The sequence below is a fragment of the Streptomyces sp. CB02009 genome, assembly GCF_001905825.1.
Classification (GTDB): domain Bacteria; phylum Actinomycetota; class Actinomycetes; order Streptomycetales; family Streptomycetaceae; genus Streptomyces.
The window spans coordinates 495,687-552,799 of record NZ_LIVV01000004.1; the positions used below are offsets into that span (position 1 = coordinate 495,687).

The window sequence follows — 57,113 nt, forward strand, 5'->3', positions numbered from 1 at the left end:
AACATCGCCATGGGCGTCGTCACCGGCATCGTGCAGGAGTTCCAGTTCGGCATGAACTGGTCCGACTACTCGCGCTTCGTCGGCGACATCTTCGGTGCGCCGCTCGCGTTCGAGGCGCTCATCGCCTTCTTCTTCGAGTCGACCTTCATCGGTCTGTGGATCTTCGGCTGGGACAAGCTCCCCAAGCGGATCCACCTCGCCTGCATCTGGATGGTGTCGATCGGCACGATCCTCTCCGCGTACTTCATCCTCGCGGCCAACTCCTGGATGCAGCACCCGGTGGGCTACCGGATCAACGAGGAGCGGGGCCGGGCCGAGCTCACCGACTTCTGGCAGGTGCTCACCCAGAACACCGCGCTCACCCAGTTCTTCCACACCATGACGGCGGCCTTCCTGGTCGGCGGCGCGTTCATGGTCGGCATCGCCGCCTTCCACCTGGCGCGCAAGAAGCACATCCCGGTGATGCGGACCTCGCTGCGGCTCGGCCTGATCACCCTGATCATCGCCGGCCTGGGCACCGCCATCAGCGGTGACCTGCTCGGCAAGGTCATGTTCAAGCAGCAGCCGATGAAGATGGCCGCCGCCGAGGCGCTCTGGGACGGCGAAGCGCCCGCGCCGTTCTCGATCTTCGCGTACGGCGATGTCGACAAGGGCCACAACAAGGTGGCCATAGAGATCCCGGGCCTGCTGTCGTTCCTGGCGAACGACGACTTCAGCTCGTACGTCCCGGGCATCAACGACATCAACAAGGCCGAGCAGGAGAAGTTCGGCCCCGGCGACTACCGGCCCAACATCCCCGTCGCCTACTGGGGCTTCCGCTGGATGATCGGCTTCGGCATGGCCTCGCTGACCATCGGGATGATCGGCCTCTGGCTGACCCGCAAGAAGTTCATGCTGGCTCCGGGGCTGCGGACCGGTGAGGACGAAGTGCCGAACCTGGTCCTGTTCAAGCGGAAGGCGCTCAGCCCCCGCCTGGGCAAGTGGTACTGGATCGTCGCCCTCTGGACCATGGCGTTCCCGCTGATCGCCAACTCCTGGGGCTGGATCTTCACCGAGATGGGCCGTCAGCCCTGGGTCGTCTACGGAGTGCTGCGCACCCGGGACGCGGTCTCCCCCGGGACCACCACGGCCGAGGTCCTCACCTCGATGATCGTCTTCACCGCGCTCTACGCCGTGCTCGCCGTGATCGAGGTCAAGCTCCTCGTGAAGTACATCAAGGCCGGCCCTCCGGAGCTCACCGAGGACGACCTCAACCCGCCCACCAAGATCGGCGGGGACTCTCGTGACCCCGACCGCCCCATGGCCTTCTCGTACTGAGGCTCAGGAGATCGAGGCATGGAACTCCACGACGTCTGGTTCGTACTCATCGCCGTCCTCTGGATCGGCTACTTCTTCCTGGAGGGCTTCGACTTCGGGGTCGGGATCCTCACCAAACTGCTCGCCCGCGACCGGCCCGAGAAGCGGGTCCTCATCAACACCATCGGACCCGTCTGGGACGGCAACGAGGTGTGGCTGCTCACGGCCGGCGGTGCGACCTTCGCCGCGTTTCCCGAGTGGTACGCGACGCTGTTCTCCGGCTTCTACCTGCCCCTGCTGATCATCCTGGTCTGCCTGATCATCCGCGGGGTCGCGTTCGAGTACCGGGCGAAGCGGCCCGAGGAGGACTGGCAGCGCAACTGGGAGCAGGCCATCTTCTGGACCTCGCTGATCCCCGCGTTCCTCTGGGGTGTGGCCTTCGCCAACATCGTCCGGGGCGTGAAGATCGACGCGGACATGGAGTTCGTCGGGAGCTTCTGGGAGCTGCTCAACCCGTACGCGCTCCTCGGCGGCCTGGTCACCCTGACGCTCTTCACCTTCCACGGCGCGGTCTTCGTCTCGCTCAAGACGGTCGGCGACATCCGGGTCCGGGCGCGGGCGCTCGCGCTCAAGCTGGGCCTGGTCACGGCGGTGGCCGCGCTCGTCTTCCTGATCTGGACCCAGCTCGACACCGGGGACAGCTGGAGCCTCGCGGCGATGCTGATCGCCGTGGTGTCCCTGGTCGGAGCGATCCTCGCGATCAAGGTGGGCCGCGAGGGCTGGTCGTTCGCGCTCTCGGGCGTCACCATCACCGCGGCCGTGGCGATGCTGTTCCTCGCGCTCTTCCCGGACGTCATGCCGTCTTCGCTCAACCCCGAGTGGAGCCTTACCGTGACGAACGCGTCGTCGAGCCCCTACACGCTCAAGATCATGACGTGGTGCGCGGCGATCGCGACCCCGCTGGTGCTGCTCTACCAGAGCTGGACCTACTGGGTGTTCCGCAAGCGGATCGGTACGCAGCACATCGCCGGGACCCACTAGCCGGCCCTCTCCAGGGAGCATGTTTCACGTGAAACCGATCGATCCGCGCCTCCTCCGGTACGCCAGGGCCACCCGCGTCTTCCTGATCGCGGTGGTCGCGCTCGGCCTCGTCGGGGCGGCGCTGGTCATCGCCCAGGCGATGCTCATCGCCGAGATCGTGGTGGGGTCCTTCCGGAAGGGCCAGTCGGTTTCCGCCCTGACCACGCCCCTGCTGCTGCTCGCGGGCATCGCGGCGGCACGGGGGCTGGTCTCCTGGCTGACCGAGCTCGCCGCGCACCGGGCGAGCGCGGCGGTCAAGTCCGAACTGCGCGGCCGGCTCCTCGACCGTGCGGCCGCGCTCGGTCCGGGCTGGCTCAGCGGCCAGAAGGCAGGCTCGCTGATCGCCCTCGCCACCCGCGGTGTGGACGCCCTGGACGACTACTTCGCCCGCTATCTGCCGCAGCTCGGGCTCGCGGTCGTCGTGCCCGTGGCGGTGCTGGCCCGGATCGTCACCGAGGACTGGGTCTCGGCGGCGATCATCGTCGTCACCCTGCCGCTCATCCCGGTCTTCATGATCCTCATCGGCTGGTACACCCAGGCCCGGATGGACCGGCAGTGGAAGCTGCTCTCCCGGCTCTCCGGACACTTCCTGGACGTGGTGGCCGGGCTTCCCACCCTCAAGATCTTCGGCCGGGCGAAGGCCCAGGCCGAGTCGATCCGCGCGATCACCTCGGAGTACCGCCGGGCGACCATGCGCACGCTGCGGATCGCCTTCCTCTCCTCCTTCGCCCTGGAACTCCTGGCGACCCTCTCGGTCGCGCTCGTCGCCGTGACCATCGGCATGCGCCTCGTCCACGGCGAGCTCGATCTGTACACCGGGCTCGTCATCCTGATCCTGGCGCCCGAGGCCTATCTGCCGCTGCGGCAGGTCGGCGCGCAGTTCCACGCGGCGGCGGAGGGGCTCGCGGCGGCGGAGGAGATCTTCGACGTCCTGGAGGAGCCGGTACGGGACGGCGCCGGCAGCGAGGTCCCGGAGTCCGTACGCCTGGAGCTGGAGGGCGTGACGGTACGTCACGCCGGGCGCGCCGAGCCCTCGCTGGACGCGATGTCCCTGACGGTCGAGCCCGGGGAGACGGTGGCCCTGGTCGGGCCGAGCGGGGCCGGGAAGTCGACGCTGCTCGATGTCGTCCTCGGGTTCGCCGCGCCGCAGGAGAGCGGTTCCGTACGGGTCGGGGGCCGGCCGTTCGCCGCGCTGGACCTGGAGGCCTGGCGGTCGCGGATCGCCTGGGTGCCGCAGCGGCCGTACCTCTTCGCGGGGACGATCGCCGAGAACGTACGGCTCGCCCGCCCGGACGCCTCGGACGAGGCCGTGCGGGAGGCGCTGCGGGACGCCGGGGCGGACGGGTTCGTCTCGGGGCTGCCGCAGGGGCTCGACACCCCGCTCGGTGAGGACGGGGCCGGACTCTCCGCGGGCCAGCGGCAGCGGCTCGCGCTGGCCCGGGGCTTCCTCGCCGACCGGCCGGTGCTGCTGCTCGACGAGCCGACGGCCGCGCTGGACGGCGAGACGGAGGCGGGGGTCGTCGACGCGGTGCGGCGGCTGGCGGCGGGACGGACGGTGCTGCTGGTGGCACACCGGCCGGCGCTGCTCGCGGTCGCGGACCGGGTGGTGCAGGTCGGCACGGCCCCGTCGGGCGAGGGTGCCGGTGGTGGCCCCGGTGCCGGTGGCGCGGCTGTGGAGGGCTCGGACCCTGGTCGTACGGATGCGGGGGCGGGCGCGGAGCCCGAGAGCGGCGCCGCTGCGGGGTCGTGCCCGCCGGATCCGACCGAGGCGGAGCCCCTGCCCACCACGCGTCCGGCAGCCGTTCTCGCACGGGTGCGGGACATGGCCGGAGAGCTCAAGGGGCGGATGGGGCTCGCCCTGCTGCTCGGGAGCCTGGCGCTCGGGTCCGCCGTGGGGCTCATGGCCGTCTCCGGATGGCTCATCTCCCGTGCCTCCGAACAGCCCCCCGTGCTCTATCTGATGACGGCCGTCACCGCCACGCGCGCGTTCGGCATCGGGCGGGCCGTCTTCCGGTACGCCGAGCGGCTCGTCTCGCACGACGCCGTCCTCCGGATGCTCGCCGAGCTCCGGGTCTCCGTCTACCGGCGCCTGGAGCGGATCGCCCCCGCCGGTCTGCGCCGCACCCGCCGTGGGGACCTGCTCTCCCGGCTCGTCCAGGACGTCGACGCGCTCCAGGACTACTGGCTCCGCTGGCTGCTCCCGGCGGGCGCCGCGCTCGTCGTGGGCGTCGCCTCCGCCGGGTTCACCGCCTGGCTGCTGCCCGAGGCAGGTGCCGTCCTCGCCGTGGGCCTGCTCGTCGCGGGGGTCCTCGTGCCGGCGGTCAGCGGGGCGCTCGCCCGCCGCGCCGAACGGCGGCTCGCCCCCGCGCGCGGCGCGCTGGCGACCGCCGTGGCCGATCTGCTGCGCGGCTGCGCCGAACTGACCGTCGCCGGCGCCCTGCGCGACCGGATCGAACGGACGCGGGCCGCCGACCGCACGCTCACCGGCATCGCCTCCCGGCAGGCCGCCGCCGCCGCGCTCGGCGCCGGACTCTCCGCCCTGGTCTGCGGCCTGACGGTCGCGGCCGCCGCGGTCGTCGGCGTCCGGGCCGTGGCGGACGGACGGCTCGACGGCGTGGCCCTCGCCGTGGTCGTCCTCACGCCGCTCGCCGCCTTCGAGGCCGTCACCGGGCTGCCGCTCGCCGTCCAGTACCGGCAGCGCGTCAAGCACAGCGCCGAGCGGGTCTTCGAGGTGCTCGACGCCCCCGTCCCCGTACACGAGCCGGCCCGGCCCGAGACTCCCCCGGCGAGCCCGTTCCCGCTGGAACTGTCCGGGCTCGCCGCCCGGCACGCCGGGCAGGACCGGGAGGCGCTGGCCGGCTTCCGGCTCACCCTGGAGGCCGGACGCCGGGTCGCCGTCGTCGGCGCCTCGGGCTCCGGCAAGACCACGCTCGCCCAGGTGCTGCTGCGCTTCCTGGACGTGGAGGCCGGCATGTACCGGCTGGGCGGGGTGCCCGCCTGGGAGCTCGACGGCGACGCCGTACGGCGGCTCGTCGGCCTCTGCGCCCAGGACGCCCACCTCTTCGACAGCTCCGTCCGCGAGAACCTGCGGCTCGCCCGGACCGGGGCGAGCGACGAGGAGCTGCGCGAGGCGCTGCGCCGGGCCCGGCTGCTCGACTGGGTCGACGGACTCCCGGAAGGACTCGACACCCTCGTGGGCGAGCACGGCTCCCGGCTGTCCGGCGGCCAGCGGCAGCGCCTGGCGCTCGCCCGCGCACTCCTCGCCGACTTCCCCGTCCTCGTCCTCGACGAGCCGGCCGAGCACCTGGACCTGGCCACCGCCGACGCCCTCACCGACGATCTGCTCCGCGCCACCGAAGGCCGGACGACCGTCCTCATCACCCACCGGCTGCACGGACTCGACGCGGTCGACGAGGTACTCGTCCTGGACGAGGGCCGGACCGTGCAGCGCGGCCCGTACGCGGAGCTCGCAGAGGCGGACGGACCGCTGCGCCGGATGCTGGAACACGAGCGGGAGACCGACCTGCTGGCCGTCGGCGCGGGTGTCGGCGCGGCCTCCGGGAGCGACCGGGGGCCGCTCGGGCCACGACCGTAGGCACCGGCTGACTTTTCTCGCCAAATAGGACTTACTAGGCTCAAGCCCATGACCGCCGCAGCGTCCGACGCCTCGGACCCCCTGGAAGCCGCCACCCAGGCCACCCGCAGCCTCCAGGGGCTGTCCACGGAGCTCACCGCCCGCGTGCCGCAGCTCCTGGAAGCCATGCGCTCGGTGGGCACCGGGCTCGAACTCCACTCCACCCTCGACCGCATCTGCGAGACCGCCGCCGAACTCGCCGACGCCCGCTACGCCGCCATCGGCGTCGTCGACGAGGAGGGCAAGGGCCTGTCGGACTTCGTCACCTTCGGCGTCGACGAGGAGGTGGCCCGCCGCATCGGACACCGCCCCGACGGCCACGCGGGGCTGCTCGGCGCGCTCATCCGAGACCCCCGGACGATCCGCCTCGCCGACCTCTCCGCCGATCCGCGCTCCGCGGGCTTCCCTCCCGGACACCCGCCGATGCGGACCTTCCTCGGTGTCCCCATCCGGGTGCAGGGCGAGATCTTCGGCAACCTGTACCTCGCGGAGAAGAACGGCGGCGGCGAGTTCAACGACGACGACGTCCACATGGTCCGGGTGCTCGCCACCGAGGCGGGCATCGCCATCGGCAACGCCCGCCTGTACGAGGCAGCCCGCCAGCGCGAACGGTGGATCGACGGTTCCGTGGCCGTCACCACCGCGCTGCTCTCCGGCGGGGACGCGGACGACGCCCTCACGGTCGTCGCCGAGCAGGCCCGCCGTCTCGCCGACGCCGACGCAGGGATCGTGATGCTGCCGTCCGAGGACGGCGGCCTGGAGATCGTCGCCGTCTCCTCGCCCCGGCCCACGAAGTCGCTGGGCGTGGTGATCCCGCCCGAGAGCGCCGTGGTGCGGCGGCTCCTGGACGGCGAGGCGGTCTTCGTGTCGGACGCCTCGACCGACCCGCGCATGATCAGCCGGCTGACCTCCGCGTACGGCCCCAGCATGATGCTGCCGCTGCAGAGCGGCGGGCGGGTGCTCGGCGCGCTCGCCACCCCCCGGGTGCGGGGCGGGCGCCAGTTCACCGAGACGGAGCGGACGCTCGCCACCCAGTTCGCCTCGCAGGCGGCGCTGGCCCTGATGATGGCCGACGCGCAGCGGGACCGGGAGCGCCTCGCCGTGTACGAGGACCGCGACCGGATCGCCCGCGACCTGCACGACCTCGTCATCCAGCGGCTCTTCGCCACCGGCATGATGCTGGAGAGCGCCCAGCGGCGGTCGGTCGTGCCGGCCGTTCAAGAGGGCGTGGGCAAGGCCGTCGACGAACTGGACGTGACGATCCAGGAGATCCGTACGGCGATCTTCGCGCTCCAGCAGGGTCCCGCGGAGGCTCCGTCGGGGCTGCGCACCCGGGTCCTGCGGGAGATCAACATGGCGGCCGTGCCGCTGGGCTTCAAGCCCGCGCACCGCTTCCTCGGCGCGATCGACGCGACGGTCGGCGAGCTCACCGGCAAGAACCTGATCGCCGCCCTGCGCGAGGCGCTGTCCAACGCCTTCCGGCACGCGGAGGCGAGCCGGATCGAGGTGGTCGTCGACGCCGGCGTCACCCTGCCGGACGGCTCCGCCGGGGTACGGCTTGAGGTCGCCGACGACGGCATCGGCATCCCGCAGGGCGGGCGGCGCAGCGGTCTGCGCAACCTGGCGCGCCGGGCCGAGTCGCTGGGCGGCGCGAGCTGGTGCGGGCCGGGCATCGGGGAGGGCGGCGGGGGGACGACGGTGGTGTGGGAGGCGCCGCTGTAGGGGGTGCGGCCCCCCGGCGCGGCTCAGCCCTGCGGTGTCGTGGTCCCGGCCGCCCGCACCGCTTCGGCCACGAGCTGTTCGACGACCACGGCCACCCCGTCCTCGTTGTTGCCGACCGTTCGGCCGGAGGCGGCGGCGATCACGTCGGGGTGCGCCTCGCCCATCGCGTACGAACGGCCCGCCCAGCTCAGCATCTCGATGTCGTTGGGCATGTCGCCGAAGGCCGCGACCTCGTCGGCGGTGATCCCGCGCTCGGCGCAGCACCGGGCCAGGGTGGACGCCTTGGAGACGCCGAGGCCGCTGATCTCGATGAGCGCGGAGGGTCCCGAGCGGGTGAACGACGCCCGGTCTCCGGCGGCCTCCCTGGCCACCGCGAGGAAGACGTCGGGGTCGAGGTCCGGGTGCTTGGCGAGCAGCTTCAGGACCGGGGCCGCGGCGCCGGGCGCCTCCTCGAAGAGGAGCTTCTCCGCGGTGGCGACGGTCGCGCCGGGGTCGAGGTGGAACGGCGGGTAGTGCGGCTCGTAGTGGATGCCGGTGGTGAGCTCGACCGCGAAGGAGGTCCCGGGCGCGGCGGCGCGCAGGGCCACGACGACGTCCATGGCGGCCTGCCGCTCCAGCGGGCGCACCTCGACGAAGGTGCCTCCGGCGTGGAGGTCGACGACGGCGGCGCCGTTGGCGCAGATCGCGAGGCCGTGGCCGTGGACGTGGTCGCTGACGACGTCCATCCAGCGGGCCGGGCGGCCGGTGACGAAGAAGACCTCGATCCCGGCCCGCTCGGCGGCGGCGAGGGCGGCGACCGTGCGCTCGGACAGGGACTTGTCGTCGCGCAGGAGCGTGCCGTCGAGATCGGTGGCGATCAGTCGGACCGTCGGGGCGGGGGTGCGCGGGGAACGGGGAGTGGTCACCGCACCATTCTTCCGCACGAAACGCACGGGCGTGCGGGGAGCCGCACATATGAGTGGCCGGTTTTCGAGTGGGCGGTACCCCGGCGGCCGGGTGCTTACGCCCCGACGTGGCCGTAAACGTCCGTTCGTTTTCGGGCTGACGGGGAAAATCCCTGAGAGCTGATGACGTCTCAAGGGGGGCGGGGCATGGGCTCGGGCCGGAGAAACGACGAGTGCGACTCCTGCGGTGCGCCGTACGGGACGTGGGTCCCGAGTCTCGGCATGGTCCTCTGCACGCCGTGCGAGGGAGCGGGTGCGGCGCACCCCGCCCGGGACCCGGTGCTGGTGGGGGATGTCCTGGCGGGTCTGGTCGACGCCGCGTCGTTCGCGGCGCGCGGCGGCGTCGTGCGGGACCTCCGCCTCGGGGAGGCGATACGGGACGTGCGGCGTGCGGCCGTCGGCGTACCGGAGCCCCGTTCCGGGGGAACGGCACCCGCGGTACCGAGGGCGACGGGGCCGGCCGCCTCCGCCTGCCGGCGGTGCGGGGCCCAGGCCGCCTGGCACCGGACGGTGCGGGGCCGCTGGATCATGATCGAGCCCGGGGAGCTGGCCACGTCCGCCGTCCCGGCGGGCAGCCGGTGGCGGATCGCGGGGGACGGAACCGCGGTCAACCTGGGTTCCGCCGTGCCGTCCGACACCTGCCGGGTCAGCCACTTCGATGTCTGCGCGGCCGGTCCGGAACCGGTCGGCTCCCTCGTCCTGCTGGCCCTGTGGAGGGGCCACGCCCGGCGGATCGCCTGATCCACCGGGCGAACGGCCCTCTCGGCGAGCGCGGGCCGGCGTCGGTTGCCCGAAAACCGCCGACGCCGGCACCCGGGCAGCGGCGTCAGCCGCCCGAGCGCCGGGCCCGGCCGCCCGGGTGCGGGGGCGGTTGCCCCAGCACCGACGTCGGCCGTCGCCGAGCGCCGACGTCAGCCGTCCCAGCGCCGGCGTCAGCCGCCCGAGCGTCGCCGGCGCCGTCCCGTCAGTCCAGCTGGGTGAGCGCCTCCGTGGCGATCGACTCGAAGACCTGCTGGTCGGCGGCGAAGTCCGAGTCCGGGATCGGCCAGTGGATCACGATCTCGGTGAAGCCCAGTTCGCGGTGGCGCCCCGCGAAGTCGACGAAGGCGTCCACGGACTCCAGCGGCCGGCCGCGGTCCGGCGTGAAGCCCGTCAGCAGGATCTTGTCGAGCTCGGCCACCTCGCGGCCGGTGTCGGCGCACGCCTTGCCGAGCTTCTCGATCTGGCCGCGCAGCGCCGCCACCGACTGCTCAGGGGTGCCGTCCTCGAAGATCTTCGGGTCGCCCGTGGTCACCCATGCCTGCCCGTACCGGGCCGCCAGCTTCAGTCCGCGCGGACCGGTCGCCGCGACCGCGAACGGCAGGCGGGGGCGCTGGACGCAGCCGGGGATGTTCCGGGCCTCGTCCGCCGAGTAGAAGGTTCCCCGCTGTGTCACCGCGTCCTCGGTGAGGAGCCGGTCGAGCAGCGGCACGAACTCGGCGAAGCGGTCGGCGCGCTCCTTCGGCGTCCACGGCTCCTGCCCCAGCGCGGTGGCGTCGAAGCCGTTGCCGCCCGCGCCGATGCCGAGCGTGATCCGTCCGCCGGAGATGTCGTCGAGCGCCATCAGCTCCTTGGCGAGCGTCACCGGGTGGCGGAAGTTCGGCGAGGTCACGAGCGTGCCGAGGCGGATCCGCTCGGTTGCCGTGGCCGCCGCCGTGAGGGTGGGCAGGGCGCCGAACCACGGGCCGTCCCGGAAGGTCCGCCAGGACAGGTGGTCGTAGGTGTAAGCGGCGTGGAAGCCGAGTTCTTCGGCCCGCTGCCAGGTCTTCTGCCCCTCGCTCCATCGGTGGATGGGGAGGATCACCGTACTCAAGCGCATGACTGCCACGATACGCGCGGCGGCTTCAGCGGACGTTGCGGTTCATCCAGGGGGTGAGCGAGGCGCCGACGACGAGTTCCTTGTACGTCTCGTCGCCGGGCAGCGGCACGACCAGCCACCAGCCGGGCGGGAAGAAGCGTCCCTTCATGTGGGCGGTGCCGCCGTGGACCGCGCGGACGAAGGCGGGGACGGAGTCGCGGGGGACGTCCGCGAACTCGATCCCGTCGACGGTGATCCGGGCGTCGTCCTCGGGGAAGATCTGGACGGTGAGGGAGGGCGAGCCGCCCAGTTCGACGTAGGCCTCGTGCGGCAGCGATCCGTCGTCGTCGAGGACGGCGAACGCGTCGGCGGACGTGCGCCGGGAGGTGCGGTCCGCGCCGATGTCGTCGGTCACCGTCATCTCCAGGTGGAACTCCCGGGCGAGCTCGCGGATCGCGACGACGGCTGCTTCGGTGCTGGGCAGGTGCGGGTGAGCCATGGAAACGATCATGCCTCAACGGGTCCGCGGCCCGTTCTCAGCCGGGGAGGCGCAGGAACTCCGGCGGGACGGTGTCCGCGAGCCAGACCCCGTTGGCGCTGACGCGGAAGACGTGTCCGGCCCGGTGCATGGCTCCGGCGTCGACGGCGATCACGATGGGCCGGCCGCGACGTGCGCCGACCCGGGTCGCGGTCTCCCGGTCGGGGGAGAGGTGGACGTGGTGGCGGGCCATGGGGCGCAGCCCCTCCGCCCGGATCGCGGGAAGCACCGCGGCGACCGTACCGTGGTAGAGGTACGCGGGCGGCTCCGCGGGCGGCAGGTCGAGGTCCACCTCGACGGTGTGGCCCTGGCTGGCGCGGATGCGGGTGCCCTCGACGGCGAAGCGCTTCTTGTCGTTGGACGCGACGACGTGGTCGAGTTCCGCGCGGGTGACCGGGAAGTCGTTCCGGGCGAGCGCCGCGAGCAGCGCGTCGATCTCCGTCCAGCCCTGGGCGTCGAGCACGAGCCCGATGCGCTCGGGCTGGTGGCGCAGATGCTTGGAGAGGTACTTCGAGATGCGTACCGTACGGCGTTCGTCCGGTGGCTGCGGTGGGGGTTGTCGTCGGGTCATTCCGTCAGGATGGCGGAGCCCGGATCGTCGGGCCATTGATTTTGGTACACAGGTTTGATCCACAGCCAAAGTGAGTTATCCACAGGCCAGTTGATGATTCTGTGGACAACGCACCTTGATTTTCAGGTGGATTGGGTAAATTTACCCTCTATAGGGCGAGTTGAGGCAAGGGTATCCAATGTTCGCTTGTGCACCTCTCGTTCGGCCGCGGCCGCGATGAAGTCCGCGATCCCCTCCGGCCCCACCAGACTCTGAACGGCCCGCACCGTTCCGGCCGGTAGCGCCACCGGTCGCGGCTCGTCGTCCTTCACCGGAGGCGCGTGCGGCGAGAGATGGAGCTGCAGGTGCCGGGTGGCCAACAGCTTCATCGCCCGCGCCAGTTCGGCGTCCACCGTCTGCTGGGCCAGCGGCCGGAGGCGCCGGACCATCGTCGCCGCCTCGCTCGCGTCCGCGTCCGTCGGCGGCCGGTGCTCCAGATAGCGTGCGAAGACGTACTCGGTCGTGAACTCCAGGAAACGGGACGCTATGTGCTCCACCTGGTCCCGAAGTTCCCTCAGGTGTCCGGTGATTGCCACGAGCGGCACCCCCGCCGCGTACAACTCGGCCGCGACCGCGAGCTCCTGGGGGCTGGGTACGAGGTACTCCTCCGTCTCGCGGTCCGGAAGCGGCTCCAGTACGCCGAGCTCGACGGCCTCCAGAATGGCCGCCTCGTCCGGCGTGCCGCCGAAGCGGGCGTCGAGCTCCGCGCGGGAGATCCGGTCCGCCTCCTCGTCCGTCCACGGTCCGTGCACCTCGGCGACCAGGCCGAGCACGCCGCCGAGTCCCCGCCCGGTGTCCCAGGCCTCCAGGAGCTCCTTGATCGAGGCCAGGGTGTAGCCCCGGTCGAGGAGGTCGGCGATCTGCCGGAGCCGCGCGAGGTGCGCGTCCCCGTACACGTTCGACCTGCCCCGCCGCTCCGGGCGGGGCAGCAGTCCGCGGTCCTGGTAGGCGCGGATCGTCCGGACCGTGGCCCCGCTGTGATGGGCGAGGTCCTCGATCCGGTACTCCGGCTGTGCTGACTGCTCGGACAAACCCGCTCCCACCGACCGCTCGCTCCGCCCCGTCGCCGCGAGGCCCTCCTGCGGGGGGCCGATCGGCCCTCCCGCAGGGGACCGATCGTACGACCGCCGCTCCGGCCCGACCTAGACGCGTCCTCGTCGACCAGACCGGGCTCGCGGGCCTGCTCGACAAGACGCCCCGAGGCCGGACACTCCCTAGGCCGGACACCCTCCCCAGGCCGGACACCCCCCAGGCCGGACGCCCCCTAGGCCGGCGGCTGCCAGCGCGCGAAGGCCCGCAGCGTCCCCGGGCTGAGCCGGGACAGGAAGTGCGCCCCCCGCGCCTCGGGGGTCACCGGGACGACCGCGCGGTTGTGCAGGACCGCCCCCAGGATCGCGTCCGCGACCTTCTCCGGCGGGAAGTTCCGCAGGCCGTACAGGCGCGACGCCTTCCGCTGGCGCCGCTTCTCCTCCGCCTCGTCGGTGACCCCCGCGAACCGCGCCGTCGCCGTGATGTTGGTGTTGACGATGCCGGGGCATATCGCGGACACCCCGATGCCCTGGTCGGCCAGTTCGGCCCGCAGGCACTCGCTGAGCATCAGTACCGCCGCCTTCGACGTGCTGTAGGCGGGCAGGGCGCGGGAGGGCTGGAACGCCGCGGCGGACGCGGTGTTGACGATGTGACCGCCCTGGCCGCGCGCCGTCATCTGGGCGCCGAAGACCCGGGAGCCGTGGATCACGCCCCACAGGTTGACGTCGAGGACCCGCTTCCACTCCTCGCCGGTCGTGTCGAAGAAGGAGCCGGTGAGCCCGATGCCCGCGTTGTTGACGAGGACGTCGACGATTCCGTACTCGCTCGCCACCTTGGCGGCGAGCTTCTCCATCGCCTGCTCGTCGGCGACGTCGACGGTCTCGCCCCAGGCCTCCGTGGCGCCGATCAGCCGGGCCATCTCGGCCGTGCGGACCGCGCCCTCGGCGTCCCGGTCGACGGCGACGACCCGGGCGCCGGCCTCCGCGAACGCGAAGGCGGTGGCCCGTCCGATGCCGCTGGCCGCCCCGGTCACCAGGACCAGCTGGCCGCCGAACCGCTCCGCGTAGGCGGGCCTGACCCCGCTCCTCGCCACCGTCGCCGCGACCGGCGCCGGCGCCCTGGTCGCCGGTTCCTCGTGGGTCCGGACGAACTCGCGGATCCAGGCGGAGAGCTGGTCGGGCCGGGTGCGCGGCACCCAGTGCTTGGCCGGCAGCGTGCGCCGGGTGAGCTCCGGCACCCAGTCGCCCAGGTCGTCGTAGAGCCGCTCGGAGAGGAAGGCGTCCCCGGTCGGCGTGATCAGCTGCACGGGCGCGTGCGCGTACGCGTCGGGGCGCGGCCTGCCGAGGCGGGCCCGGACGTTGTCCCGGTAGAGCCAGGCGCCGTGCGCCGCGTCGCTCGGCAGCGAGGGCGTCGGGTAGTCGCCGGCGGGGACCTTCTCGACGCGCTCCAGTATCTTCGGCCACCGCCTGCCGAGGGGCCCGCGCCAGGCGAGCTCCGGCAGCACGGGCGTGTGCAGCATGTACACGTACCAGGACTTGGCGCCCTGGCCGAGGAGTTGGCCGACCCGGCGCGGGGTGGGCCGGCTCATCCGCCGCTTGATCCAGTGCCCGAAGTGGTCGAGGGAGGGCCCCGACATGGAGGTGAAGGAGGCGATCCGGCCCTCGGTGCGGGGGACGGTCACGAACTCCCAGGACTGCACCGAGCCCCAGTCGTGGCCGACGAGGTGCACCGGCCGGTCGGGGCTGACGGCGTCGGCGACCGCGAGGAAGTCGTCCGTCAGCTTCTCCAGGGTGAAGCCGCCGCGCAGCGGTGCCGGCGCGGTCGAGCGGCCGTGGCCGCGGATGTCGTAGAGGACGACGTGGAAGTCCTCGGCGAGCCGGGCGGCGACCTCCGTCCACACCTCCTTGGAGTCCGGGTACCCGTGCACGAGCAGCACGGTGGGCCGGCCCTCCTCGCCGAGCTCGGCGACGCACAACTCGATCCCGCCCGTACGGACCCAGCGCTCCCGCGCTCCGTTGAGCCCCGTCATCAGACCGCCCCCTCGTTCCAGCGCCGCACGTGCGGCAGATCGTCGTCCAGCCAGAACGCGCTCTGCTCGGGGTCCCGGGAGTCGGTGACGACCAGGATCTCCTCGAACTTCGCGCCCGTCCCCCGGAATCCGAGGTGCGGCTCGACCGCCCACAGGCCGGGCTGCGGCGGGTGGTCGGAGAACGTGTACGGCGACCAGAGCGGCGACCAGCCGTCCCGGTGCCCGTGCAGGGCGTCGCTCGCGAGGCCCTTGAGCGCCTGGGTGCCGAAGCCGAAGACGGTCGGCGACCAGCGGCGCTGCTTCACCCGGTCGATCTTGTGGGCGATGACGCCGAAGGGGTAGGCCCGGTGCCGGTTCGCGTACCCCTGGCGGACCATGAGCCGGTCGACGTCCTGGTAGATCTCGCGGAGCGTGCGGCGCTCGCGCACCTCGCGCAGGATCAGCTCGCGGTGGTCCTGGAGATCGGCGAGCAGCTTGTCGTGCAGGGGGTCGAGCCCCAGGCAGCCGCTGTAGCCGATGTCGGCCGTGTACCCCTTGAACACCGGGGCCATGTCGAGGATGAACGGCATCCCCGCCTCGAGGCGCCGGTTGGTCGGGAAGAACTGCAGCGGGATCTTGAAGTCGACGAAGGCGGTGCGGTCCCCGAACCAGGCGAACGGACGGTGGAACCAGTCCCTCACCCCCCGCTCGTACAGCCACTCGCGCTGCATCCGCGCGGCCTCGCGCTCGGTCACTCCCGGCTTGAGCTGAGCCGCGACGGCCTCCGCGCACGCGTAGGAGAGCCGCTGTACTTCCCTGAACCCCCGCAGCTCCGCGGAGAGTTCGCCTGTCATCGCTGAGGCCATGCCACCCGCCGTCCCGTGTGAGCGCCCGACTGCGCTACGCGTCCGTAACTTGACACCGATGAATGTGACAATGCTCGGCGGCTGCGTCAAGGGGTCGGACGACGCCCTGTGGAAAAGCGGCCGTCCCGTCCTGCCGCGGGCGGTCGCCGGCCTGTGGAGAAAGACTTTCGTCGCGAGCTCCCCTACTGGCTTGTACTCCTCTGGTCGGACACGGATCGAGCCGTTGGGCTGACGACCGCTGTGGCGCAGGCCACTACCGTCGAAGGCGTGACTGTGATCGCGACCGAAAGCCTCAGCAAGCGGTTCCCCCGGGTGACCGCTCTTGACCGGCTCTCCCTGGACATCGGACCCGGTGTGACCGGACTCGTGGGTGCCAACGGAGCCGGCAAGTCCACCATGATCAAAATCCTGCTCGGGCTCGCCCCCGCCACGGAGGGCACCGCCCAGGTCCTCGGCCTTGACGTGCGGACGCACGGCGCCGAGATCCGTGAGCGCGTGGGCTACATGCCCGAGCACGACTGCCTCCCGCCCGACGTCTCGGCCACCGAGTTCGTCGTCCACATGGCGCGGATGTCCGGGCTGCCCCCGACCGCCGCCCGCGAGCGGACCGCGGACACCCTGCGGCACGTCGGCCTGTACGAGGAGCGGTACCGCCCGATGGGCGGCTACTCGACCGGCATGAAGCAGCGCGTGAAGCTCGCCCAGGCCCTGGTCCACGACCCGAAGCTGGTCCTCCTGGACGAGCCGACGAACGGCCTGGACCCGGTCGGCCGGGACGAGATGCTGGGACTGATCCGCCGGGTCTGGACCGACTTCGGCATCTCGGTCCTCGTCACCTCGCACCTCCTCGGCGAGCTGGAGCGCACCTGCGACCACGTCGTCGTCATCGACGGCGGCCGGCTGCTGCGCTCCAGCTCCACCAGCGACTTCACCCGGACGACGACGACGCTCGCCGTCGAGGTCACCGACTCCGACACGCACACGGACGGGACGGCAGCCCTCCGCGCCGCCCTCACCGCCGCGGGCGTCACGCTCCACGCGGGCGTGGAGGAGGGCCTGCCCGGCGCCGGCCACATCCTCCTGCTGGAGGCCGCGGGCGAGGAGACGTACGACCTGGTGCGGGACACCGTCGCCGACCTCGGCCTCGGTCTCGTCCGCATGGAGCAGCGCCGCCACCACATCGCCGAGGTCTTCCGCCCCGAGGCGTCCCAGCACGAGGAGGTGCCGGCCCGATGAGCACCCAGATCCCGCAGCCCTCCCAGGCCGCTCCCGACACGACCCGCATCCACAACATCGGCTACCGCTCCTACGACGGCCCGCGTCTCGGCCGGGCGTACGCGCGCAGGTCGCTGTTCTCGCAGTCCCTGCGCGGCGCGTACGGCCTGGGCCGCAGCGCCAAGTCCAAGGTGCTGCCGATGCTGCTCTTCGGCGTGATGTGCGTACCCGCGCTGATCATCGTCGCGGTCGCGGTCGTCACCAAGCAGTCCAAGTTGTCGATCGAGTACACGCAGTACGCGATCTTCCTGCAGGTCGTCATCGGCATCTACGTCGCCTCCCAGGCGCCGCAGTCGGTCTCCCGCGACCTCCGGTTCCGGACCGTCCCGCTGTACTTCTCCCGCCCGATCGAGCGCGCGGACTACGTGCTCGCCAAGTTCGGCGCGATGGCCTCGGCGCTCTTCCTGCTCACCGCGGTCCCCCTCGTGATCCTCTGGATCGGCTCGCTGCTCGCCAAGATGGACTTCGGCACGCAGACGCAGATGTTCGGCCAGGGACTGGTCTCCGTGGCCCTGCTCTCGCTGCTGTTCGGCGGCGTCGGGCTGGTCATGGCGGCGCTCACCCCGCGCCGCGGCTTCGGCGTCGCCGCCGTGATCGGGCTGCTCACGATCTCGTACGGAGCGGTCTCCACGCTCCAGGGCATCGCGTACGGCACGGACAACCTCGGCGCCATCTCCTGGCTCGGCCTGTTCTCGCCGATCACGCTGATCGACGGTGTGCAGACCGCCTTCCTCGGCGCGCCCTCCTCCTTCCCCGGAGGCGAGGGACCGGGCGCCGGTGCCGGCGCGGTCTATCTGCTGGTCGTCCTCGCGCTCGTCGCCGGCTCGTACGGCATCCTGATGCGCCGCTACCGAAAGGTCGGGCTGTGAGCGTCCTCCCGTCGCCCGCCACCACCCCTCTAAGGAATGGGCCGCGCCCATGAGCATCCTCTCGATCGACCACGTCTCCCGCTGGTTCGGAAACGTCGTGGCCGTGAACGACGTCACGATGACGGTGGGACCGGGTGTCACCGGCCTCCTCGGGCCGAACGGCGCGGGCAAGTCCACCCTGATCAACATGATGGGCGGCTTCCTCGACCCCTCCACCGGAAGCGTCACCCTCGACGGGCAGACGATCTGGGGGAACGAGTCGGTCTACCGCGAGATCGGCGTCGTGCCCGAGCGGGAGGCGATGTACGACTTCCTCACCGGCCGCGAGTTCGTCGTGGCGAACGCGGAACTCCAGGGCCTCGGCGCCGAGGAGGCCCAGCGGGCCCTGGCCACGGTCGAGATGGAGTACGCGCAGGACCGCAAGATCTCCACGTACAGCAAGGGCATGCGGCAGCGGGTGAAGATGGCCTCGGCCCTCGTGCACGACCCGTCGGTGCTGCTGCTCGACGAGCCGTTCAACGGCATGGACCCGCGCCAGCGCATGCAGCTGATGGACCTGCTGCGGCAGATGGGCGCGGACGGCCGCACGGTGCTGTTCTCCTCGCACATCCTGGAGGAGGTCGAGCAGCTCGCCTCCCACATCGAGGTGATCGTGGCCGGACGCCACGCGGCCTCGGGCGACTTCCGCAAGATCCGCCGGCTGATGACGGACCGGCCGCACCGCTACCTGGTCCGCTCCAGCGACGACCGGGCACTCGCCGCGGCGCTGATCGCCGACCCGTCCACGGCCGGCATCGAGGTCGACCACGTGGAGGGCGGACTGCGCATCCAGGCGGTGGACTTCGGGCGGTTCACCGAACTGCTGCCGAAGGTCGCGCGCGAGCGGGGAGTCCGTCTGCTGACGGTCTCGCCCTCGGACGAGTCCCTCGAATCGGTCTTCTCGTACCTCGTCGCGGCCTGAAAGGAGCCTGACCGATGTACAACCCCACAGTCGCCCGGCTCACCTACCGGGCCCTCCTCGGCCGCCGCAGGGCCCTGATCCTGTTCCTGCTGCCCGCCATGCTGCTGCTGATCTCGGCGGCGGTGCGCGCCTTCAACGGTGCGGACGACCAGGTCGCGGCCGATGTCCTGGGCGGCTTCGCGCTGGCCACGATGGTCCCGCTGATCGGCGTGATCGCCGGTACGGGCGCGATCGGTCCGGAGATCGACGACGGCTCGATCGTCTACCTGCTGTCGAAGCCGGTGAAGCGGCCGTCGATCATCTTCACGAAGCTGATCGTCGCGATCGCGGTGACGATGGTCTTCTCCGCGGTACCGACGTTCCTCGCCGGCTTCATCCTCAACGGCAACGGCCAGCAGGTGGCCGTGGCGTACACGGTGGCGGCGCTGGTGGCGTCCATCGCGTACAGCGCGCTGTTCCTGCTGCTCGGCACGATCAGCCGCCACGCGGTGGTCATCGGCCTGGTCTACGCCCTGGTGTGGGAGGCCCTGTTCGGCTCCCTGATCGAGGGGGCGCGCACCCTGAGCGTCCAGCAGTGGGCGCTCGCCCTGGCCGAGAAGGTCACCGGCGACGGCCTGGTCACCTCGGAGGTGAGCCTCACCACGGCGGTGGTGCTCCTCTCCGCGGTCACGATCGTGGCGACCTGGTTCGCCGGATTCAAGCTCCGCACGCTGAAGCTGGCGGGCGAGGAGTAGCAGCGGACACACAAGCGGTACGGCTCCGAGGCCGGACGCCCCACCCCGGGAGCCCCACCCCGGAGCCGCCCCGCAACCCCCCTCCCCTCCCCGGGTCCGCTCACCCGGTCCGGCTCACACCGTCCGGTCCCGGGCGGCGAAGAGCCCCACGGTGAGGGCCGCCGCGCAGACACCGAGGACGACGCAGATCGGCAGCGTCCAGGAGCCGGTGGCCTGGTGCAGGGCACCGGCCGCGAGCGGGCCCGCGGCGGCGAGCAGATAGCCGACCGTCTGGGCCATCCCGGACAGCCGGGCCGCGGTCACCGCGTCCCCGGAGCGCAGCACGATCAGGGTCAGGGCGAGACCGACCGCGCCGCCCTGGCCGACCCCGAGCACCGCCGACCAGAGCCAGGCACCCTCCACCGGCGCCACCATCAGACCGGCGTAGCCGGCCGCGACCAGCGTGGTGACCAGCACGATCAGCGGACGCTGGCTCCGCATCCGGCCGGCGAGCAGCGGCACCACGAAGGCGCCCGCGACCTGGATCAGGTTGTTGAAGGCGAAGACGACACCGGCCGTGGAGCGGCTCATCCCGTGGTCGGTGAAGATCGTCGGCATCCAGGCGATCAGGACGTACGACCACAGCGACTGCAGGCCCATGAAGAGTGTGACCTGCCAGGCGAGCGCCGAGCGCCAGACGCTCACCGGGCGGGCGCCGGCGGCCGGGACGGCCCGTACCTCGTGGCCCGTCCGGCCCCGGGCGATCAGCACCTGGGGCAGCCAGGCGACCGCGGCGACCACGGCGAGCAGGGACCAGAAGCCGAGCGAGCCCTCCCAGCCGCCGCCGAGCGCCTTCTCCAGCGGCACCGCGGCAGCCGCCGCGACCGTCGCGCCGGCGATCATCGCACCCGTGTAGACCGAGGTCATCGCCGCGGCCCGGTCCGGGAAGTCCCGCTTGATCAGGCCCGGCATCAGCACGTTGAGCAGGGCGATCGCGGTGCCGACGAGGATGCCGCCGCCGTACAGCGCGTACACGGAGGGCAGCACGCGCGCGAGGATGCCGACGGCGAGCAGCAGCAGGGCCGCGAGCAGCACGCGTTCGGCGCCGAAGCGGCGCCCCAGCCAGGGCGCGACCAGCGCGCCCACGCCGAGGAACAGCACCGGCACCGAGGTCACCAGCGAACTCGCCGTCGAGGAGAGCCCGAAGGCCCCGGATATCTCGCCGACCAGCGGCGCCACGCTCGCGAGCGCGGCCCGCATGTTGAGCGAGGCCAGCACGATCCCGGTGAGGAGCAGCGCCGGACGCGCGAGCAGCGCCCGGCGGGCCGCCGCCCCGGCGGCCGACGCCGTGACCCCGGCCTCGGCGTCGACGAGCACGGGCGGGACGGACGAAGGCGAGGGCGCGGGCGGCGTCACGGTCGGCGGCACGGGCGGCGGCACGGGCGAGGGCGTGGCGGATCCCTGCGTACGGGTCTCCGCGCTCATCGGGCGTCCGCCGTGAGTGCCGCGACGGTCTCCATCGGGACCCGCAGGAGCTCGCGCGCCTGGCGTTCCGCCGCCTCCGGGTCGCCCGCCTCGATCGCCGTGACCAGGGCCTCGTGGGCGTCGATGTCGACCGGCGGCATCTCCCGGTCGCCGAGGGCCTCCACGAGCACCTCGTGCACCTGGGCGGAGAAGAAGCGGTACACCTCGACGAAGGCCGCGTTGTGGGTGGCGCCGACGACCGCGAGGTGGAAGGCGAGGTCGGCGTCCGCGTTCCGGTCGCCCTCCTCGCGCAGGGTGGTGAGGGCGGCCCGGAGCCGCAGCAGGTCGTGGGTGTCCCGCCGGGCCGCCGCGAGCCGTGCCGCCTCGGCCTCCAGCGCGACCCGGAGTTCGAGGACGTCGGCCGCGCCCGCGTGCCGTACTCCGCGCAGCACGGCCGCCGGATCGGCGGTCGACCTGACGAAGGTGCCGTTGCCCTGACGGGATTCGAGCAGGCCCGCGTGGACCAGGACCCTGACCGCCTCGCGGACGGTGTTGCGGCCCACACCGAGCTGCTGGGCGAGCTCGTGCTCGGTCGGGATGCGGTCGCCGACCGCCCACTCGCCGTCCGCGAGCTGCGTCCGCAGCTGGTCCACCACGGAGTCCACCAGCGAGGTCCGTCCCGTCGCCCTGAGTGCCATGCCGTTCCGACCTCTCTATTTGCCCGGTTGCCCGGTCATCCTACAACTGACTGCGGGCGGGACACCGGACTACTGTGGGCCCGTACGCGGACCGAACACCCTCACCACCCTCGGGAGTCAGTCATGTCAGACCGCTTCGACGTCGTCGTACTCGGAGCTGGCCCCGGCGGCTACGTCGCCGCCATCCGCGCCGCCCAGCTGGGCAAGCGGGTCGCGGTCGTCGAGGAGAAGTACTGGGGCGGTGTCTGCCTGAACGTCGGCTGCATCCCCACCAAGGCGCTGCTGCGCAACGCGGAACTGGCCCACATCTTCAACCACGAGGCCAAGACCTTCGGCATCAAGGTGGACGGCACCGTCTCCTTCGACTACACCGAGGCGTTCCGCCGCAGCCGCTCGGTCGCGGACGGCCGCGTCAAGGGCGTCCACTTCCTCATGAAGAAGAACAAGATCACCGAGTTCGACGGCCGGGGCACCTTCCTCGACGCGAACACCCTCCAGGTCGCCAAGTCCGACGGCACCTCGGAGACGATCCAGTTCGACAACTGCATCATCGCCACCGGCGCCACCCCGCGCCTGCTCCCGGGCACCGCCCGCACCGACCGCGTCGTGTCGTACGAGGAGCAGATCCTCGCCGAGGACGCCCCGCAGTCGATCATCATCGCCGGCGCCGGCGCGATCGGCATCGAGTTCGCGTACGTCCTCAACAACTACGGCACCAAGGTCACGATCGTCGAGTTCCTCGACCGGATCGCGCCGCTGGAGGACGAAGAGGTCTCCAAGGAGCTGGCGAAGCAGTACCGCAAGCTCGGCATCGACGTCCTGACCTCGACCCGCGTCGAGGCCATCGACGAGTCCGGCCCGCAGGTCCGCGTCACCGTCACCGGCAAGGACGGCGCCCAGAAGGTCCTGGAGGCCGACAAGGTCCTGCAGGCCATCGGCTTCGCCCCGAACGTCACCGGCTACGGCCTGGAGGCCACCGGCGTCGCCCTCACCGAGCGCGGTGCGATCGACGTCGACGGCCGCTGCCGCACCTCCGTGCCGCACATCTACGCCATCGGCGACGTCACCGCGAAGCTGATGCTCGCGCACACCGCCGAGGCCATGGGCGTCATCGCCGCCGAGACCATCGGCGACGCGGAGACCATGGAGCTCGACTACCCGATGATCCCGCGCGCGACCTACTGCCAGCCGCAGATCGCCAGCTTCGGCTGGACCGAGGCGCAGGCCCGCGAGAAGGGCTACGACGTCAAGGTCGCCAAGTTCCCCTTCGTGGCGAACGGCAAGGCGCACGGTCTCGGCGACGCCACCGGCTTCGTCAAGATCATCGCGGACGGGACGCACGGCGAGATCATCGGCGCCCACCTGATCGGCCCCGACGTCACCGAGCTGCTCCCCGAGCTGACCCTGGCGCAGCAGTGGGACCTCACCGTCCACGAGGTCGCGCGGAACGTCCACGCGCACCCGACGCTGGGCGAGGCCGTGAAGGAAGCGATCCACGGCATTGCCGGACACATGATCAATTTCTGAGGTAGCCGCCGGTTCGGGGTGATAGGCACGGACATGTGCCTCCCGAGACCCTCCCGGGTGGCGAACCGTCCCGACCGATCAGGTCGTGGGTGCGTTCGTCACCCGGTACGCACCTCTGGCTCGCGGTCATCGCGATCACCAGCCTCGTCATCGCGCTGTCCCCCCAGGGCCTCGACAGCTATCTGCTGCACCGCAACAGCAGCAACCTCCACCAGCTGTCCCACCATCCGCTGCGAGCCCTGCTCGGCAGCGCGTTCTGGATCGAGAACCCGGCCGACCTGCTCCTCTACGCGGCGCTCTTCGAGCTGATCCACGCACCCGTGGAGCGATGGCTCGGCACGGCGAAATGGCTCTTCGTCGTCGCCACGGCCCATGTCGCGGCCACCCTGATCAGCCAGCAGGTCGTCCTCGTGGCCATCCGCCTCCACGACGTGCCGCGCAGCATGGCCCATGTCGTCGACATCGGGGTCAGCTACGGTCTCGCCGCCTCGGCGGGCATCCTCACGTACCGGCTCGCCCGGCCCTGGCGCTGGCTCTACCTCGCGGGAGTGGTGGCCTTCTTCGTCCTACCGCTGCTCGCCGACCGCACGTACACCGACCTCGGGCACGCGATCTCCCTGGCCATCGGCCTCGCCTGCTACCCGCTCACCCGCGGAAAACCAGTCGCCCCCGAACGGGAGCCCGGCGCACACTAGTTGTACGGGGGACACGGGGGATCCCCCGAAAAGAGGGGGCGGCCGCTTCGAGCGCGTGGACCAGGTCCACGCGGGCCGCCCCTTCTCTTTTCCCCGCGGGCGTCACTCTTCCCGCAGGCTTCAGCTCTTCCCGCGGGCTTCCGTTCCTCCCGCGGGCTCCAGCTCCTCCTGCGGGCTTCCGTTCCTCCCGCGGGCTCCAGCTCTTCCCGCGGCCGGTCAGACCGACAGCAGACGCTCCAGGACGACGGCGATACCGTCCTCCTCGTTCGAGGCCGTGACCTCGTCCGCCACCGCCCGCAGCTCGTCGTGCGCGTTGCCCATGGCCACGCCGTGGGCCGCCCAGCCGAACATCGGGATGTCGTTGGGCATGTCGCCGAAGGCGATCGTCTCCGCCGCCTTCACCCCCAGCCGGCGCGCCGCCAGCGAGAGACCGGTGGCCTTGCTCAGGCCGAGCGGCAGGATCTCCACCACACCGGGACCCGCCATGACGACGTCCACGAGACTGCCGACCGTCGCACGCGCTGCGTGGGTCAGTTCGTCGTCCGACAGCGTCGGGTGCTGCAGGTAGAGCTTGGTCAGCGGCGCCGCCCACAGCTCCGCCGGGTCCTCGTACGGCACGTACGGCAGCGGCCCCGGGTGCGCCCGGTAGCCGGGGCCCATCAGGACCTCGCCCTCCAGGCCGTCGCGGCTCGCGGCCAGCGCCAGCGGGCCGACCTCCGCCTCGATCTTCGAGAGGGCGAGCCCCGCGAGCTGCCGGTCCAGGGTCAGCGAGGTGAGCAGCCGGTGCTCACCCGCGTGGTAGACCTGCGCGCCCTGCCCGCACACCGCGATCCCCTCGTAGCCGAGGTCGTCCAGGATGTGCCGGGTCCAGGGCACCGCCCGGCCGGTGACGACGATGTGCGCGGCGCCCGCCTCCGTGGCGGCGGCGAGCGCGTCCCGCGTACGGGCGGAGACGGACTCGTCGGCGCGCAGCAGCGTGCCGTCGAGATCCGTCGCGACCAGGCGGTAGGGGAAGGGGCTCACTTGGCGATCGGCTCCAGGACCTCACGGCCGCCGAGGTAGGGCCGCAGCATCTCCGGGACGCGCACGGAACCGTCGGGCAGCTGGTGGTTCTCCAGGATCGCCACGATCGTGCGCGGTACGGCGCACAGCGTGCCGTTCAGGGTGGCCAGCGGCTGCACGGTCTTCTTGCCGCCCTGCTCCTCGCGCATGCGGACGGAGAGGCGACGGGCCTGGAAGCTGTCGCAGTTCGAGGCCGAGGTCAGCTCGCGGTACTTGCCCTGGGTCGGGATCCACGCCTCGCAGTCGAACTTGCGGGAGGCGGAGGCACCGAGGTCACCGGTGGCGACGTCGATGACCTGGAACGGCAGCTCCAGACCGGTCAGCCACTGCTTCTCCCACTCCAGGAGCCGCTTGTGCTCGGCCTCGGCGTCCTCCGGCGCGACGTACGAGAACATCTCGACCTTGTCGAACTGGTGGACGCGGAAGATGCCGCGGGTGTCCTTGCCGTACGTGCCGGCCTCGCGGCGGAAGCAGGGCGAGAAGCCGGCGTACCGCAGGGGCAGCTTGTCCGCGTCGATGATCTCGTCCATGTGGTACGCCGCGAGGGGCACCTCGGACGTGCCGACGAGGTAGTAGTCGTCCTTCTCCAGGTGGTACACGTTCTCCGCGGCCTGGCCGAGGAAGCCGGTGCCCTCCATGGCGCGCGGACGGACGAGCGCCGGGGTCAGCATGGGGATGAAGCCGGCCTCGGTGGCCTGCGCGATCGCCGCGTTGACCAGGGCGAGCTCCAGGAGGGCGCCCACGCCGGTCAGGTAGTAGAAGCGCGAGCCGGAGACCTTGGCGCCGCGCTCGACGTCGATGGCGCCGAGCGCCTCGCCGAGCTCCAGGTGGTCCTTGGGCTCGAAGCCCTCGGCCGCGAAGTCGCGGATGGTGCCGTGCGTCTCGAGGACGACGAAGTCCTCCTCGCCGCCGACCGGGACGTCGGTGTGGACGATGTTCCCGAGCTGGAGCAGCAGCTGCTTGGCCGTCTCGTCGGCGTCGTTCTGCTCGGCCTCGGCGGCCTTGACGTCGGTCTTGAGCTGCTCGGCCTTCTGGAGGAGCTCGGCGCGCTCCTCCGGGGTGGCCCTGGGGATCAGCTTGCCGAGCGCCTTCTGCTCGGATCGGAGCTCGTCGAAGCGGACGCCGGACGACCTGCGCCGCTCATCGGCGGAGAGCAGGGCGTCGACGAGCGCGACGTCCTCTCCACGGGCGCGCTGGGAGGCGCGAACACGGTCGGGGTCCTCACGGAGCAGGCGAAGGTCAATCACCCCACCAGGCTACCGGTGCGCGTTCGCCCGCCCCCACCGGATAACGTCACGCGTGTTGTCACGCATGGCGTTATGCCCGAATTGATACCTGTGAGAATGCCGGGACTCGGGCTCTGCATTTAGTTATCCACAGGCTGTGCGGAAGATCTGTGGACTACGGGGAAGATCGCGCGGATTTCCCGCCCCGACCCTGGGAATTCCGTGATCAAACGCCATTGAGGCACTCATTTGGGTGGGAATTGCTCGCTCCAAAGAGTTGGTCGAGCGAACCGTGCTGACGAGGGCTTCTTCCCCGCACTGTGGACAGGTGGGCGGGGTCGGCGAGTGGCTAGGGCGATTTGTCGACCTTGTCGGCGTGCGCTGTCGACTTGTCCCCAGGTCGAGCCCCGAGCCTGTGGATAACTGCTGTGGGTAAGTGAAAATACGCAGGTAGGACTAGCGGTTCGCACCTGTGGACGAACGCTCCCGCCGTCGGGAGCGTTCGGTCACCATCGGGTCAGGCCCGACCGTCCTGGGCCCTCGCCAGCCAGTCGGAGGCCGCCATGAACTCCCCGTCCGAGGTGCCGCGCCGCAGCGCCGCCACGTCCTCGACCGCGACGCCCGCCCTCGGGTACGAGCCGAGGAACCGCACCTTGGGGCAGATCCGCTTGAGCCCCATCAGCGCCTCGCCCACCCGCCGGTCCGAGATATGGCCCTCGGCGTCCACGGCGAAGCAGTAGTTCCCGATCCCCGCCCCCGTGGGCCGGGACTGGATCAGCATCAGGTTCACCCCGCGCACCGCGAATTCCTGGAGCAGTTCGAGGAGGGCACCCGGATGATCGTCACCCAGCCACAGCACCACCGAGGTCTTGTCCGCGCCGGTCGGCGCCGCGGGCCGGGCCGGCCGGCCCACCAGGACGAACCGGGTCTCGGCGTTCTCCGCGTCGTGGATCTCGGTGACCAGCGCCTCGAGGCCGTACGTCACCGCCGCGAACTCCCCCGCGAACGCGGCGTCGAAGCGGCCCTCCTGCACCAGCCGGGCCCCGTCCGCGTTGGACGCGGCAGACTCCCACAGGGCCTCGGGCAGGTGCGCCCGCAGCCAGTTCCGGACCTGCGGCTGGGCCACCGGGTGGCCCGTCACGGTCTTGATGTCCGACAGCTTGGTCCCCGGCCGCACGAGCAGCGCGAAGGCGATCGGCAGGAGCACCTCGCGGTAGATCATCAGCGGCTCGCCGGAGGCCAGCTCGTCGAGGGTCGCGGTCACCCCGCCCTCGACCGAGTTCTCGATCGGGACGAGAGCGGCGGCGGCCTCCCCGTTCCGTACGGCGTCGAGCGCGGCCGGGACCGAGACCATGGGGACGAGTTCCCTCGTCGCGGCCTCGGGCAGCGTACGCAGCGCGGCCTCCGTGAAGGTGCCCTCGGGGCCGAGATACGTGTACCGGGTGGCGGACATACCGTCACCCTAATGGGCCCCGGAGCCGCGGGCGGCCCGCCCGGCGGGACACGCGTGCCCGCCGGCGGCCGTCCCGGTGGGTCAGGACTCCAGGAGCCGCTGTCCCACGTACTCGCCCTCGGCGGGACCGCCCGGGACCGCGAAGAGGCCGCTGGCCTCGTGACGGATGAACGCGGACAGCGCGTCGCCCCGGTCGAGCTTGCGCTGCACGGGCACGAAGCCGCGCAGCGGATCGGCCTGCCAGCAGACGAAGAGGAGACCGGCGTCCGGCGTCCCGTCGGGAGCGATCCCGTCGTGGAAGGAGAACGGCCTGCGCAGCATCGCCGCCCCGCCGTTCTGTTCGGGGGCGGAGATACGGGAGTGGGCGTTGTCCGGGATGACCGTCGTCCCGTCCGGGCCCCGCTTGTCCAGGTCGAGCTCCGAGGACTCGCTGCCGCCGGTGAGCGGGGCCCCGTCGGACTTCCGCCGCCCGATCACCTTCTCCTGCCGGTCGAGCGGCAGCTTCTCCCAGTCGTCGAGCAGCATCCGGATCCGGCGGACCACCGCGTACGAGCCGCCGGCCATCCACTCCGTCGCGGCCCCGGTGCCCGCCGGGACGAAGATCCGCCGGTCGAAGTCGGGATCGGTGACCTTCGGATTGCCCGTGCCGTCGATCTGCCCCATCAGGTTGCGGGCCGTCATCGGCTTCGCGGTGGCGCCGGCCGAGCGGTTGAAGCCGTTCATCTGCCAGCGCACCCGGGCCGCGTCCCCCGCGTCCTTCTGGAGGGCGCGCAGCGCGTGGAAGGCGACGAGCGCGTCGTCGGCGCCGATCTGCACCCACAGATCGCCCTCCGAGCGCCGGGCGTCCAGGGCGTCGGCGGAGAAGGCGGGCAGCGGGTCGAGCGCGGAGGGGCGGCGCGCGGTGAGCCCGGTCCGGTCGAAGAACGTACGGCCGAAGCCGAAGGTGACCGTGAGGGAGGAGGGACCCGCGTCGAGTGCCACCCCGGTGTCCCCGGCCGGAGCCCTGCCCGCCATCAGCGCCTTCGCCGTCACCGACCAGCGGCGCAGCAGGGCCATCGACTCCTTGCGGCCGGCGCCCGGGGCGAGGTCGAAGGCGATCAGATGACCCCGGGACTGCGAGGGCGTGGTGATGCCCGCCTGATGTTTCCCGTGAAACATCACCTCGGTCGAACCGACCGCGGTCAGCGGCGGGGTGCCGCCGGCTCCGGCCCCGTCGGTGCTGCCGCCGGCCGACCGGGCCGCGGTGACGCCGGCGCCGCCGGCCGCGCCGATGACGAGTCCGGCCGCGCCCGCCGCGCCGACGGTGCCGAGCAGCCGTCGCCGGGAGATCTCAAGAGGGTTGTTCTCGGTCAAGGATCAGCCGATCTTCACGTTCTTCTCGATGGTGGTCTGGTCGATCTCGGAGGTCCGGACGGTGACCTGGATCCGCCATTCACCGGGCATCGGGATCTGGACTCCGCTCGCGCTCCAGTGTCCGGTCTGGATCCGGTCCGGGGCGACCGGCAGCGGGCCGACGTCCTTGGCTTCGAGCGTGAGCGCGACCTTGATCTCGGGCACGTCCAGCGGCTTTCCGTTGGGCCGTTCGACGAAGAGGTGCAGCGCGTTGGCGCCGGTGCGGCCGGGGTCGAGGCTCAGCCGGACGATGCCCTTGCCGTCGACGCCGCCGGTGTCGAAGGGCAGCCGGATGTCGACGGGCCGGTCGGGCACGGCGGCCGGGCCGGACGCGGCGGTGCCGCCCCGTCCCGCCTCCTCCTCGGTGCGGCCGGGCTCGGTCGAGGTGAGCACGGTGGTGACGGCGAGGAGCACGACGGCGACGGCGGCCTCGGTCAGCACCGAGCGGCGCAGACCGGCCCGCTCGGGGTCGGCGTCCCGCTCCCGCTTGCGCCGCGCGGTGGCGACGGCGGCCCGCTGCCGGGCGAGCTGGGCGGCCCGCTCGGGATCGGCGGTCGAGGCGGACTGGGCGGACTCAGCGGGTGCGGTGGCCCCGGTGGTCTCGGCGGGCGGGGTGGCCCCGGTGCTCTCGTCTGCCTCTTCAGCCTCTTCAGCCTCTTCGGCCTCTTGGGCCTCGGCCTGCTCGGTCTCTTCGGCCTGCGCCGTCTCTTCCGCCTGCGCGCTCTCCTCGGTCTCCTCGGTCTCCTCCGCCGGCTTCGGGTCGGCGAGGCGCTGCGTCCAGCGGCGCGATATCCAGGCGATGCCGATGAGGACGCACATCAGGCCGATCTTGACGAGCAGCAGCTGCCCGTAGCGGGTGCCGGTCAGCGCGGACCAGGAGCCGACCTGGCGCCAGGACTGGTAGAGCCCGGTGGCCGCGAGCACGGCCACGGAGCCGAAGGCCACCTTGGAGAAGCGCTCGATCGCCGAGCGGTCGACGGACGGCGCCTTGTAGAGGGAGACGAGCAGCACCGTGAGACCGCCGAGCCAGGCGGCGACGGCCAGCAGGTGCAGGATGTCGACGGGCATGGCGATCCCGGGCTGGATCCCCGTCGAGGCGTGCTCGGCCAGTGCCCAGGTACCGGCGATGCCGGCGGCGACGACGGTGCCGCCGAGGCCGAGCCCGAAGGCCAGGTCCTTCTTCTCCTTCGGGTCGGTCCGCCGGGCGTAGGCGCCGAAGAGGACGGCCACGAAGAGCGCGGCCGCGCCGAGCAGCAGCAGCCGGGAGGTGAGGGCGGCGCCGGTCTTCGTCTCCAGGACGGACTTCAGCCCCGCCAGGTCGAAGGCGTCGGAGAGTTCACCGGAGCCGGTGTACGGGTTGCGCAGCAGCAGCATGACGAGGGTGGCGCCGGTGAGGGTCAGCCAGCCCCGGACCACGGTCTGCTGGACGGGTCGGACGCTCGCGCCGCGCGGCCAGCAGGCCAGGACGAAGGCGCCGCCGCCGACGAGGACGGCGAACCCGGCGTACGAGACATAGCGCGCGATGCCGTAGAGGGTGCCGACGAGACCGCCGCCGGCCGCCCGGTCGGGCAGGGCGACGGACGTCGTGGAGGGGGCGCCGATGGAGAAGGTGAAGGCGCCGGAGATGGGGTGGCTGTCGGCCGAGACGGTCTGCCAGGCCACGGTGTACGTGCCGTCGGGCAGACCGGCCCGGAGCGCCACCCCGTAGCGGACGATCGATCCGCTGCAGAGGTCGAGTATCTCGCCGGTGTCGGCCCGCCGGCCCGCCGGGTCGAGGACCCGGATGGAGTCGGCGCTCATGGCGACCTGTTCGGAGAAGGTCAGGTTGACCTCCTTGGGAGCGGCGGCGACCACCGCCCCGTCCTTCGGATCGCTTCCGGTCAGCGCCGCGTGCGCGGACGCGGGGGCGGCACCGGCGAGCAGCGTGCCGAGCAGCGCGGCCGCGAGGATCAGCAGCCGGGCCAGGGCGGTACCGAGGCGCGGGGCGGTGGTTGTCATCTTCCGGTTCACTCCGTCAGTTCTGTGAGAACTCCGTCAACGCGCTCAGTGCTGCTGCGGGTTGTGGTTGGCGGCTTCGACGGGAAGGTCGACCTTGATCGGGTCGGACTTCTCGAAGTGGAGCTCGATGCTGACCTTCTCGCCCTGCTTGGGCTTCTTCTTCAGCTCCATGAACATGATGTGGTTGCCGCCGCGGGCGAGCTTCAGCTCCCCGTTCGCGGGGATGTCGAAGGACTTCACCTCCCGCATCTTCTGGTCCTTCGTCTCGTGGATCGTGACGTCGTCCGAGAGGGGGCTGGTGACCGAGGTGAGCTTGTCCGCGGTGCCGCTGTCGTTCTTGATGGTGAGGAAGCCGCCGGCCATGTCCATCACCGGCTGCGGCATGAACGCGGCGCTGACCTTCAGATCGGGCTTCCCGTCCTCGGACGCCTCGGACGAGGACGAACACCCGGTCAGTGCGAGCGCGGCGGCGAGCGCCACGGATGCGGACAGGGCGGTGGTGCGGCGGTTCACGGGTTCTCCCCCTTGATGAGCTTCGGCAGGTCCTTGGCGTAGTCGTCGACGCTGGTGTCCTCGCCGTACAGGACGTAGCCCTGGTCGGTCGTCGGCGAGAAGGCGATCACCTGTGCGCCGTGCATGGAGACGACCTGGCCGTTCTCCTTCTTCGGCGGGTCGATGCCGATGCCGATCTGCCGCGCCCCCGCCTGGATGGTGGAGAACGAGCCGGTGAGACCGGTGAAGGAGGGGTCGCCAGCGGCGGGCAGCCACTTGGCCAGCTCGGCCGGGGTGTCCCGCTCGGGGTCGGTGGTGACGAAGACGACCTGGAGCTTGTCCTGGTCGGCCTTGGGGAGCTGCTTCTTGGCGATGGCGATGTTGCTCATCGTCATGGGGCAGACGTCGGGGCAGTGCGTGTAGCCGAAGTAGATGAGCGTCGGCTTGCCCTTGGTCCGCTCCCGCAGGTCGTACTTCTGGCCCTTGGTGTCGGTGAGGACGAGGCCGGGCTTGGTGAACGGCCGGTCGAGGACGGTCGCGGCCCTGGTGGTGTCGTCGCCGCCGGAGACGACGGCGACCGAGCCGCCGGCCGAGGGCTTGCCGTCGTCACCGCCGAGGCCGACGGCCGCGGTGATGCCGATCGCGGCGACGATCGCGACCGCGGCGACGATCAGCGGGGTGCGGCGCCCGGGACGGGCGGGGCCGTCCTCGGGCGTCGGGGAGGGGGTCTTCTCTGCGGACATGCTGGTTCTTTCCGCTTCTTTCCGGATTCGCTGGTGGAGTGCGGCCGTCAGGCCGAGCGGCGGCGACCGGCGAGGACACCGAAGGCGACGCCGGCGATGCCGACGAGGATGCCGATGACGCCGAGGATCCGGGCCGTGGTGTCGGAGGAGTCGGCGGCGGCCGTCTCCTTCTTCGCGTCGGCCTCGTCGTCGTGGCCGGCCTTCTCGTCGTGCCCGGCCTTCTCGTCCGTCGCGGTGGAGGCCGAGGCGGACGGGGCGGCGCCGCCGTGGTGGTCGGCGGAGGCGGCGGAGAGCTTCAGGACGGGGGCGGGGTTCTGCGGCTCCTCCGCACCCTCCTTCTGCTCCTCGATCCAGCGCACGACCTCCTTGTTGTCGTACGTCTGGATGGCCTTGAGGACCAGCTGGTCGGCGTCCTCGGGCAGCTGGCCGAGGGAGAGCGGGAACTGCTGGAACTGGCCGGGGCCGATCTTCGAACCGTCGGCGGTCCACGTCACCTTGGAGACGGCTTCGTTGATCGTCTTGCCGTGCAGCTCCAGCGGCTTGCTGAGCTTGCTCTTGGTCACCTCGGCCTTCCAGCCGGGGACGGGCTGCGGCATGACGGAGGCCAGCGGGTGGTCGAGCGGGAAGTTGACCTCGAGCTTCACGGTGGAGGCGTTGTCGCGCTCGTTCGGGACCTTGATGTTGACGGTCGCGTAGCCGCCCTTGGCGGCCTCGCCCTGCGGCTGCACGCTCACGTGGGCGAACGCCGGGCCGGACAGCAGCACGACGGAGGAGAGGGCGATGCCGCCGGCGAGGGCGACCCGGGTGGCGGAGACACGGGAGGAGATACGGGAAACGGTCATGGCAGAAGACACTCCGGCTCGGGAGAGAGGCGAGGAAGTCCGGCGCGCGCGGGGGGACGGAACCCGGACCGGCGTGCGGACGAGCACGGCCCGCTCCCTGTGAGCGGTCCGTGTCAGGCTGCGAGAACGCAGGCGGCGGCCGGCGGGCCCCGCCTGATCACCGTGTGCAGGAGTGCCTCCGCCACCGGTGGCGGCGAGGAGTCGAAGGCCGTGCGGACCGTCCGTCGCGGCCCCGCGCCGGGGGCCGCCGCAAGGCCGGTGAGCAGCGCGCGGACGAGTCGGAGCGCGGCCCGCAGCGAGCGGACGAGGGCGCACTCGGCGAGTTCCGTCGCGCCCTGCTCGGAGAGCTCCACGAGACGGCCGAGGGCCCGGTCGCCGCGGCGCAGCAGCCAGCCCGTGGCCACGGCGGCCAGCAGATGGCCGAGGAGCATGGGCAGACCGGGCAGCAGCTCACCGGCGGGCGCGGTCGCCGCGGCGGCCGTGTGTCCGAGGTGGCCGTGGGCACCGGACTGCGCGGTGGCCGGGTCGAGCCCGGCGTCGCGGATGACGCGGGTGGCGTCGGCGGAGGTGAGGGACGAGGTCCCCGCGCCGCAGACGAGCCGCGCCGCCATCCGTACGAGGGCGTCGTCGGCCTGGGCGCTCAGGCCGAGCTGGCGCTGGCCGAGACCGAAGAGGGCGTGCAGGCCGAGCTGGCCGCCGGCGAGGGCGCCGACGACGAAGCCGAGCGAGCGTTCCCGTCCGGTGAAGAGGACCGTGATGCCGAAGACGCCGAGGAATCCGGCGAGCAGCGTCCACAGGGCGATGCCCGCGCAGGCGGCGATGGCGTGCCCGAGCGCGGACAGCACGACGCAGACCGCGGTGAACACCGCGGCCCTCAGCAGCCGTGGAGCGAGCGCGGGGGCATTCATGGCGGGCCCATCATCGCACCACGGGCCCCGCCGGTATGAGGCAGGTCCAGAAGGTCGTTCTTGGGCCTCTTGGGGGTCTTCGAGGTGACATACACCGGCGCACGGGCCCGGTGCATCCGCCGATCGAGCGCTCTTGACGCGTCCGTGCGCTTACGAAGGGTTCTGTCCGGCAATAGGTATCGGTATGTCGAGCCGCTGCCGGGAGGCTGGAGCATGAGCATCTGGTGGTCACTCCATCTGCGGCGCGAAGCCGCGAGCGTGCCTCTCGCCCGAAGGCTTCTGATGGGCACGATGGAGACGGCGGGTGTCGATCCCGACGTGTCGTACGAGCTGTCGGTCGCGCTGACCGAGGCGTGCGCGAACGCGGTCGAGCACGGTGGTGACGGCCCGGACGGGTCGGGTGCGGCCGGCCGGGCCTATCGGGTGACGGCGTACCTGGACGGCGAGACCTGCCGTATCGAGGTGGCGGACTCGGGTCCGGGTTTCCCCGGCGCCGAGCTGCCCGCCGCACCGTCGGACGCCGAGCACGGCCGGGGGCTGCGCCTGATCGAGGAGCTCGCGGACCATGTGCAGTTCGGCAACCGGTCGGGCCGGGGCGGCGCGGTGGTCAGCTTCGACAAGATCCTGAAGTGGAAGGACAGCCCTTCCCTGCTCATGGCGTGAGAGGGCGTGCGCACGGGGAAGGGCCCCCGCCGGTCGGTCGGCGAGGGCTCTTCGGTTCCAACGTACGCGGAGGTCAGCCCTTCAGCGCGGCCATCCACGCCTCGACCTCGTCGGCGTGGCGCGGCAGCGCGTCCGAGAGGTTCCGGTTGCCGTCCTCGGTGACGAGGATGTCGTCCTCGATCCGGACGCCGATGCCGCGGTACTCCTCGGGCACGGTCAGGTCGTCGGCCTGGAAGTACAGACCCGGCTCGACCGTCAGGCACATGCCCGGCGCGAGGGTCGTGTCGACGTAGGCCTCGGTGCGCGCGGCGGCGCAGTCGTGGACGTCCATGCCGAGCATGTGACCGGTGCCGTGCAGGGTCCAGCGGCGCTGGAGGCCGAGCTCCAGGACGCGCTCGACCGGTCCCTCGACGAGGCCCCACTCGACGAGCTTCTCGGCGAGGACGCGCTGGGCGGCGTCGTGGAAGTCGCGGTAGGCGGCGCCGGGCTTCACCGCGGCGATGCCGGCCTCCTGCGCCTCGTACACGGCGTCGTAGATCTTGCGCTGGAGCTCGGTGTACCGGCCGTTGATCGGCAGGGTGCGGGTGATGTCCGCGGTGTAGAGCTCGGTGGTCTCGACGCCGGCGTCGAGCAGCAGCAGGTCGCCGGAGCGGACGTCGCCGTCGTTGCGTACCCAGTGCAGGGTGGTGGCGTGCGGGCCGGCGGCGCAGATGGAGCCGTAGCCGATGTCGTTGCCCTCGACGCGGGCGCGGAGGAAGAACGTTCCCTCGATGTAGCGCTCGCTGGTGGCCTCGGCCTTGTCGAGGACCTTGACGACGTCCTCGAAGCCGCGGGCGGTGGAGGCGCAGGCCTTCTCCAGCTCGGCGACCTCGAAGGAGTCCTTGATGAGGCGGGCCTCGGAGAGGTAGACGCGGAGTTCCTCGTCGCGCTCGGCGGTGACCTTGTCGGTCAGCGCGGCCTCGATGCCGGCGTCGTGGCCGCGGACGTTGCGGACGGGGCCGGTGGCCTCGCGCAGCGACTCGGCCAGCTCGCGGACGTCCTTCGCGGGGACGCCGAGGAGCTGCTCGGCCTCGGTGAGGGAGTGGCGGCGGCCGACCCACAGCTCGCCCTGGCCGTCGAGCCAGAACTCGCCGTTCTCGCGGTCGGAGCGCGGCAGCAGGTAGATCGTCGCCTCGTGGCCGCTCTTCGTCGGCTCCAGGACGAGGACGCCGTCCTGGGTCTGGTCGCCGGTGAGGTACGCGTACTCGGTGGAGGCGCGGAAGGCGTACTCGGTGTCGTTCGACCGGGTCTTCAGCCGGCCGGCCGGGATCACCAGGCGCTCGCCCGGGAAGCGGGCGGAGAGCGCGGCGCGGCGCTCGGCGGTCCTGTCGGCCTGGGCGATCGGCTCCAGGCCGCGCAGCTCGGTGTCGGCCCAGCCGGACTTCATGTTCTCGGCCAGCTCGTCGGAGACGCCCGGGTACAGGCCGTTCTTCCGCTGCTTGATCGCCTGTTCCTCAGTCTCTTCCGGGGTCTCCGGCGTGAGCTCCTCGGCCACGGGTCTGCCTCCTCTTGGTACGACACTGAACCCCCACCATCGTACGGTCGTACGGAAGGGGGCCCAGGGCCGGAAGACCCATTACCGGAATGTCACGCTCCGCTTACGTGCGCCCACGCGAGCGGCCACCCCGTGCCGCTCAGTCGAAGCGGGCGGCGAGCAGGACCACGTCCTCCCCGTCCGCTGCGGTGTCGAGACCCTCGGGCAGCATGGCCCGCAGGACGTGGTCGGCGACGGCGCCCGGGTCGCCGCGGTCCGCCCTCGGCACGCTCGACGCCGCCGCGTGGAGCCGCGCGAAAGCCCGGTCCATGGCGTCGCCGGTACGGCGGAGCAGCCCGTCGGTGTAGAGAAGCACCGTTTCTCCGGGCTCCGGGGACAGCTCCACGCTCGGTGCCTCCCAGCAGGACAGCATCCCGAGCGGGGCCGAGAGCGAGGTCTCGACGAACTCGGTGCGCCGCTCGCCGATGACCAGCGGTGGAGCGTGCCCCGCGCCGGCGAGGACGATCCGGCGCCGCGCCGGTTCGGCGTACGCGAAGAGCGCGGTCGCCGAGCGGGCCGGTTCCGTGAGCCGCAGCAGGAGCTCCAGGTCGGAGAGGACGGCGACGGGGTCCTCGCCCTCCATCACCGCGTACGCGCGCAGGGAGGCGCGCAGTCGGCCCATGGCCGCGAGCGCGCTCGGTCCGGTGCCGGAGACCGAGCCGACGGCGAGGCCGAGGGCGCCCTCGGGCAGCGGCAGCGCGTCGTACCAGTCGCCGCCGCCCCGGGGGTTGGTGCGGTGGCGGGCGGCGAGCTGGACGCCGGGGACGCGGGGGAGACGGCTGGGAAGCAGCTCCTCGGCGATGGTGGCGACCTGCACGCGGGCGCGTTCGACCTGGAGGAGACGGGCCAGGTGCTCGGTGGCGAAGCGGCCGTAGAGCCCGATGAGGTGGCGCTGGCGGTCGGTGGGCTCGGCGGGCTCGTCGTAGAGCCAGACGGCGGCGCCGAGCCGGCCGGCCTCCTCGGTGGCGAGCGGGAGGGCGTAGCTGGCGGCGTAGCCCAGGCGGGCGGCGACCTCGCGGTGGCGCGGGTCGAGGCCCTCCTCGGTGCGGACGTCGCGGATGGCGATCGGGTCGGGGACCCGCTCGGGGTGGACCGGATCGGGGAGGCCGTCGAGGAGGCGGCCGTAGCCGCCGGCGCCGCGCGGGACGGTCTCGATCGTGCCGAGGTCCGCGTGGGCGAGGCCGAGGCCGATGGTGGAGGCCGGGCCGAGGCCGTCGGCCGGTTCGAGGACGGCCATGCCGCGGCGGGCCCCGACGAGGGCGGAACCGGCGCCGAGGACCTCGCGGAGGGCCTCGTCGAGGGAGGCGGTCCTGATGAGCCGCTCGGTGAGTTCGTGGAGGGTGGTGAGGTCGGAGACCCAGGAGGCGAGCCGGTCCTGGATCAGCGCTCCCGGTGGGGAGACCGGTTCGGAGGGTGCCGCCGCCGCGGGGACCCCGGGGAGGGGCGCCGTAGTGTGCGGGGGCCCGGGAACCGTGGAATCGATTCCGGCCACTTTCGGCATGTGTGGGGCGCTCATGTCAGTCGGCTTTCCGACCGGTGCGTTTGACGCCATAGCATCGCAAACCCCCATGTCATTCTGAGCCGCTCGATGCATCCACATGTACACGCACAAGAGGAACGATGTCCAGCATTGTCCCCACGGGACTTGTGGTGTCCGTGAGGTCGTGCGCGAGGGTTGAAGTCCCGGCGAAGTTGGCCGAAAATTGTCCCCGGTGTGCACCTTTTGCGGTCGACTGGCGTCGTTTGAAAGCGCGTCATTCCGAGCGTGCTGGGTACGTAATCGGTGACAGGCAGGGGCAGTTGGAGCTGCCCCGGAACGCGACGCGGAACCCCGGCGTCTTACATGCCGCAGGCCGCAGCCCGTCACCGAGTGGCGGGGAACGTGTTCTGACCCGCCTCTGGTGCTGACCTGGCTCCACCTCGTTCTGACCTGGCTCCACCTGGTACTGAACCGCTCCATCTGGTTTCCACGTGGTTCCACCTGGTTCCGGCACGGCCGGCCCCGCTCCGACAGGGGCCGTCATCCCGCCGACCCGGTACGCGCTGATACGCACGGTGAAGTGTCCTGCACATGGTGTGATGTGGATTCGGCGTTCAACGGAAAGGAACGAGCGCTCATGCGCGAGATCCTCGGAAGGCGACGCAGGCTCCGGTTCCGGCGCAAGGCGAGGACCGCCCGGCTCGACGCCGCGGTCACCTTCGCCGTCGAATGGGACTGGCCGGTCCTGCCGGGAGCGGGCCTGAGAGCGACGACCCGCACGTCCGCGGGAGCCACGTGCTCCTGCCCCGACCCCGAGTGCGTGGTGCCCGGCGCGCACCCCTACGACCCCGGACTGCTCGCGGCCACCACCGACGAGCGGATGATCCGCTGGTGGTGGACCCGGCGCCCGGACGCCCCGGTGGTGCTCGCCACGGGCGGCGGCGCGCCCTGCGCGGTCAGCCTGCCCGCGGTCGCCGGAGCGCGGGCGCTCGCCGCGCTCGACGCCATGGGCATGCGGCTCGGCCCGGTCGTCGCGACCCCGACGCGCTGGTCGATCCTCGTGGCCCCGTACGGCCTCGAACGGCTCGGCGAGCTGCTGTACGCGAAGGACAGCGTCCCCAGCTCGCTGCGCTTCCACGGGGAGGGCGGCTATCTGCTCCTGCCGCCCTCGGTCGCCGGGACCGGACAGGTCCGCTGGGAGCGGGCCCCGCTCGCCGGCTCGGCACGGCCGTGGCTGCCCGACGTGGAGGCGGTGGTCGACGCGCTGGTGGAGGCGAGCACCAGCACACCGGGCGGCGGGAGCCGGCTGGCCTACTGAACGGCCTCCCACCGTCATACGGCGCCGGTGGCGCACCGGCCCGCTGCGACGGGCGGCCGCACCCGCCCGCAGCGACGGGCGGCTGCCGACGCCCTTCACCCGAACGGGTGTGTCCTGGCCCGACTTGTAGGGGAAACGGGCGCGCGGCCGACCGCGCGCCCGTCGGCCGCCGCTATGTTCAGCCCACCGTTCAAGATCTCCAGCCAAGCAGGAGCAGGTGGGGCGCATGGGTCCGGTGAACCTCCGCGTGGTCGGACTCGGCGCCGCCGTCACGGTCGCCGTCCTGCTGCCGCTGGTCGCGACGGCGAGGCCGACGGGCGAGCCCGCGGCGAGCGGCTCCGCACGGCCGGCGGGCGCGGCCGACGCCGGGGACGCGAAGCCCGGAGACCTGCTGAAGGGGCTGGGCGTCGGCCCCCGTACCGAGCCCGGCGCCGACCCGGGCGGCGCCGCGCACCCGGCCGCCGGCGCGGCCGACCCGGTCGACCCGGCCGACCCCGCTTCTCCCGCCTCTCCCGACACCTCGGTCACTCCCCGTCACACCCCTGCCGCTCCGGTGTCCCCGGAGCGGGTCACGCACTGTGGGCCGGAACTCGCCTCTCCCGAGGGGGTCGAGGCGCAGACCTGCGTCCTGGCGGAGGGTCCCGACACCTGGGGGCGCACGTACTACCGGAACGCGACCGGCCAGAATCTCGACGCGTTTCTGACCCTCATGGCGCCCGGCGGGCGGACCGTTCAGGTCCGCTGCCCGGTCGCCGCGCAGGACGAACCGGGAACCTGTGAAACGCCCAGGGAGCGCGGTCGGGGCGTGGCCACGGCCTATACGGCGGTAGCGGAATTCGCGGGCACCGGCGAGGGGGGCAACACCCCGCTGCTGCTGCGGGCGGGCAGCAACACGGCGGACAGCGAAGGAAGTTGAGCGTCGACGCCGCGGACCTGCCGAAGGCGGACATGGAAAGGCCCGATCGCTGGCGACGGGGGATGCACCAGCGACCGGGCTTCCAGAACGGTAACAAGAGATCTGCTGTTCGCAAATTCGATCTCGGTTATTCGGACAGGGATTTACCCGTCCGCAGACCGGGTTGTGGCGGAAGTCACCGACTGGTCGGTCTGTCAGTCACCGATACCACGCGGGGTATCAGCTGAGAGTGACCTGACGGTTCGTGAGGCCGCCCCGCGCACGCCGCTCCTCCGCGGTGAGCGGAGCGTCGGACGCGAGCGCCTCGGTCAGCCGCTCCGCGAACTCAGCGGCCGGCTTCTCGCACTCCTCGGCGGTCATCGAGGTCGGCAGGTCCCAGACCGGCACCATCAGCCCGTGGGCGCGGAACGAACCGACGAGGCGGGTGTCCGCGCCGATGGAGGTGCCGCCGGCCGCCTGGAGGCGGGCGAGCGCGTCGAGGAGCTTCTCCTCCGGGTACGGCATGACCCAGCGCAGGTGGTTCTTGTCCGGGGTCTCGCACCAGTACGCGGAGTCGACGCTCGTGAGCTTCACGGTCGGGATCGCGGCCGCGTTGGCCCGCTCCAGGGAGGCGGCGACCTCCGGGTCGGCGCCGTCGGAGGACTGCGGGATCCAGAACTCGAAGCCCGAGTGGACCTCCGGGGCGAACGCGGCGTCGGCGTCCAGCAGGTCCTGCAGACGCGGGCCCTCGGCCGGGACGCGGCGCGGCGGGACCGGCGTGCCCGGCTCGGTCTCCAGGGCGCGCTGGAGGGTGTCGGCGAGGTCCCGGGCGAGGTCGCCGGAGGTGGAGTCGTTCTGCAGGGCGAGCAGGACGGAGCCGTCGTCGCGGCGGAGCGCCGGCCACGCCATCGGCAGCACGGTCGCGAGCGTCACGGAGGGAACGCCCTCCGGGAGCCCGCCCTTGAGGGTGAGCGGCACGGTGGCGGCGGGCACCAGCTCGCGCAGCGCGACCCAGTCGCACTCGCCGGCCAGACCCTCGAAGGGGCGCTGGACGAGCTCGGTCACGGCGTGCGCGGCGGCCCGGCCGTGACACGCCTTGTAGCGGCGGCCCGAACCGCACGGGCACGGCTCGCGCGCCCCGACGACCGGGATCTCCCCGTTCGTGACCTGTGCCTGACCGGTCTTGCCGGCCTTCGTCTGGGGGCGCTTCTTGGCCATGGTGTGGCTTTCTCCCGATCGCGGCGGTGCGGTGCTTGTTCCGGGCGCGAGCCTAGCCGTACCGCGCACCGACACCCCTCAGGCGGGCCGCTGCCCCTGGCGGGGGGCGCGTTCCGCAGGGCGCCGTGCGGAGTGCTCGTACGTCGCGGTGATCCGCGTACGGCGCCGTGCTCCGTGTAAGCGGTCGGGACCGTACGACGGCGACCCGGTCCCGCGTACGACGTCAATCCAGGTCGTCGTACGCGTCCAGGATGTCGAAGCGCGAGCCGCCGCCGACGCGGGACGCGAAGTCCTCGCGACGGTGTCCCGCCGTCACCACCACCCAGACCGTGACCTCGCCGGTCGCGCTGTCCCGGACGCCCCAGTCCTGGGCCAGCGCGCTGATGATGTTCAGCCCGCGGCCGCCCCGTGCGGTGACCGACGGCGTCGCCGGAACGGGCCGGGTCGGACCGCCTCCGTCCGTGACCTCGACCCTCAGGCCGCCCGCCGGGTCCACCCGCCACGCCGCCCGTACGTCCCCGTCGCCCCGATCCGCGTGCCCCAGCGGCCTGCCGTACCGGCAGGCGTTGCTGAGCAACTCGGAAAGGATCAGCACCGCGTCGTCGACGACCGATTCGGACACCCCGCTGCGGTACAGCTCGTCCCGCATCCGGTGCCTCGCCTCACCCACGCCCGCAGGGCCATGGGGTACGGCCATGCTCGACGACGTGGGCACCTCCTGTGCCACCACCAACGCCACCCCCGAGACCTCCTTTGCCCCACGCCACCGTGTGAATGCCCCAATGGCCTGGACCGGAAACCGGCCAGTCCGTGTGCGATGAGGCACTCGTGACGATCGCGTACGTGGGGAACGCGCCGGTGCACTCCCCGTAAGCCCTGTAAAGCTTTGTGGCGCAAGGGGAAGAAGGGGCTGGAGCCGCTGAAATCCTCAGTCGCGGCGGAGCTGGGAGAGCACCTGCTTGGGGCGGTTGGTGATGATCGCGTCCACGCCGAGACGCTCGCAGAGCTCGACGTCCTCGGCCTCGTCCACGGTCCAGACGTGGACCTGGTGCCCGGCCTTCTGGAGCCGCAGGATCACGGCCGGGTGGTGGCGGACGATCCGGATCGAGGGCCCGGCGATGCGCGCGCCCGCGGGGAGCCGCCCGTCGCGCAGCCGCGGTGAGACGAACTGGGCGAGGGAGACGGTGGGGAGCGTCGGGGACGCGGCGGCGATCCGGTGCAGGGAGCGGGCCGAGAAGCTCATGACGCGTACGGGGGATTCGTCGGGGGACGCGGGCGCGTCCAGGCCGAAACGGTTGAGGAGCTGGAGCAGCCGCTCCTCGACCTGGCCCGCCCAGCGGGTGGGGTGCTTGGTCTCGATGGCCAGCTCGACCCGGCGGCCGGCGTCGGAGACCAGCTCGAGCAGCCGCTCCAGGGTGAGGACGGAGGTGTACCCCGGGTCGCCCCAGTCGGGGCTCTCGCCGGAGTCGTCGCGGCCCTTCCAGGTGCCGAAGTCGAGGGCGGCGAGATCGGCGAGTTCCAGGGCCGAGACGGCACCGCGGCCGTTCGACGTGCGGTCGACGCGGCGGTCGTGGACGCAGACGAGATGGCCGTCGGCGGTGAGCCTGACGTCGCACTCCAGGGCGTCGGCGCCGTCCTCGATGGCCTTCACATAGGCGGCCAGAGTGTGTTCCGGCGCGTCCTCGGAGGCTCCACGGTGGGCGACGACCTTGATGGGGGCGCTGTTCGGGTGCTGCCGTGCGTGAGTCACGGCGTCATGGTGCCATTGGCGGGGCGGGGCGGGCACACCGGAAGCTGTCCGTTCTGTCCGTATATAAAGGTAGGGGGGTGAACGCACAGCTCCGCCTTACAGCGGCCTGACGTCCTGTGGGAAAAGCTGGTGCAGCACCCTGGATCCCGTAGGTGACCAGTAGGTACCCACCACCCGACCCCGCGCAGTCAACGAGGAGAGCGAGCTGTGAGCACCGAGAACGAGGGCACGGCGGTACCGGCGGACCACCCGGCGGCCCCGTCCACTCCGACCACCCCTCCGACGCCTCCGACGGCTCCCCCGGCGTCGGCGCCGACCCCTGCGGCCGCGGACGCCCCTGCGGCCGCGCAGCCCCCGACGGCCGCGCAGCCCCCGACGGCCGCGCAGCCCCCCGCTCCGGAAGCGGCTCCTGCCCATGCTCCGGACGCGGCCCACGCCCCGGCCCACGCCCATGCGCCGGAATCCGCCGCGTCCACTCCCGCCCCGGCCGCCGCGGGAGCCGGCTGGCCGCCGCCCCCGCCGACCGTGCCCGCCTGGGGCGCCCCGCTCCCGCCCGCCGCCCCCGAGGCGCCCCGTCGGCGGACCGGCGGCCTGGTGGCGGCGGTCCTGGTCGCGGCGCTCGTCGCGGGCGGCATCGGCGGTGGCATCGGCTACTGGGCCGCCCAGCGCGGCGACGACGGTGTCAGCTCGACGACGGTCTCCTCGGGCGAGGCCCCGGCGTCGTTCAAGCGCGAGCCCGGGACGGTCGCCGCGGTCGCCGCGACGGCGCTGCCGAGCGTGGTCACCATCCAGGCGAAGTCGGGCGGTTCGCAGGGCGAGGGCGAGGGCGGCACGGGCACGGGCTTCGTGTACGACCAGGAGGGCCACATCGTCACCAACAACCACGTGGTGGCGTCGGCGGCCGACGGCGGCACGCTCTCCGTGACGTTCCCGGACGGCAAGTCGTACGACGCGGAGGTCGTCGGCCGGGCCGAGGGCTACGACGTGGCCGTACTGAAGCTCACGAACGCGCCGAAGGGGCTGAAGCCGCTGCCGCTCGGCGACTCCGACAAGGTCGCGGTCGGCGACTCGACGATCGCGATCGGTGCGCCCTTCGGCCTGTCGAACACGGTGACGACGGGCATCATCAGCGCCAAGAACCGGCCGGTCGCGTCGGGCGACGGCTCGGGCGGCAGCAACTCGTACATGAGCGCGCTGCAGACGGACGCGTCGATCAACCCGGGCAACTCGGGCGGTCCGCTGCTCGACGCGAGCGGCGCGGTCATCGGCATCAACTCGGCGATCCAGTCCACCGGCAGCGGCCTCGGCCAGACCCAGGCGGGTTCCATCGGCCTGGGCTTCGCGATCCCGGTGAACCAGGCGAAGAACGTGGCCCAGCAGCTGATCAGGACGGGCAAGCCGGTGTACCCGGTGATCGGCGCGACGGTGAACATGCAGGAGCAGGGCGAGGGCGCCACGATCGCCTCCCAGGGCTCGGGCGGCACCCCCTCGGTGACCCCCGACGGTCCGGCCGCGAAGGCGGGCCTGAAGGCCGGCGACGTGATCACGGGCTTCGGCGGGCACCAGATCGACAGCGGCCCCTCCCTGATCAGCGAGATCTGGACCCACAAGCCGGGCGACCAGGTCAAGATCACCTACGAGCGCGACGGCAAGACCTCCACGGCCACGGTCACCCTCGGCGAGCGCACCGGCGACAGCTGACCGGCTAGGCTGTCCCCCGCGCCGCACGCGGACACACCGCCGGCGCGGGGTGGGTTGCCCGAGCGGCCTAAGGGAACGGTCTTGAAAACCGTCGTGGCAGCGATGTCACCGTGGGTTCGAATCCCACACCCACCGCAGTGGACCGGCGAACGTGCCGGTCGGAAGGGGTACTCCGGATGCCGGGGTGCCCCTTCGCCGTGTGCGGGGGCGGGACGGTCCCCGGGGGCGCCGCCGCGGCCTTCCTGGCGTGTCCCCGGGGTCTTCGGGGGTCTTCGGTGTCCCCGCGGCCTCCCGGCGCGTCTCCGTCGGCCTTCCGGGGCGTTCCCGAGTATTCCGGGGCGCCTCTGCGGATGCGGGACCCGAGTGGTGCCGTGATGCTGGAGGTGCTGGAACAGTGGCTAGGAGGGCCAGGATGTCTGTGTTCGACAAGCTCAAGGGAATGCTGAAGGGCCACGAGGATCAGGCCTCCACGGGCGTCGACGAGGCCGGCGACTACGTCGACGGAAAGACGCAGAGCAAGTACAGCAGCCAGGTCGACACCGCCCAGGAGAAGCTCAAGCAGCAAATGGGAGGCACGGGTCAGCAGCCGGACTCTCCACCCCAGCCCCCGCCGCAGCAGTAGCGCCGCGGACTAGTAGCGCCGCAGTAGTAGCGCCGCAGTAGTAGCGCCGCACCGATGCGCCGCGGCAGTTGCGCGAGGCGCAGCGGGAGCGCGAGGCGTGAAGCGACCGTCAGGGGCGTCCCGGATCCACATCCGGGGCGCCTTTTTCGGATGTGGCGGGGAGGGTTCTTCGGGTTACATGGGGCGCCGGACAGGCGTGGGCGGACGAAGGGGCGTTGTCGTGGTGCGGATCGTGCTCGTGCAGGGGGACATCACCGCCGAGGCCGCCGACGCGATCGTGAACGCCGCGAACTCCTCGCTGCTGGGCGGCGGCGGGGTCGACGGCGCCATCCACCGCAAGGGCGGCCCGGAGATCCTCGCCGCCTGCCAGGACCTGCGCCGCTCGCACTACGGCAAGGGGCTGGCCACCGGGCAGGCCGTGGCGACCACGGCGGGGCGGTTGCCGGCCCGGCACGTGATCCACACGGTCGGACCGGTCTGGTCGCGTGACGAGGACCGCTCGCGGCTGCTGGCCTCCTGCTATCGCGAATCCCTGCGGATCGCGGACGAGTTGGGTGATCGCACGGTCGCGTTCCCCGCCATCTCCACCGGGATCTACGGCTGGCCGATCGACGACGGCGCCAGGATCGCCGTGCGGACCGTACGGGCCACCCCCACCGACGTGGAGGAGGTCCGCTTCGTCCTCTTCGACGCCCCGGCCTACGCGGCCTTCGAGGCGGCCGCGGGGGAGCCGGACGTTCCGTAGGCCGAGACTTCGCGAGTGGAACGCTCCGCGGGTCGAACCTTCGTCTTACCACTGCTCACCCGTTCGGATTCCCCGTGCCGGGGACGCGCCGTCGTGATCTTCCGGTGGGGAGATTGGCGGAAAATCTGCCGGAACGCTTCCTCTCTTGCGGTGTCAGGGCTGCCGCTGTCCTGAATGCCACCCCCCCGGGCTGAGCTGGGCCTTCGCTCGATGTCGCCGGGTTTATCTGCTTGTCCTCACGCTTGCGGGGGAATCGGGCGCTCCGGGGTGGTTCGCCGGGGATTCGGTGGGCAACTCTGGATTCGCGACGTCGAGCACAACGACCGGGGCGGTCGGCCAACTGCCTTGGAAATGGCCGTACTTCAGAGCACTTCAGAGCACCTCAGAGCAGTTCCGTGCACAGCACCAGCTTTCAGTTCCCGGAGGAACAGACATGGCAAGCATCCGTACCGCCCGCATCCTCGCCGCCGCCGCCGCCCTGCCGCTCGCCGCGGCGCTCTTCACCGGGGTGGCCCAGGCCGACAACGGCGGGTTCGCGGACGACGGATCGAACACGAGCGTCGCCACGATCGTCGGCAGCGGCGTGGGTGGGGACAACTTCGGCAACTCGACCACGACGCAGCAGGTGGCGACCGGTTCCGGTGCCTCCAACCAGAACAACACGGCCAGCGTGAACGGCTCCGCCTTCACCCACATCGCCCAGAACAACGCGGTGGTCAACTTCAACCCGTGGTGGTGACCGCCCCCGCACGGCAGCCGGCCCGACGGGGGGCGTGACCGCGGTGTGAACGACGGCCTGTGCGCCGGTACTTCGGTACCGGCGTGCGGGCCGTTCCGCGTGTGCCTCCGGACGGGCGCGGTCGGTCGTCGACCTTGACACGGGTCCCGAATCTGACGGACAGTCAGAAACCTCAGTCGTCCCACGGGAGGCCGTCGCCGTGCACCTCGCCCCGACCGAGCGGCAGCTGCGGCTGCGCGCCGAACTCCGCGCGTACTTCCGGGACCTGATGCCCGAAGGCCCACCGTCCGCGACCGACACCGCGGCCCAGCGCCGGCTGCTCCGCCGGATCGGCGCCGACGGGCTCCTGGGCCTCGGCTGGCCCGAGGAGTACGGCGGTCAGGGCCGCGGTCCCGACGAGCAGTTCGTCTTCTTCGACGAGGCGTACCGCGCGGGCGCCCCCGTCTCGATGGTCACGCTCAACACCGTCGGACCCACCCTCATGGCGTACGGGACCGAGCAGCAGAAGGCCTTCTTCCTGCCCCGGATCCTGCGCGGCGAGACCGTCTTCGCCATCGGGTACAGCGAGCCCGAGGCCGGCACGGACCTCGCCTCCCTCCGGACGCGCGCGGTCCGCGACGGCGGCTCCTGGCTGATCGACGGGCAGAAGATCTTCACCTCCAACGCCCAGAACGCCGACTGGATCTGGCTCGCCTGCCGCACCGACCCCGACGCGCCTCCGCACGGGGGCATCTCGATCGTCCTCGTCCCCACCGACGCCCCGGGCTTCTCCTGGACCCCGATCGCGACCGTGGGAGGGCTGACGACCACGGCCACCTACTACGACGGGATCCGCGTCCCCGCCGGGAACCTCGTCGGGCCCGAGCACGGGGGCTGGGGGCTCATCACCAACCAGCTCAACCACGAGCGGGTCGCGCTCGCCGCGATCGGGATGCAGGCCGAGGACTTCTTCGCCGCGGTGCTCGACCGGGCCCGTACCCCCGATCCGGTGACGGACAGGCGCCGCATTGACGAGCCGTGGGTGCGGATCCGAGCCGCCGAAGCCCATGCCCGGCTGGCAGCGACACGCTTGCTGAACTGGCGTTTGGTGGGAGACGTGGGGGCCGGCCGGCTGGCCCCGGGCGATGCGAGCGGCGTGAAGTTCGTGGGAACCGAATCGGCGGTGGAGGTGTATCGAATATGTCAGGAGATCGCGGGTGGGTCGGGGACGGTGCGAGCGGGATCGCCGGGGGAGTTCGACGGCGGTGAGCTGGAGCGCATGAACCGGGCCGCACAGATCAACACCTTCGGGGGAGGGGTGAGCGAGGTGCAGCGCGAGATCGTCGCGAGGATGCGGCTCGGCATGAAGGGGAGGGGCCGACGATGACCCTCACACGGAGCCAGGACGGGCCGGACCCCTCGGCGGGCGGACCGCACGCGTCGTCGGGCGGGCCGGACCCGGCGGGAGGGACGAACCCCTCGTCGGGAGGGCCGAACCCCTCGTCGGATGGGCCGAATCCCTCGTCGGGTGGGCTGTACGAGCGGCTCACGGAGTTCGCGGGGCGGTCCGCCGCGACGGCCGGCACCGGCAAGGACCCGGTCAACCTGCCCATGATCCGCCACTGGTGCGAGGCCATGGGGGACGACCACCCCGCCTACCGGGGGCCCGACGCCGTCGCGCCGCCCACGATGCTCCAGGCCTGGACGATGGGCGGCCTCTCGGGGCACACGGACCGCTCGTCCGCCCACGAGGAGCTGTTCGCCCTCCTCGACGGGGCCGGATACACCTCGGTGGTCGCCACCGACTGCGAGCAGGAGTACCTCCGGCCGCTGCGGCCCGGCGACGAGATCAGCTTCGACACGGTGATCGAGTCCGTGTCGGCCCTCAAGACCACCAAGCTGGGGTCGGGCCACTTCGTCACCACCCGGACCGACGTCCGGGCCGGCGGGCAACTGGCCGGCACCCACCGCTTCCGCATCCTCAAGTACGCCCCCGCCGCACGCCCGCGCGGGCCGGAGCCCACCCCCGGGACGGAGACGGAGCAGCCGGCAGGAGCCCGGGCGGCGGGAGGCCGGGCGGCGGAGCAGCGGGCGAAGGCCCGGCGGCCCCGGCCCGTGGTCAACCGGGACAACGCCGGATTCTGGGAGGGCGTGGCCGCGCACCGGCTGCTCGTCCAGCGCTGCGGCGACTGCGCCGCCCTCCGTTTCCCCTGGCTGCCGGGGTGCGCCGACTGCGGTTCGCCGGAGTGGGACACGGTCGAGGCGAGCGGCGCCGGGACGGTCTACTCGTACGTGGTGATGCACCACCCGTCGTTCCCGGCCTTCGACCCGCCGTACGCGGTCGCCCTCGTCGAACTCGCCGAAGGCGTACGGATGATCAGCAACGTGGTGGGGGTGCCGTACGACAAGGTGCGGATCGGGATGCCGGTACGGCTGGAGTTCCTGCGCGTCGACGAGGAGCTGGAGCTTCCCGTCTTCCGCGCGGGAGGGGAGGACTGACATGGACTTCACCCCCACCGAGGAGCAGGCGGCGGCCCGCGAGCTGGCCGCCCGGATCTTCGCCGACCTCTCCACCCACGAGCGGCTCAGGGCGGCCGGCACCGGCAGTGACGCCGAGCTCTGGAAGGCCCTCTGTGCCGCCGGGCTGCCCGGCTCCGTCGAGGAGACCGGCCTGCTCGGCCTGGTCCTCCTCCTGGAGGAGCAGGGACGCGTGACGGCCCAGGTGCCGCTCGCCGCGACCTGTGTGTACGGGATCCTCGCCGTCGCCCGGCACGGCACGGAGGAGCAGCGCGCCCGGCTGCTGCCCGGCCTCCGCGACGGTACGACGGTGGTGACGGGGGCCTTCCCGGCCTCCGGCACGATCGCCTCCCGCGAGGGGCGGCTCAGCGGGGCCGTGGACTGGGTGCCCTGGCTCAGGGACGCCACCCATGTCCTCGTCCCCGACGAGGACCGCGCCCTCTGGCTGGTCCGCACCGAGGACGCGGCCCGCGTCGATCCCGTCGAGCTCACCGCACCCTGGTCCGCCGCCCGGCTCGTCCTCGACGGGGCGCCCGGGGAGCGGCTCGGGGAGGGCGCCGCCCATGCGGACGTGCTCGCCGCCGCCCGGGTCGCGTTCGCCGGGCTGCAGGCCGGGGTCTGCGCCGGGTCGCTGGCCAGGGCCGTGGAGTACACCTCCGTACGGGAGCAGTTCGGCCGCCCGCTCTCCACCCACCAGGCCGTTCAACTGCGGGCAGCCGACGCCCATATGGACACCGAGACCATCCGGGTCACCGCCTACGAGGCCGCCTGGCGCCACGACGAGGACCTGGACGCCCGCGGGGCGGCCCTCACCGCCGCCTGGTGGGCCTCCGAGGCGGGGAAGCGGGTCGTGCACGCCGGGCAGCATCTGCACGGCGGCATGGGCGCGGACCTCGACCACCCCGTCCACCGGCACTTCCTGTGGGGCAGGCAGCTCGACGCCCATCTCGGCTGCGGCACCGAACTCCTCGCCGAACTGGGCGACCTGCTGGCCGAAGGCCCGCCCGCCGACGGCCCGCCCGCCGACGTCCTGCTCGCCGACGTCCTGCTCGGCGACCGCCCGCTCACCGACGACCCGCTCGCCAATGACCTGCTCGCTGAAGGAGACCTGTCATGAAGCCCGGCGCGGAACCCTTCGTCGAGCCGGGGGACGAGCTGCCACCGCTGACAATCCCGATCACCCGCACCCTGATCGTCGCCGGGGCCGTCGCCTCCCGCGACTACCAGGACGTGCACCACGACGCCGAACTGGCCAGGGAGAAGGGCTCCCCGGACATCTTCATGAACATCCTCACGACCAACGGCCTCGTCGGCCGGTACATCACCGACCACTTCGGCCCCCGCGCCGTCCTCCGCAGGGTCGCCATCCGGCTCGGCGCCCCCAACCACCCCGGCGACACCATGGTGCTGACCGGCACGGTCACCGAGGTCGACGGGGACACCGCACACGTCCGGGTCGTCGGGGCGAACGGCATCGGGCACCACGTCACGGGGACGGTCACCGTGGAGGTGCCGCGATGAGCCTCCGTACCCGGGACGGCCTCGGCGGCCGGGCGGCCGTGGCGGGCATCGGGGCCACCGCGTTCTCCAAGGACTCGGGCCGCAGCGAGCTGTCGCTCGCCGCCGAGGCGGTGCGCGCCGCCCTCGACGACGCCGGGCTCACGCCCGCCGACGTCGACGGCATGGTCACCTTCACGATGGACACCAACCCCGAGATCACCGTCGCCCAGGCGTCCGGTATCGGCGAGCTGTCCTTCTTCTCCCGCGTGCACTACGGCGGCGGGGCGGCGTGCGCCACCGTGCAGCAGGCCGCGCTCGCCGTCGCCACCGGCGTCGCGGAGGTCGTCGTCTGCTACCGGGCGTTCAACGAGCGCTCCGGACGGCGCTTCGGCTCCGGAGTCCAGCAGCGCGAACCCTCCGCCGAGGGCGTCGCACTCGGCTGGCAGCTGCCCTTCGGGCTGCTCACCCCGGCCTCCTGGGTCGCGATGATCGCCCAGCGGTATCTGCACACCTACGGGCTGACCCCGGACGCCTTCGGCCATGTCGCCGTCACCGACCGGCGCCACGCGGCCCGCAACCCCGCCGCGTACTTCCACGGGAAGCCGATCACCCTCGCCGACCACGCCGCCTCGCGCTGGATCGTCGAACCGCTCCGGCTCCTCGACTGCTGCCAGGAGACCGACGGCGGCCAGGCGATCGTCGTCACCTCTGTCGAGCGCGCCCGCGACCTGCGGTGTCCGCCGGCCGTGATCCTGGCGGCGGCGCAGGGAGCCGGCCGGAGGCAGGAGGCGATGACCAGCTTCTACCGGGACGAGCTGACGGGGCTTCCGGAGATGGGGGTCGTGGCCCGGCAGCTCTGGCGGACCTCCGGCCTCGCACCGAGCGAGATGGACGTGGCGATCCTCTACGACCACTTCACCCCGTTCGTGCTCATGCAGCTGGAGGAGTTCGGCTTCTGCGGTCCGGGGGAGGCGGCCGACTTCGTCGCGGCGGACGCGCTCCCGCTGAACACGCACGGGGGCCAGCTCGGCGAGGCCTATCTGCACGGCATGAACGGCATAGCGGAGGCGGTACGACAGCTCCGCGGGACCTCCGTGAACCAGATACCCGGGGCGGAGCGGACCTTGGTCACGGCGGGGACGGGGGTTCCCACGTCCGGGTTGATCCTGGGCTCGGACGGCTGAGGCGACGGCCTGAGCGGTGGCCGCCCGGGGCGGGCGGTTCTTCACTCGCGCCATGAGCACACACACACCGCGACCGGAACCCACACCCGCGTCCGAGCCGACACCCACGCCCACGCCCGCGCCCGGGTCCACACCCGCGGCCGGGTCCATGCCCACGCCCGCACCCACCCCTACCGCCTCACCGACCTCGCGGTCGGCCCCGGCACCCGCGCCCGGGTCCACACCCGCCGCCGGGTCTATGCCCACCCCGACCTCCGCCCCGCCCCCGCCCCCGGCTCGGCCGACGGCGCACCCGCCGTCCGCGCCGCCTCCCGGGGGGCGGGCCCGGGCCCGCACGCGTTCCTGGCGCAGGGCGCGGCTGCGGATCATGGTCGCGGCCGTCGTCGCGGCGCTGGCGGGGGCGGCGCTGGCCGGCGCCCCCGCACCCGCCGGCGCTCCCGACCGTGCCGCCCCTGCGGCTCCCGCCGCCGGTCCCCTCGCCCGCGACACCGCTTCCCGCGACACCGCTTCCCTCGACCCCGACGACCCGAGCTCCGCACCCGGCGGAGCCGCCGCCGCCCCCGCGCTCGTGCACTACGTCGGGCAGGCCTTCGACACCTGTGAGGCGCCGTCCCTCGACGTGATGAGGGCCTGGCGCAGTTCGCCGTACGGGGCCGTCGGGATCTACTTCGGCGGGCGGGGGCGCGGCTGCCCCACCCAGCGGGAGCTGACCCCCGCCTGGGTCACCTCCGTCGATGCCATGGGCTGGCGGCTGCTGCCGCTGTTCGTGGGGTCGCAGGCGCCGTGTGTGTACGCCGCCGCGAAGCGGCCGTTCGCCATCGGCAGCAGCCCCGTGAGCCAGGGCACCCGGGAGGGAGGCGACGCGGTACGGGCCGCGCAGGCTCTCGGGCTGGACGTGAGCAGTCCGCTCTACCTTGACATCGAGGCGTACGACCCGGGCGACGCGGGGTGCGCCGCGACCACCCTCTCCTTCGTCCGCGCCTGGAACCGGGAGGTGACGCGCCTCGGCTATGTGCCCGGGTACTACAGCAGCGCGGACACGGGCGTGCAGCACATCGAGGCCGCGCGGCGGGCGGGGACGAAGGACCTGCCGGCCGTGATGTGGTTCGCGCGCTGGCTGGGGCGGCCCGCGCTGTACACCGAGTCGGTGCTGCAGCCGGAGGCCTGGACGCCGCACGCACGGATCCACCAGTACGCGGGCAATGTCAGCGAGACGTACGGCGGCCGCCGCGTCGCCATCGACCGGAACGCGATGGACGCGCCGGTCGCCCGGGTCGTCCCCGCGGCGGTTCGCGGGGGCGGGACCGCCGATGAGGCCCGGCTTCCGGACGCGGTCCGACCCTGAGGCCGCCCCGAGGGCTCTCCACCCAGAGGAGGTCGGGCCGTCCCCACCCCTACAACCTGAGGCGGACTGAGGGTCGGGACCTGGGGCCGATCCGCCGGGTACCCCTCCCCTCCTAGCGTGGAGTCATGACTCCGCCACCCTCTGGCCCCGTCTGCGCCGGTGCCTCGCAGTACGCGTCGTACTCGACCTTCTCGTCGTACGTACGGGCGCGTGGGCCCGTGCTCCTGCGCACCGCGCGCTCCCTGACCGCCAACCCCTGCGACGCCGAGGACCTGCTGCAGACCGCGCTGGCCAAGACGTTCGTCGCCTGGGAGCGCATCGAGGACCACCGCGCCCTGGACGGCTACGTCCGCCGCGCGCTGCTGAACACCCGCACGTCGCAGTGGCGCAAGCGCAAGGTCGACGAGTTCGCCTGCGACGAGCTGCCGGAGCCCTCCGGCGTTCCGGAGCCGGACCCGGCCGAGCGTCAGGTGCTGCACGACGCGATGTGGCGCGCGGTGCTGAAGCTGCCCGAGCGCCAGCGCCAGATGGTGGTCCTCAGGTACTACGAGGACCTCAGCGAGGCCCAGACCGCCGAGGTCCTGGGAGTGTCCGTCGGCACCGTGAAGAGCGCGGTGTCGAGGGCACTCGGCAAGCTCCGCGAGGACCCGGAACTGACCCCCGTCCGCTAGGAAGCCGAGCACCGAGCACCGAGCACCGAGCCCTGGGCACCGAGCCCTGAGCACATGAGCTCCCAGCACCCAGCGCCGACCAACCAGCCTGCAAGCGGGACAAAACCGCCGCAATCGCCGCAGCGGGCCACTCGTGCCAGTGATCACTGGCATTTTCCGTACTCTCGGGTAGTGACATACCGCGCGGTACGTGCGCAGAATCGCCACACCCTTTCTGCCACGTAGCGCCCACCGGGAGGACGCCCCGTGTACAGCACCATGCAGGACGTACAGCTGACCGTGAGCCGCATTCTTCAGCACGGAATGACGATTCACGGAAAGTCGATCATCACCACCTGGACCGGCGAGCCCGAGCCGCAGCGCCGCACGTTCGCGGAGGCCGGAGCACGCGCGCACCAGCTGGCCAACGCCCTGCGCGACGAACTCGGGGTCACCGGAGACCAGCGGGTCGCGACCCTCATGTGGAACAACTCGGAGCACGTCGAGGCGTACTTCGCGATCCCCTCCATGGGCGCGGTCCTGCACACCCTCAACCTGCGTCTTCCCCCCGAGCAGCTGGTGTGGATCGTCAACCACGCCGCCGACCGGGTCGTCCTCGTGAACGGCTCCCTGCTCCCCCTCCTCGCCCCGCTGCTGCCGCACCTGCCGACGATCGAGCACATCGTGGTCGCGGGCCCCGGCGACCGTTCCGTCCTGGACGGCGCGGCCCCCCGCGTGCACGACTACGAGGAGCTGATCGCGGGCCGTCCGACCACGTACGACTGGCCCGACCTTGACGAGCGTTCGGCCGCCGCCATGTGCTACACCTCCGGCACCACCGGCGACCCCAAGGGCGTCGTCTACTCGCACCGTTCGATCTACCTGCACTCGATGCAGGTGAACATGGCCGAGTCGATGGGCCTCACCGACCGGGACACGACCCTGGTCGTCGTCCCGCAGTTCCACGTCAACGCCTGGGGCCTGCCGCACGCCACCTTCATGACCGGCATCAACATGCTCATGCCGGACCGCTTCCTCCAGCCGGCCCCGCTCGCCGACATGATCGAGCGCGAGAGGCCGACCCACGCGGCCGCGGTCCCCACCATCTGGCAGGGCCTGCTCGCCGAGGTCACCGCGAACCCCCGCGACCTCTCCTCGATGTCCCAGGTCACCATCGGCGGCGCGGCCTGTCCGCCCGCGCTCATGGAGGCGTACGACCGGCTCGGCGTCCGCCTCTGCCACGCCTGGGGCATGACCGAGACCTCCCCGCTGGGCACGATGGCCCACCCGCCGCACGGCCTCACGGCCGAGGAGGAGTGGCCGTACCGCGTCACGCAGGGCCGCTTCCCGGCCGGCGTCGAGGCCCGCCTGGTCGGCCCGGCCGGCGAACACCTGCCCTGGGACGGCGAGTCCGCCGGTGAGCTGGAGGTGCGCGGCACCTGGATCGCGGGCTCGTACTTCGGCGGCGTCGACGGCGAGGCCATCCGCCCGGCGGACAAGTTCAGCGAGGACGGCTGGCTGAAGACCGGTGACGTCGGCGTGATCAGCCCGGACGGCTTCCTCACCCTCACCGACCGCGCCAAGGACGTCATCAAGTCCGGTGGCGAGTGGATCTCCAGCGTCGAGCTGGAGAACGCGATCATGGCGCACCCGGAGGTCGCCGAGGCCGCCGTCGTCGCCGTGCCGGACGAGAAGTGGGGCGAGCGCCCGCTGGCGACCGTCGTCCTCAAGGACGGTGCCACGGCGGACTACGAGACGCTGAAGGCCTTCCTCGCGGACGAGGGCGGCATCGCCAAGTGGCAGCTCCCGGAGCGCTGGGCGATCGTGCCGGCGGTGCCGAAGACGAGCGTCGGCAAGTTCGACAAGAAGGTCATCCGCCGGCAGTACGCGCAGGGCGAGCTGGACGTGACGGAGCTGTAGTCACGGATCTCGTACCGGGTCCGGCCCCGGGCGCGGGGACGGACCCGGCGGGACGGGTGCGGGGAGGGCTTCGACGAAGCCCTCCCCGCACCCGGTCTCGCACCCGTTTCCGCGTGCGCGCGTCCGCGACCGGCTAGTTGGTGCCGATCTTCGCGAGCAGGTCGACGATCCGCGCCTGGACCTCGGCGCTGTTCGAGCGCTCGGCGAGGAAGAGGACCGTCTCGCCGGAGGACAGCTTCGGCAGCTCCTCCTCGGCGATGTCGGCGGAGGTGTAGACGACGAGCGGAGTGCGGTTGAGCTGCCCGTTCGCCCGCAGCCAGTCGATGATCCCGGCCCGGCGGCGGCGTACCTGCATCAGGTCCATCACCACCAGGTTGGGCCGCGTCTGGGTGGCGAGGGTGACCGCCTCGGTGTCCGTGGCCGCCCGCGCGACCTGCATGCCGCGCCGCTCCAGGGTGGCCGCGAGCGCCTCCGAGATGTCCTCGTTCTCCTCGATCAGGAGGACGCGGGACGGGTGCTGTTCGCTGTCGCGCGGGGCGAGCGCCTTGAGGAGCACGGCCGGGTCGGCGCCGTACGCCGCTTCCCGGGTCGCCTGTCCGAGCCCGGCCGCGAGGAGCACGGGCACCTCGGCGGCGACGGCCGCCTGACGCAGCGACTGGAGCGCGGTACGGGTGATGGGCCCGGTCAGCGGGTCGACGAAGAGCGCGGCCGGGAAGGCGGCGATCTGGGCGTCGACCTCTTCGCGGGAGTGCACGATCACCGGCCGGTAGCCCCGGTCGCTCAGCGCCTGCTGGGTGGAGACGTCGGGGGCGGGCCAGACGAGCAGCCGGCGCGGGTTGTCGAGGGGCTCCGGGGGGAGTTCGTCGTCGACGGGCCGCGGCGCGGGCCGGTTGGCGACCTCGACGGCGCCACCGGGGCCGTCGAGCGGCTCGGGGCCCTCGTCGGAGCCCTCGGCGGGTGCTCCTATGGCGTACGCACGGCCCTCGGGCGCGCGGGACGGCGTCTGCGCCGGGGTGTCCGCCTGCGGGTGCGGCCTGGCATCGCCGTGCGCCGGTACGGGGAGTGCCGCCGGGACCGGCGGATCGGCCTCCGGCGGGGTGGCGAGCCTGCGCCGCCGCCCGGAGCCGTTGGAGCCGCCCGTGCCACCGGCGCCGTGGGTGGGCACGCCGGGTGTCGCAGGGGCTTCGGGGGCGGGAGTGACGGCGGGGGCCGCCTGGCCCGGCGCGGCGGGCGGCGGGACGAACGGCACGCCCTGCCCGAGGGTGCGCACGCTGAACGCCCGCCCCTGGGTCGAGTCCTTCGGCATGGGCAGCTCGGGCGGCAGCGGTACGGAACCGGTGCCGTTGCCGGTCGGCCCGTTGCCGGTCGGCCCGGTCCCGGACGAACCGGTGCCGGATCCGGAGCTGGTGGTGCCCCGGGGCCCGGCCTGCGC

General features: G+C 72.3%; 50 protein-coding genes and 1 tRNA gene (1 of these 51 only partly in view). 27 read left to right on the forward strand and 24 right to left on the reverse strand.

Annotated features, from left to right (window positions below):
* The 4 genes from AMK27_RS18590 to AMK27_RS18605 form a co-directional block, all read left to right on the forward strand.
* Positions 1–1,317 (forward strand): cytochrome ubiquinol oxidase subunit I (locus AMK27_RS18590; RefSeq protein ID WP_241847535.1); only part of this gene is annotated, 1,317 nt, incomplete at its 5' end.
* Positions 1,318–1,335: 18 nt separating this feature from the next.
* Positions 1,336–2,337 carry a cytochrome d ubiquinol oxidase subunit II gene (gene cydB, locus AMK27_RS18595; protein WP_073908837.1) on the forward strand — a complete coding sequence of 334 codons (1,002 nt, stop codon included), beginning with the start codon at positions 1,336–1,338 and terminating at the stop codon, positions 2,335–2,337.
* Between the two features lie 19 nt (positions 2,338–2,356).
* A complete protein-coding gene (gene cydD, locus AMK27_RS18600; protein WP_073908840.1) occupies positions 2,357–5,971 on the forward strand; it encodes a thiol reductant ABC exporter subunit CydD in 3,615 nt (1,204 codons plus the stop codon).
* Between the two features lie 48 nt (positions 5,972–6,019).
* A complete protein-coding gene (locus AMK27_RS18605; protein ID WP_073908843.1) occupies positions 6,020–7,732 on the forward strand; it encodes a GAF domain-containing sensor histidine kinase in 1,713 nt (570 codons plus the stop codon).
* 23 nt (positions 7,733–7,755) lie between these two features.
* On the opposite strand, the gene AMK27_RS18610 is transcribed toward AMK27_RS18605, so the two are convergent.
* Positions 7,756–8,637 (reverse strand): HAD hydrolase family protein, encoded by an 882-nt coding sequence (locus AMK27_RS18610; RefSeq protein WP_073908845.1) that lies wholly within the window; start codon positions 8,635–8,637, stop codon positions 7,756–7,758.
* Positions 8,638–8,898: 261 nt separating this feature from the next.
* Between AMK27_RS18610 and AMK27_RS18615 the strand changes: the two genes are divergently transcribed.
* Positions 8,899–9,417 (forward strand): DUF6083 domain-containing protein, encoded by a 519-nt coding sequence (locus AMK27_RS18615; protein WP_241847536.1) that lies wholly within the window; start codon positions 8,899–8,901, stop codon positions 9,415–9,417.
* 223 nt (positions 9,418–9,640) lie between these two features.
* On the opposite strand, the gene AMK27_RS18620 is transcribed toward AMK27_RS18615, so the two are convergent.
* From AMK27_RS18620 to AMK27_RS18645, 6 genes are all read right to left on the reverse strand, one after another.
* Positions 9,641–10,534, reverse strand: coding sequence for an LLM class flavin-dependent oxidoreductase (locus AMK27_RS18620; protein WP_073908850.1), 894 nt, complete (start codon positions 10,532–10,534; stop codon positions 9,641–9,643).
* A 25-nt stretch (positions 10,535–10,559) separates the two neighbouring features.
* Positions 10,560–11,012 (reverse strand): hypothetical protein, encoded by a 453-nt coding sequence (locus AMK27_RS18625; protein WP_073908855.1) that lies wholly within the window; start codon positions 11,010–11,012, stop codon positions 10,560–10,562.
* A gap of 37 nt (positions 11,013–11,049) precedes the next feature.
* Positions 11,050–11,622 (reverse strand): RNA 2'-phosphotransferase, encoded by a 573-nt coding sequence (locus AMK27_RS18630; protein WP_073908859.1) that lies wholly within the window; start codon positions 11,620–11,622, stop codon positions 11,050–11,052.
* A gap of 122 nt (positions 11,623–11,744) precedes the next feature.
* Positions 11,745–12,692 carry a MerR family transcriptional regulator gene (locus AMK27_RS18635; RefSeq protein ID WP_073909565.1) on the reverse strand — a complete coding sequence of 316 codons (948 nt, stop codon included), beginning with the start codon at positions 12,690–12,692 and terminating at the stop codon, positions 11,745–11,747.
* A 233-nt stretch (positions 12,693–12,925) separates the two neighbouring features.
* The gene (locus tag AMK27_RS18640; protein WP_073908863.1) at positions 12,926–14,719 is read right to left on the reverse strand and encodes an SDR family oxidoreductase; all 1,794 of its coding nucleotides are present in this window, start codon (positions 14,717–14,719) and stop codon (positions 12,926–12,928) included.
* A complete protein-coding gene (locus AMK27_RS18645) occupies positions 14,719–15,552 on the reverse strand; it encodes a M24 family metallopeptidase (RefSeq protein WP_198955895.1) in 834 nt (277 codons plus the stop codon). Before AMK27_RS18645 ends, AMK27_RS18640 begins: the two co-directional genes overlap by 1 nt.
* A 285-nt stretch (positions 15,553–15,837) precedes the next feature.
* Here AMK27_RS18645 and AMK27_RS18650 point away from each other — a divergent pair, with 285 nt between their 5' ends.
* The 4 genes from AMK27_RS18650 to AMK27_RS18665 are packed head-to-tail and all read left to right on the forward strand — an operon-like array spanning position 15,838 to position 19,403.
* On the forward strand, positions 15,838–16,800 hold the full coding sequence (locus tag AMK27_RS18650) for an ABC transporter ATP-binding protein (protein ID WP_073909569.1): 963 nt from the start codon (positions 15,838–15,840) through the stop codon (positions 16,798–16,800).
* Positions 16,797–17,708, forward strand: coding sequence for an ABC transporter permease (locus tag AMK27_RS18655; RefSeq protein ID WP_073908873.1), 912 nt, complete (start codon positions 16,797–16,799; stop codon positions 17,706–17,708). The genes AMK27_RS18650 and AMK27_RS18655 overlap by 4 nt, the downstream gene beginning before the upstream one ends.
* 49 nt (positions 17,709–17,757) lie before the next feature.
* Positions 17,758–18,669 (forward strand): ABC transporter ATP-binding protein, encoded by a 912-nt coding sequence (locus AMK27_RS18660; protein WP_073908876.1) that lies wholly within the window; start codon positions 17,758–17,760, stop codon positions 18,667–18,669.
* Positions 18,670–18,683: 14 nt separating this feature from the next.
* Entirely contained in the window at positions 18,684–19,403 is a 720-nt protein-coding gene (locus AMK27_RS18665; protein ID WP_073908879.1) for an ABC transporter permease, read from the forward strand.
* Between the two features lie 114 nt (positions 19,404–19,517).
* Here AMK27_RS18665 and AMK27_RS18670 read toward each other — a convergent pair whose 3' ends face one another.
* Complete coding sequence (locus tag AMK27_RS18670; protein WP_241847537.1) at positions 19,518–20,867, reverse strand: CynX/NimT family MFS transporter; 1,350 nt, start codon at positions 20,865–20,867, stop codon at positions 19,518–19,520.
* Positions 20,864–21,544, reverse strand: coding sequence for a FadR/GntR family transcriptional regulator (locus tag AMK27_RS18675; RefSeq protein ID WP_073908882.1), 681 nt, complete (start codon positions 21,542–21,544; stop codon positions 20,864–20,866). Before AMK27_RS18675 ends, AMK27_RS18670 begins: the two co-directional genes overlap by 4 nt.
* A 123-nt stretch (positions 21,545–21,667) precedes the next feature.
* Between AMK27_RS18675 and lpdA the strand changes: the two genes are divergently transcribed.
* Together lpdA and AMK27_RS18685 are read left to right on the forward strand one after the other, a co-directional pair.
* Positions 21,668–23,071, forward strand: a complete 1,404-nt coding sequence (lpdA, locus tag AMK27_RS18680) for a dihydrolipoyl dehydrogenase (RefSeq protein ID WP_073908886.1) — start codon at positions 21,668–21,670, stop codon at positions 23,069–23,071.
* Between the two features lie 89 nt (positions 23,072–23,160).
* Complete coding sequence (locus tag AMK27_RS18685) at positions 23,161–23,766, forward strand: rhomboid-like protein (protein ID WP_445194857.1); 606 nt, start codon at positions 23,161–23,163, stop codon at positions 23,764–23,766.
* 216 nt (positions 23,767–23,982) lie between these two features.
* Here AMK27_RS18685 and AMK27_RS18690 read toward each other — a convergent pair whose 3' ends face one another.
* From AMK27_RS18690 to AMK27_RS18730, 9 genes are all read right to left on the reverse strand, one after another.
* The gene (locus tag AMK27_RS18690) at positions 23,983–24,789 is read right to left on the reverse strand and encodes an HAD family hydrolase (protein WP_073908894.1); all 807 of its coding nucleotides are present in this window, start codon (positions 24,787–24,789) and stop codon (positions 23,983–23,985) included.
* Positions 24,786–26,075 (reverse strand): serine--tRNA ligase, encoded by a 1,290-nt coding sequence (gene serS, locus AMK27_RS18695; protein ID WP_073908898.1) that lies wholly within the window; start codon positions 26,073–26,075, stop codon positions 24,786–24,788. Before serS ends, AMK27_RS18690 begins: the two co-directional genes overlap by 4 nt.
* Positions 26,076–26,571: 496 nt before the next feature.
* A complete protein-coding gene (gene pheA, locus AMK27_RS18700) occupies positions 26,572–27,507 on the reverse strand; it encodes a prephenate dehydratase (RefSeq protein WP_055602630.1) in 936 nt (311 codons plus the stop codon).
* Between the two features lie 81 nt (positions 27,508–27,588).
* Entirely contained in the window at positions 27,589–28,860 is a 1,272-nt protein-coding gene (gene efeB, locus AMK27_RS18705) for an iron uptake transporter deferrochelatase/peroxidase subunit (protein WP_073908903.1), read from the reverse strand.
* A gap of 3 nt (positions 28,861–28,863) precedes the next feature.
* The gene (locus AMK27_RS18710) at positions 28,864–30,897 is read right to left on the reverse strand and encodes a copper resistance protein CopC (RefSeq protein WP_073909578.1); all 2,034 of its coding nucleotides are present in this window, start codon (positions 30,895–30,897) and stop codon (positions 28,864–28,866) included.
* 45 nt (positions 30,898–30,942) lie between these two features.
* The gene (locus AMK27_RS18715) at positions 30,943–31,410 is read right to left on the reverse strand and encodes a copper chaperone PCu(A)C (RefSeq protein WP_073908907.1); all 468 of its coding nucleotides are present in this window, start codon (positions 31,408–31,410) and stop codon (positions 30,943–30,945) included.
* A complete protein-coding gene (locus AMK27_RS18720; RefSeq protein ID WP_198955896.1) occupies positions 31,407–32,132 on the reverse strand; it encodes an SCO family protein in 726 nt (241 codons plus the stop codon). Before AMK27_RS18720 ends, AMK27_RS18715 begins: the two co-directional genes overlap by 4 nt.
* Positions 32,133–32,179: 47 nt before the next feature.
* Complete coding sequence (locus tag AMK27_RS18725; RefSeq protein WP_073908911.1) at positions 32,180–32,974, reverse strand: YcnI family copper-binding membrane protein; 795 nt, start codon at positions 32,972–32,974, stop codon at positions 32,180–32,182.
* Between the two features lie 113 nt (positions 32,975–33,087).
* A complete protein-coding gene (locus AMK27_RS18730; protein ID WP_073908916.1) occupies positions 33,088–33,882 on the reverse strand; it encodes a hypothetical protein in 795 nt (264 codons plus the stop codon).
* Between the two features lie 213 nt (positions 33,883–34,095).
* Here AMK27_RS18730 and AMK27_RS18735 point away from each other — a divergent pair, with 213 nt between their 5' ends.
* The gene (locus AMK27_RS18735; protein WP_073908919.1) at positions 34,096–34,545 is read left to right on the forward strand and encodes an ATP-binding protein; all 450 of its coding nucleotides are present in this window, start codon (positions 34,096–34,098) and stop codon (positions 34,543–34,545) included.
* Positions 34,546–34,618: 73 nt separating this feature from the next.
* Here the strand turns inward: AMK27_RS18735 and AMK27_RS18740 are convergent, their stop codons facing one another.
* Together AMK27_RS18740 and AMK27_RS18745 are read right to left on the reverse strand one after the other, a co-directional pair.
* Positions 34,619–36,079 carry an aminopeptidase P family protein gene (locus AMK27_RS18740; RefSeq protein ID WP_073908922.1) on the reverse strand — a complete coding sequence of 487 codons (1,461 nt, stop codon included), beginning with the start codon at positions 36,077–36,079 and terminating at the stop codon, positions 34,619–34,621.
* Between the two features lie 139 nt (positions 36,080–36,218).
* Positions 36,219–37,670, reverse strand: a complete 1,452-nt coding sequence (locus AMK27_RS18745; RefSeq protein ID WP_079188499.1) for a PP2C family protein-serine/threonine phosphatase — start codon at positions 37,668–37,670, stop codon at positions 36,219–36,221.
* 565 nt (positions 37,671–38,235) lie between these two features.
* Between AMK27_RS18745 and AMK27_RS18750 the strand changes: the two genes are divergently transcribed.
* Together AMK27_RS18750 and AMK27_RS41890 are read left to right on the forward strand one after the other, a co-directional pair.
* Positions 38,236–38,916, forward strand: coding sequence for a bifunctional DNA primase/polymerase (locus tag AMK27_RS18750; RefSeq protein WP_073908928.1), 681 nt, complete (start codon positions 38,236–38,238; stop codon positions 38,914–38,916).
* Between the two features lie 226 nt (positions 38,917–39,142).
* Entirely contained in the window at positions 39,143–39,832 is a 690-nt protein-coding gene (locus AMK27_RS41890; RefSeq protein WP_073908931.1) for a hypothetical protein, read from the forward strand.
* Between the two features lie 219 nt (positions 39,833–40,051).
* Here the strand turns inward: AMK27_RS41890 and AMK27_RS18760 are convergent, their stop codons facing one another.
* The 3 genes from AMK27_RS18760 to AMK27_RS18770 all read right to left on the reverse strand — a co-directional run bounded on the left by AMK27_RS18760 (position 40,052) and on the right by AMK27_RS18770 (position 42,779).
* Positions 40,052–41,029, reverse strand: coding sequence for a DUF5926 family protein (locus tag AMK27_RS18760; protein ID WP_073908933.1), 978 nt, complete (start codon positions 41,027–41,029; stop codon positions 40,052–40,054).
* 223 nt (positions 41,030–41,252) lie between these two features.
* The gene (locus AMK27_RS18765; protein ID WP_073908936.1) at positions 41,253–41,855 is read right to left on the reverse strand and encodes an ATP-binding protein; all 603 of its coding nucleotides are present in this window, start codon (positions 41,853–41,855) and stop codon (positions 41,253–41,255) included.
* Positions 41,856–41,957: 102 nt separating this feature from the next.
* The gene (locus AMK27_RS18770; protein ID WP_073908939.1) at positions 41,958–42,779 is read right to left on the reverse strand and encodes a glycerophosphodiester phosphodiesterase; all 822 of its coding nucleotides are present in this window, start codon (positions 42,777–42,779) and stop codon (positions 41,958–41,960) included.
* A gap of 207 nt (positions 42,780–42,986) precedes the next feature.
* Here AMK27_RS18770 and AMK27_RS18775 point away from each other — a divergent pair, with 207 nt between their 5' ends.
* The 13 genes from AMK27_RS18775 to AMK27_RS18835 all read left to right on the forward strand — a co-directional run bounded on the left by AMK27_RS18775 (position 42,987) and on the right by AMK27_RS18835 (position 55,681).
* Entirely contained in the window at positions 42,987–44,480 is a 1,494-nt protein-coding gene (locus AMK27_RS18775) for a S1C family serine protease (protein WP_073908942.1), read from the forward strand.
* Positions 44,481–44,528: 48 nt separating this feature from the next.
* Positions 44,529–44,615: transfer RNA gene (locus AMK27_RS18780), tRNA-Ser, on the forward strand.
* Positions 44,616–44,892: 277 nt separating this feature from the next.
* Positions 44,893–45,102, forward strand: coding sequence for an antitoxin (locus tag AMK27_RS18785; RefSeq protein WP_073908945.1), 210 nt, complete (start codon positions 44,893–44,895; stop codon positions 45,100–45,102).
* A gap of 178 nt (positions 45,103–45,280) precedes the next feature.
* The gene (locus AMK27_RS18790; protein WP_073908948.1) at positions 45,281–45,847 is read left to right on the forward strand and encodes an O-acetyl-ADP-ribose deacetylase; all 567 of its coding nucleotides are present in this window, start codon (positions 45,281–45,283) and stop codon (positions 45,845–45,847) included.
* 433 nt (positions 45,848–46,280) lie between these two features.
* The gene (locus tag AMK27_RS18795; protein ID WP_073908951.1) at positions 46,281–46,586 is read left to right on the forward strand and encodes a hypothetical protein; all 306 of its coding nucleotides are present in this window, start codon (positions 46,281–46,283) and stop codon (positions 46,584–46,586) included.
* 199 nt (positions 46,587–46,785) lie between these two features.
* Complete coding sequence (locus tag AMK27_RS18800; RefSeq protein WP_073908954.1) at positions 46,786–47,952, forward strand: acyl-CoA dehydrogenase family protein; 1,167 nt, start codon at positions 46,786–46,788, stop codon at positions 47,950–47,952.
* The gene (locus AMK27_RS18805) at positions 47,949–49,064 is read left to right on the forward strand and encodes a bifunctional MaoC family dehydratase N-terminal/OB-fold nucleic acid binding domain-containing protein (RefSeq protein ID WP_079188500.1); all 1,116 of its coding nucleotides are present in this window, start codon (positions 47,949–47,951) and stop codon (positions 49,062–49,064) included. The genes AMK27_RS18800 and AMK27_RS18805 overlap by 4 nt, the downstream gene beginning before the upstream one ends.
* 1 nt (position 49,065) lies before the next feature.
* Positions 49,066–50,199 (forward strand): acyl-CoA dehydrogenase family protein, encoded by a 1,134-nt coding sequence (locus AMK27_RS18810; protein WP_079188501.1) that lies wholly within the window; start codon positions 49,066–49,068, stop codon positions 50,197–50,199.
* Positions 50,196–50,603: a MaoC family dehydratase gene (locus AMK27_RS18815; RefSeq protein ID WP_073908956.1), complete on the forward strand. Its 408-nt coding sequence runs from the start codon at positions 50,196–50,198 to the stop codon at positions 50,601–50,603. The genes AMK27_RS18810 and AMK27_RS18815 overlap by 4 nt, the downstream gene beginning before the upstream one ends.
* Positions 50,600–51,766 carry a lipid-transfer protein gene (locus tag AMK27_RS18820; RefSeq protein ID WP_073908958.1) on the forward strand — a complete coding sequence of 389 codons (1,167 nt, stop codon included), beginning with the start codon at positions 50,600–50,602 and terminating at the stop codon, positions 51,764–51,766. Before AMK27_RS18815 ends, AMK27_RS18820 begins: the two co-directional genes overlap by 4 nt.
* Before the next feature lie 367 nt (positions 51,767–52,133).
* The gene (locus tag AMK27_RS18825; RefSeq protein ID WP_241847538.1) at positions 52,134–53,111 is read left to right on the forward strand and encodes a DUF1906 domain-containing protein; all 978 of its coding nucleotides are present in this window, start codon (positions 52,134–52,136) and stop codon (positions 53,109–53,111) included.
* A gap of 125 nt (positions 53,112–53,236) precedes the next feature.
* Positions 53,237–53,782: a SigE family RNA polymerase sigma factor gene (locus AMK27_RS18830; RefSeq protein WP_073908966.1), complete on the forward strand. Its 546-nt coding sequence runs from the start codon at positions 53,237–53,239 to the stop codon at positions 53,780–53,782.
* A gap of 246 nt (positions 53,783–54,028) precedes the next feature.
* Positions 54,029–55,681: a long-chain fatty acid--CoA ligase gene (locus AMK27_RS18835; RefSeq protein ID WP_073908970.1), complete on the forward strand. Its 1,653-nt coding sequence runs from the start codon at positions 54,029–54,031 to the stop codon at positions 55,679–55,681.
* A gap of 133 nt (positions 55,682–55,814) precedes the next feature.
* On the opposite strand, the gene AMK27_RS18840 is transcribed toward AMK27_RS18835, so the two are convergent.
* On the reverse strand, positions 55,815–57,113 hold the 3' portion of the coding sequence (locus tag AMK27_RS18840) for a PAS domain-containing protein (RefSeq protein WP_073908974.1). Its footprint extends 2,775 nt past the window's final position; only the last 1,299 of its 4,074 coding nucleotides appear in the window; its start codon lies off the right edge, out of view; it ends in the stop codon at positions 55,815–55,817.

Excerpts from the sequence above, each read along its gene's own strand:
- AMK27_RS18795 (WP_073908951.1), top strand. The coding sequence starts at position 46,281 with ATGGCAAGCATCCGTACCGCCCGCATCCTCGCCGCCGCCGCCGCCCTG.
- AMK27_RS18825 (WP_241847538.1), top strand. The coding sequence starts at position 52,134 with ATGGTCGCGGCCGTCGTCGCGGCGCTGGCGGGGGCGGCGCTGGCCGGC.
- AMK27_RS18730 (WP_073908916.1), bottom strand. The coding sequence starts at position 33,882 with ATGAATGCCCCCGCGCTCGCTCCACGGCTGCTGAGGGCCGCGGTGTTC.
- AMK27_RS18720 (WP_198955896.1), bottom strand. The coding sequence starts at position 32,132 with ATGTCCGCAGAGAAGACCCCCTCCCCGACGCCCGAGGACGGCCCCGCC.
- AMK27_RS41890 (WP_073908931.1), top strand. The coding sequence starts at position 39,143 with ATGGGTCCGGTGAACCTCCGCGTGGTCGGACTCGGCGCCGCCGTCACG.
- AMK27_RS18665 (WP_073908879.1), top strand. The coding sequence starts at position 18,684 with ATGTACAACCCCACAGTCGCCCGGCTCACCTACCGGGCCCTCCTCGGC.
- AMK27_RS18630 (WP_073908859.1), bottom strand. The coding sequence starts at position 11,622 with ATGACCCGACGACAACCCCCACCGCAGCCACCGGACGAACGCCGTACG.
- AMK27_RS18655 (WP_073908873.1), top strand. The coding sequence starts at position 16,797 with ATGAGCACCCAGATCCCGCAGCCCTCCCAGGCCGCTCCCGACACGACC.
- pheA (WP_055602630.1), bottom strand. The coding sequence starts at position 27,507 with ATGTCCGCCACCCGGTACACGTATCTCGGCCCCGAGGGCACCTTCACG.
- AMK27_RS18790 (WP_073908948.1), top strand. The coding sequence starts at position 45,281 with ATGGGGCGCCGGACAGGCGTGGGCGGACGAAGGGGCGTTGTCGTGGTG.
- AMK27_RS18725 (WP_073908911.1), bottom strand. The coding sequence starts at position 32,974 with ATGACCGTTTCCCGTATCTCCTCCCGTGTCTCCGCCACCCGGGTCGCC.
- AMK27_RS18830 (WP_073908966.1), top strand. The coding sequence starts at position 53,237 with ATGACTCCGCCACCCTCTGGCCCCGTCTGCGCCGGTGCCTCGCAGTAC.
- lpdA (WP_073908886.1), top strand. The coding sequence starts at position 21,668 with ATGTCAGACCGCTTCGACGTCGTCGTACTCGGAGCTGGCCCCGGCGGC.
- cydD (WP_073908840.1), top strand. The coding sequence starts at position 2,357 with ATGTTTCACGTGAAACCGATCGATCCGCGCCTCCTCCGGTACGCCAGG.
- AMK27_RS18645 (WP_198955895.1), bottom strand. The coding sequence starts at position 15,552 with ATGACAGGCGAACTCTCCGCGGAGCTGCGGGGGTTCAGGGAAGTACAG.
- cydB (WP_073908837.1), top strand. The coding sequence starts at position 1,336 with ATGGAACTCCACGACGTCTGGTTCGTACTCATCGCCGTCCTCTGGATC.
- AMK27_RS18750 (WP_073908928.1), top strand. The coding sequence starts at position 38,236 with ATGCGCGAGATCCTCGGAAGGCGACGCAGGCTCCGGTTCCGGCGCAAG.
- AMK27_RS18760 (WP_073908933.1), bottom strand. The coding sequence starts at position 41,029 with ATGGCCAAGAAGCGCCCCCAGACGAAGGCCGGCAAGACCGGTCAGGCA.
- AMK27_RS18745 (WP_079188499.1), bottom strand. The coding sequence starts at position 37,670 with ATGGCGTCAAACGCACCGGTCGGAAAGCCGACTGACATGAGCGCCCCA.
- AMK27_RS18605 (WP_073908843.1), top strand. The coding sequence starts at position 6,020 with ATGACCGCCGCAGCGTCCGACGCCTCGGACCCCCTGGAAGCCGCCACC.
- AMK27_RS18710 (WP_073909578.1), bottom strand. The coding sequence starts at position 30,897 with ATGACAACCACCGCCCCGCGCCTCGGTACCGCCCTGGCCCGGCTGCTG.
- AMK27_RS18670 (WP_241847537.1), bottom strand. The coding sequence starts at position 20,867 with ATGAGCGCGGAGACCCGTACGCAGGGATCCGCCACGCCCTCGCCCGTG.
- AMK27_RS18615 (WP_241847536.1), top strand. The coding sequence starts at position 8,899 with ATGGTCCTCTGCACGCCGTGCGAGGGAGCGGGTGCGGCGCACCCCGCC.
- AMK27_RS18620 (WP_073908850.1), bottom strand. The coding sequence starts at position 10,534 with ATGCGCTTGAGTACGGTGATCCTCCCCATCCACCGATGGAGCGAGGGG.
- AMK27_RS18675 (WP_073908882.1), bottom strand. The coding sequence starts at position 21,544 with ATGGCACTCAGGGCGACGGGACGGACCTCGCTGGTGGACTCCGTGGTG.
- AMK27_RS18735 (WP_073908919.1), top strand. The coding sequence starts at position 34,096 with ATGAGCATCTGGTGGTCACTCCATCTGCGGCGCGAAGCCGCGAGCGTG.
- AMK27_RS18820 (WP_073908958.1), top strand. The coding sequence starts at position 50,600 with ATGAGCCTCCGTACCCGGGACGGCCTCGGCGGCCGGGCGGCCGTGGCG.
- AMK27_RS18815 (WP_073908956.1), top strand. The coding sequence starts at position 50,196 with ATGAAGCCCGGCGCGGAACCCTTCGTCGAGCCGGGGGACGAGCTGCCA.
- AMK27_RS18785 (WP_073908945.1), top strand. The coding sequence starts at position 44,893 with ATGTCTGTGTTCGACAAGCTCAAGGGAATGCTGAAGGGCCACGAGGAT.
- AMK27_RS18640 (WP_073908863.1), bottom strand. The coding sequence starts at position 14,719 with ATGACGGGGCTCAACGGAGCGCGGGAGCGCTGGGTCCGTACGGGCGGG.
- AMK27_RS18625 (WP_073908855.1), bottom strand. The coding sequence starts at position 11,012 with ATGGCTCACCCGCACCTGCCCAGCACCGAAGCAGCCGTCGTCGCGATC.
- AMK27_RS18810 (WP_079188501.1), top strand. The coding sequence starts at position 49,066 with ATGGACTTCACCCCCACCGAGGAGCAGGCGGCGGCCCGCGAGCTGGCC.
- AMK27_RS18660 (WP_073908876.1), top strand. The coding sequence starts at position 17,758 with ATGAGCATCCTCTCGATCGACCACGTCTCCCGCTGGTTCGGAAACGTC.
- AMK27_RS18805 (WP_079188500.1), top strand. The coding sequence starts at position 47,949 with ATGACCCTCACACGGAGCCAGGACGGGCCGGACCCCTCGGCGGGCGGA.